Genomic DNA, 57,671 nt, shown 5'->3' on the forward strand with positions numbered 1-57,671 from the left:
AGTTGGGGGGTTCCCCCTGTGAGAGTAGGACGTTGCCACGCTTAGATATTACGGTAAAGACACATTCCGATGTGTCTTTTTTTATTTTGATATAAGAGATAAAGTGAAGTTAATACCTTTTACTTATAGTTATGTAACGTTAAAGCCCTAAAAATTAAATTCATGTTACTTGAATTTAATTTTTAGGGCTTTTTATATCACTATTTTAGTTTATAAATTGTGTATCTGTCATAATAGTTTCTGCTATTTTCCATTCGCCATCTTCTTTAACCAGAGTATGATTAGCTGTTGAAATGTGATTTCTGTATTTTTCTTTTTGTTTTTTATCAGAGGGAGCAGTTGTTTTTTGTTGTGCTTGCAAGAGTAGTCTATCAGTTGTTTCATCAAGAACTTTGATTTCTAAAAGCTCATTTTCAACTGTAAACTCTTTAAAAAATTGACTCATTTCTTCTTTAGTATCTTCTTGTGCTGATTTAACGAGAGTAGAAAGATATGTAGGCATGTCCTTTTTATTGACTGCTTTTAGGTTTGTTTCAATAACTTCAATACCGTCTTCGATGACTTCTTTATTTTTTATATTTCCAGTAATTTTAATACCACTCTCACTTTGTGTCTGTACCTCTGGCTTCAATAATTTGAAACCAGCTATGAGTGAGGCAATAATGACTATTATTAAAAATATATGCTTTTTTGTCATTGCCATATTGTGTTTTGCCTCCTATACATCTGATAATTTACTTGGTGAGACCAGGTGTTGATATAAGTTTCGACCAAGGTATCCGTCTTGTGTACTATCATGTATATATTTAGTGACTTCTAGTTCCTCAAGTTCTTCAATATTTCCGTTAATCCACTGTTTTAAGCGATAGCTAGCCGTATCTAATCGAGTTAGAACACCACCGTATCTGATATCTATAATTTCCCAACCAAAGGCTTTATTGAATGTATACCATACTTCTCGGTGATGTTGGTGCATGTTATTAACTAATTGCTTTAATTCATCAATGTCTTTCATTAAATCAGACATTTTATTTTTATTCTTCTCTGTGTATGCTGTTTGGATATCTATTCCGAGTTCAGATTTTAGGCTAATAGCCTTAGCAAATTGGTGATAGAAGTCCATTATTAGCTGTGTATCTTTATTATTGGAATGTACGTTACCTAATTGTTCAGCTAGTTCTGTATAGTGTTTTCTAATAGGATAAGGTTCAAATGATTTATCATATAATCCAATAAGGGGATCTTGCCAAATAGAAATTTTACTAGGATGGGAAGCCATGAGATTATCTTTGACTATACCGGGTGTCTCATCAAATTTTGATAGCAATAAGAAATCCTCTAAATTATCACCTGTTGTAGATAAGAAGGCTTTAGCTATATCTTCTTGGCTAGGTTTTTCTTTATATGTATGTTCGGCAAATAGCTGTAAGCCTGGAAGACAGGTTTGCAGAGGTGTTTCTGCTCCATCATCTAACCATATAGTGGCCATAACTTCTTCGGTATTAGTTAATTTACATGCTTGCAAGGACGCGTTAGTTGTCACCCATGTTTTTCCATAGTTAGGGGCCATTCCATTAAATGTCCAAATACCGCCAGCAAACATCAGAGGTTTTTCAAATTCTTGGTGTTTTTTCAAGAAGTATTCGTAGTCTTCTTGTTCACTATGATAGTAATCCCAATAAACCATTTGGATATCTGGCATTGTTTTGACAATATCTTTAGGAATCACCGTTTCTTTATCATAATAGTCATCTGTTTTAGACCCCAAACGGAAATACATGTCGCTCCAAATCATAGGTTTTAGTTGGTATTTATCAGTAAGGTTTAAAACATTTCTCAAGTGTGAGTTCATGATTTCGAACCTATTTTTATAACCATTTTGATTTAAGTATAAGCCTAAACCAAGATCATGTGCTTCATCCATTCCGATATGGACACGGTTAGTTGTATACATATCAGAAATACTTTTGAATAGATTATCTAAGAATTCGTAAGTCTTTGGTTCGTCTACTAATAAGATATCGTGTGTGTCTTTCATGCCAATCGCATATCTGTATTGTAGGGCATTATATAGATGACCCAATGCTTGAATACACGGGACTAGTTCAATTCCTAAGTCTAAAGCGTAACGATCTAAGTCTTGTATTTCTTCTTTAGTATATGGCCCTCGTAAATAACCAAATAATGGATATTCTGGAACTTCGTAAGTATCTTCTGTATAGAGCATTAACATATTAAGTCCCATTAGTGCCATATTATTTAGAAAGTCCTTCACAGTATCTACTTTTGGTACTGCGTTTCTTGAGGCATCTATCATAGCACCACTTGTTTTAAATTGTTGCGTTTCTTCTATATCAAATATGTCTGTCTCTTTTGCATTATCTAGCCAAAGTCTAAGGCCACGGAAAAATTGATGTGTGTGTTCAAATGATAGGAATCCTTCTTGTTTTGTTTTTGCTATGTGTAATGTACCTGGACGTTTGATGATAGTTAATGGAAAACCATCATCAGTTAATTGACAGTCTAGGTGCTTTAATAGATGTGTTAAACCTGCTTGTATTAAATGTGTATCTCCAGATAGTGTTAATTTCATAATTGAAATGTCCTTTCTTGTTGTCTGAATAGTAACCGCTTTCCTCTTCTATTATAAAGCTTTTACTTATTTTTATAAAGATGTGGACTGTAATTACATACTTGCAAAAAGCACACATTGATGTAATCGCTTTCTTTGTTTATAGTTTAACTCGTAAAGGATAGCTAAAAAGAAAGGAAGGTGTTGTGTAGTGGTCGCAGAAAAAATACGTGGCGATATTGAAGAGGCTAAGACTGACATAAAGGGTAGTAGTCTTGAGGTGTTTCCAGAAACTGAGATGTTAAAAGAGCGTTTGGAATGGTTCCAAGATATGAAACTAGGAGTTATCATGCACTGGGGCTTATATTCTGAAGCAGGAATTGTGGAATCTTGGCAATTGTCTGAGGAAGATGAGTGGGCGAGAGAGCCTATTGCCTGGCGTGATGATGTTAAAGAGTTACAACGTGATTATTGGGGATTAAATAAGCTTTTCAATCCAAATAAGTTAGATGCAAAAAAATGGGCTAAGACATGTAAAGAAGCTGGCTTTAATTATTTAATTTATACAACCAAACATCATGATGGTTTTAATATGTATGATACTGCAGAATCAGATTATAAAATTGGTGGAAAAGATAGTCCGTATACAGGAGAGGATCCTCTTAAATTAGTTTTCGATGCTTTTAGAGAAGAAGGACTTGCAACAGGAGCTTACTATTCTAAAGCGGATTGGTATTCACCTTATTATTGGTTAGATGACGATACAGTCAAAGGACGACGTGCCAGTTATAATCCAGAAGAAAAGCCAGAGATTTGGGAAAAATATGTTGGATTTGTTCATAACCAAATTCATGAAATCACACATAACTATGGAAAAATCGATTTATTATGGTTAGATGCTGGTTGGTGTGGGCGTGGTAAAGAAAATCTGAGGATGGATGAATTCGCTGAAATTGCGCGTGATGATAATAAGGAATTGATTATTGTTGACCGTATGATGGGTGGTCGTCATGAAAACTATGTGACACCTGAACGTAAAGTACCCAGTATAGCTGAAATTCCAGATAAGCCTTGGGAAAGTAATATTCCGATTGGAAATGATTGGGGATACAACCCAAATGATACCTATAAAACGAGTCAAGAGCTTATTGAAACGTTAGTGAATGTAGTATCGAAAGGTGGTAATTTAATTCTAGGATTGGGCCCTAAACCAGATGGAACATTTACTGAGGAAGAAGAAAAAATTATGAAAGAGTTAGGAAGTTGGTTAACTATTTATGGTGAAGGAATTTATAAAACTAGACCATTAGAGATACTTGATGAAGATAGAGCGTGGTTTATCACTCAAAATAAAGAGGCTTATTATGCTTTTTATCCACTTACAAAAAGTGTCCCAGATTATGTTGATTTTGAATCATTGGGTATCCTTCAAAATGATGTTGAGAGTGTTATTAGTGTAAGTACAAATGAGCAATTAAAGGTATGTAAAGATCAAATTATACTACCAGAAAACATATCAGAAACACTAGGATGTTATGGTATTAAGCTAAAAAAGAAAGTATAGTCAGCAACAAATTTCACATATAGGGTGTGTGAAAGTGTTGATATAACAGCGTTTTCATAGATAGTATACACTTTGGTAGGATTACACATTGTGAAAACGCTTTTATGTGTATATACTTAAGGCAGCAAGTTAAGAATGCGTTTACAAAACGAAGGGAGTTGAGCAATTGTGGCAAATCAAAATGGTGTTGTTTCATTAGAAGCGAAACCTAAAAAGAAATCTATATGGGAAAAAATATTTAAGAGTTGGCAATTATATGTATTTATCTTACCTGCCTTTCTATACTTTTTAATTTTCGCGTATGGACCAATGTATGGGGTGGTAATTGCCTTTAAAGATTACATGCCATCATTAGGAATTTGGGGAAGCCCTTGGGTAGGGATGAAACATTTTGAAAGGTTCTTTGATTCATATTATTTCTGGGATCTTATTAAAAATACTTTAGGAATTAGTGTTTATTCATTAATTGTTGGATTTCCACTTCCTATTATCTTAGCGTTAGCATTGAATGAAGCGAAAGATGGCTTCTTTAAGAAATTTACACAAACAGTAACATATGCACCAAACTTTATTTCAGTAGTAGTTATGGCAGGTATGATGATTTCATTCCTATCACCATCAACAGGTATTATTAATCACTTTTTAGAATTTTTAGGATTTGAAAGAATTTCATTTATGACCGATCCAAAATGGTTTAAAACAATATATGTACTGTCAGGTGTATGGCAAGGAACAGGTTGGGGATCAGTTATCTATCTAGCAGCCTTGTCCGGGGTAGACACGCAGTTACATGAAGCAGCGACAGTAGATGGTGCGACTCGTTTACAACGTATTTGGTACATCAACTTACCAACAATCGTGCCAACAATGGTTATTTTGTTAATCATGAACGTAGGTAGTTTAATGGCTATGGGTTATGAAAAAATCTTATTATTACAAAACCCATTAAATATGGAATCATCAAATGTTATTGCAACATTTGTGTATAAACAAGGGTTACTAGATGCTCAGTATAGTTACGCTGCGGCGGTAGGCTTATTTAATTCATTAATTAATGCAGTATTATTAATTATTGTTAACAAAATCTCAAGAAAAGTAAGCGATGTTAGCTTGTGGTAGGAAAGGAGAAAATTAAATGTTAAATACTAAAACTGTTAAAATGACAAAAGCTGATAAAGTATTTATGGGCTTGATATATGTTTTCTTAGTCCTATCACTTATTATCGTACTTTATCCTTTGATTTATATCGTCAGTGCGTCAATTAGTGATCCACAAATGGTAAATTCAGGAAAAATGTTCTTATTACCAAAAGGAATTACATTTGAAGGATATTCTACCATCTTAGAGAATGACAATATTTGGAGAGGGTATATGAATACAATTTTCTATACTGCTCTAGGAACAACAATTAACTTGGCAGTAACATTACCATGTGCGTATGCATTAGCGCGTGTTGATTTCAGTGGTCGTAAATGGATGATGAACTTTATGTTAGTTACAATGTTCATCAGCGGTGGTATGATCCCTAGTTACTTATTAGTTAAAGGGTTAGGTATGTTTGATACTGTATGGGCTATGGTTATTCCAAACGCTGCATCAGTTTATAATATTGTAGTAACACGAACATTCTTCCAAGCAACAATTCCACGTGAAATGGAAGAAGCAGCTATCATTGATGGGTGTTCTGATTTCAAATTATTCATGAAGATTGTTTTACCGTTATCAATGCCAATCATCGCAGTAATGGCATTATTCTACGGTGTTGGACATTGGAATAGTTACTTCAATGCGTTGATTTACTTATCAGACAAAGCAGCATACCCATTACAAATGGTGTTACGTGAAATCTTAGTGTTACAAGATTTGTCTTCTAATGCGACAGGTAGTATGACATCAAGTATGGCTGAAATGCTCTATAGTAAACAACAGTTAGTACAAGTTATTAAATACGGTGTTATGTTAGTATCAACACTGCCAGTTATTGTGGCATATCCATTCTTGCAAAAATACTTTGTTAAGGGTGTTATGGTAGGGTCATTGAAAGGTTAGAAAGTTGGATATAGCAAAAGAAAAGGGAGAGAAAGTCATGAAGAAAACGTTGCAAGTGTCAGCTGTTGTCCTATTATCTGGTTTAGTTTTAGCTGGATGTGGTAAGAGTGGCGGAGACGCGAAGAAAAAATCAGATGTTAAGGTTGAAGCAAAAGGATTTCCAATTGTTAAAGATAAAGTGAAAATGACAATGATGGCACCAGGAACAGGGTTGGCTGAATGGAAAGATATGCCAACTATGAAAGATTATGCTGAAAAAACTGGTATAGAATTTAAATATACAACACCACCACTAAGTGATTTCCCAACGAAACTAAACTTAGCATTTGCTAGTGGAGATATTCCAGACATTATTTTTGGTGCAGGTTCTAGTACACTTACAGCAGCAATGGAAATTGATTATGGTCAACAAGGTATGTTAGTTGCATTAGAGGATTTAATTCCTGAGTACGCACCTAATTTAAATAAATTGATGGAAGAAGATCCAAGTATCCGTCAATCTATTACGACACCAGATGGACATATTTATTCACTACCAGCAATTGCTCGTGGCGATACAGCAATTTGGCCTCGTGGTCCACTTTGGTATAAGGGCTCATGGCTTAAAAACTTAGATGTAAAAGAATTACCAAAAACAACGGATGAGTTTAAAGACTTATTAATTCGTTTCCGTGATGAAGATCCAAATGGAAATGGTAAAAAGGATGAAGTACCATTGACAGATTCAAAACTAGATAGTTCTCGAGCTTGGTTAATGGCTGCTTTTGGTATGAAAGAGCAAGGTATTGAAGAAATCGATGGAAAAGTTCGTTATTCTCCAATTACTGATAACTACAAAGGCTTTGTGACATATATGAATGAACTTTATAAAGAAGGTCTTTTAGACAAAGAGGTTTACTCACAAGCGGATGAACAACGTAAAGCCAAAGGTCAAAATGACCAAGTTGGTGTATTCCCTGACTGGTTCTCATACTTTACAACAGGTCAAACAGAAACAGAAGCGTTAGAAAATCCAATGTTCCAACCACTAACAAGTGAATTTTCTAAAAAAGCAGTAGTACCTGGAAGTCCACGTTTATCTCGTGGTGTTTTCGCAATTACTCAAAATAATCCTAGTCCAGAGGCTGCACTGCGTTGGGTAGATTATTTCTATACACCAGAGGGCTCACAATACTTGAATCAAGGGCCAGAAGGTGCTTTGTGGAAATATGAGGAAAATGATAAAGGTGAAAAAGTAAAAGTCTTTAATGAAGGTATTGATTTAGAAAAACGTGAAGATGAACGTGGGAAAGTAACGCCAGATTACGGTATCCCTGTCCCAGCTTTAGGTGTATCGTTCCCAGGAATTAAAGAAAAAGCTAATGATCCGGATGATAATAAATTCACTGAATTTATCAAAAATGAAACAGAAGAAAAAATTACAAAATATGCAGAAACACCTTATCCTTTAGTTTACTTAACTAAAGAAGATCAAGATAAAGTAAGTGCCGTAGCAACAGACCTTAAAACGTATGTTGAACAAATGGAAGCTAAATTTATCACAGGTGTTGAACCAATTTCAAATTGGGATAAATTTGTAGACACTATTAACTCAATGGGCGTTGAAGAGTATGTAAAAGTCTATCAAGACGCTTATGACACATGGAAGAAAAATGCTTAATTTCAATTGTTGTCGCTTATAATTTTATGAATATTGCTTAGTCAAACGAAGTGAGAGTCTTACCCAAATAAGGTATTTGTGGAAAGACTCTCATTTTTGTTAAGGAGGTAATGTAAGTGCTTACAAAAAGAAAAGTATTAACAGTAACGATTGTGCTGACGAGTTTATTAGTGGGATGTGGTAAAGGGTCAGGTAAAAGTGCTAACGGGAAAGAATCAAGTGTCAAAGTGGAAGAAAAAGGATTTCCAATTGTAAAAGAAAAGTTAGAAATGACAATGATGGCACCAGGGACAGGTTTGGCTGAATGGAAAAATATGCCAATGTTAAAAGATTATTCTGAAAAAACAGGTATTAACTTTAAATACACTACCCCTCCGTTGAGTGATTTCCAAACTAAATTAAACCTTGCATTTGCTAGTGGAGATTTAGCAGATATTATATACGCAGCGGGTGGAAGTCTTGGTAGTAGTATGGAAGTTGACTATGGGAGTCAGGGGATTCTTTTACCACTGGAAGATTTAATTCCGAAGTATGCACCTAACCTTAATAAATTGATGGAAGAAGATCCGAGTATCAGAAAATCAATTACAACACCAGATGGTCACATTTATTCATTACCAGTTGTTTCAAGAGGCGACACTGCAATCTGGCCTAGAGGACCACTATGGTATAACGGAGAATGGCTAAAAAAATTAGGTGTAAAAGAATTGCCTAAAACAACAGATGAATTTTATGACTTATTGGTTAGATTTAGAGATGAGGATCCAAATGGTAATGGCAAAAAGGATGATATTCCATTAACAGATACTAAGCTAGATAATTCAAGAGATTGGTTAATGGCAGCATTTGGGATGAAGTCTCAAGGTATTGAAGAAATAAACGGTAAAGTTCGCTACCCACCTGTTACTGAAAATTACAAAGCTTATTTAACTTACATGCATAAATTATACGCAGAAGGTTTGTTGGATAAAGAAGTCTATTCACAAGCAGATGAACAACGTAAAGCTAAGGGACAAAACAATCAAATCGGACTATTTCCAGATTGGTTCTCTTACTTTACAACTGGTCAAAATGAGACAGAAGCCTTGGATAATCCAATGTTCCAACCACTTACAAGTGAGGTTTCTAAAAAAGCAGTAGTACCTGGTAGTCCACGTTTGGTAAGAGGAGCATTTGCTTTAACTGAAAAAAATCCAAGTCCCGAGGCCTCACTTCGTTGGATAGATTATTTCTATTCGGATGAAGGATATACTTATTTGAATCAAGGACCAGAGGGAAGTTTTTGGGAGTATAAGGAAAATAAAGATGGTAAAAAAGTTAAGGTCTATACAAAAGATGTTGATTTAACTAATACGGAAGACTCAAGAGGTAAAGTGAGTCCCGATTATGGTATTACGGCACCGACGAAAAGTGTAACTATTCCTGCAATTAAGGAAAAAGTAGATGATCCAGATATTAAACCATTTGACGAATTTGTTAAGAATGAAACAAAAAATAAAATAACAAAGTATGCTGAAACGCCGTTTCCACTTGTTTATTTAACAAAAGAACAACAAGATCAAGTAAGTACAGTGAGAACTGATTTACAGACGTATGTTGAGCAGATGGAGGCAAAGTTCATTACGGGAGTTGAGCCACTTGAGAATTGGGATAAATTTGTAAGTACGATAAATTCAATGGGTGTTGATGATTATGTCAAAGTTTACCAAGAGGCGTATGATACTTGGAAAGCTGCTGAATAAAAAGTAATTGTTTTATAAAATTGTGTAATAGTTTTTAATACTATAGATATCATTTTAAGGGGGACTACAAATGTTGACGAAGAAAACACGATTGATGATGGTAGGGTTATTAGTAAGTGGTGTACTTGTTGGATGTGGCTCAAATGATAAAAAAGCAAAGGACAGTAAAGATTCAGGAATTGAAGTGAATGAAAAGGGGATGCCGATTGTTAAAGAAAATTTAAAAATGACGATGATGGCTCCTGGTGCTGGTGTGGCAGAGTGGAAAGATTTATCAATGTTAAAAGATTATAGTAAGATGACAAACATTGATTTTAAATATACGACACCACCACTAAGTGATTTTGCAACAAAACTTAATTTGGCTTTTGCTAGTGGAGATTTACCGGATATTATATTCGGAGCAGGTGGAAATTTATCAAGTGGAATGGAGCTTGATTATGGACAACAAGGTATTTTAGTTGAGCTAGAAGATTTAATTCCGAAGTATGCACCTAATCTGAATAAATTAATGGATGAAGATCCTAGTATTAGAAAATCAATTACAACACCAGATGGACATATTTATAGCCTACCTTCAGTTGTTCGTAGTTCAACAGGAATCTGGCCGAGATGGCCACTATGGTACAACGGTGAGTGGTTAGAAAATCTTGATGTAAAAGAATTACCGAAGACAACTGAAGAATTTTATAAACTTTTAGTTCGCTTTAGAGATGAAGATCCAAACGGAAATGGAAAGAAAGATGAAATTCCGATTTCAGATGAGAAGATGGATAGTATTCGTCCTTGGTTAATGGGAGCATTTGGTATGAAAGATCAAGGGATAGAAGAGGTTGATGGTAAGGTTCGTTATGCTGCGATGACTGATAATTATAAGGAATTTGTGACGTATATGAACAGACTGTATAAAGAAGGGCTATTGGATTCAGAAATTTACTCTCAGTCTGAGGAACAAAAAAAAGGGAAAGGACAAGATGATCGACTTGGAGTTTTTGCAGATTGGTTCTCTTATTTCTCAACGGGGCAAACAGAAGCTGAGGGACTGAAAAACCCGATGTTCCAACCTTTAACAAGTCCTGTATCTAAAAAAGCAGTCGTTCCTGGAAGTCCTAGATTAGTTAGAGGAACATTTGTAATTACTAAAGATAACCCAAGCCCTGAAGCATCATTAAGATGGGCAGATCATTTTTACACTGAAGAAGGTTATGAATTACTAAACAGAGGGACTGAAGGGGACCTTTGGGAATATGTTAAAAATGATAAAGGTGAAGAAGTAAAAGTCTATACCAAAAATTATGACGTCGCTAAGGCTGAAGAAAATCGTGGTAAAGTGTCACCGTCATATGGTATTAATGTTCCTGGGTTAGAACCAGATTTAGAACCAATTAATGTTGATCCGAATGACCCGGGTAGTGTTGAATTTAGTAACTTTATTGCAAAGGAAACGGAAGAAAAAATTGTACCAAATGCTGAGGTACCATTCCCACTTATTTATCTAACGAAAGAAGAACAAGATAAAGTTAGTGCGACTTCAACAGATATTCGAACTTATGTTGAACAAATGGAAGCTAAATTTATTACGGGTGTAGAGCCTATCAGTAATTGGGATAAATATGTTGAAACGTTAAAATCAATGGACATGGATGCTTTTGTTAAAATTTATCAAGATGGTTATGATCGTTGGGCTAAGAGCTAGAGTGGCTTATAAAACTACCTGAATTGTAATATCCAGGTAGTTTTATATATTTATGGAACGGTATGTGAACGAGGCAGAGGACTGGGATTTTATATCTATTAATTAAGAGATAGGACTTAGAACCTATTTCTTTTTTTATTTTGAGAAGTATTTAAGTTATTTTGGCTAAATCATTTAAAAAAGTCGGTAAAACCAGTATAATGAGGGAAGTGTAGTAAAAATATAGAGGGTGATGTCAATGACAGAAGAATTGATTAAATTAGTTAAGACGAATTATAATGTAGAATTTAAAAATACAATTTTACTGGAACAAGCTTTTACCCATTCATCTTATGTGAATGAGCATCGTTATTTAGATCTAACAGATAATGAACGTTTGGAGTTTTTAGGAGATGCGGTTTTAGAACTGATTATTTCTGAATACCTATACGGGACATATACTGATTTATCTGAAGGTAAATTAACGAAGATGCGTGCAGCTATTGTATGTGAAGATAGTTTATCAAAATTTGCTAAAGAGTGTGAATTTGATAAGCATGTAAGATTAGGAAAAGGTGAAGAAAATTCTAATGGCCGTAAACGTCCAGCTTTGCTATGCGATTTATTTGAATCATTTTTAGGCGCATTGTATTTAGATCAAGGACTAGAAGCGGTAGTTAAATTTGTTCATCAAGTTATTATTCCTAAAATAGAATCTGGTGCTTTTTCACATGAGATGGATCATAAGACAGCTTTACAAGAAATTTTACAACGCAATGGAGATGTGGCGATAACTTATGCACTGGTTAGCGAAGAAGGCCCTGCCCATGAGCGTGAATTTTTTGTTGAGGTAAGTGTTGGTGATAAAGTGATAGGTAAAGGTAAAGGTAAATCTAAAAAAATGGCTGAGCAACAAGCGGCAGCTATTGCAATTAAACAACTACACAAATAAGAGACAGCTACAGCTGGATGAATGAGTCTTTGGCATTTGTTCAGCTGACTTTCTCTTTTTAGAGAGAAAACCTGAGAGGAGGGCCAGTCGTGTATTTAAAAAAGATAGAGATTGCAGGTTTCAAATCATTTGCGGACAGAACAGTCATTGAATTTGATAAAGGTTTAACAGCTGTTGTTGGCCCTAATGGCAGTGGTAAGAGTAATATCACAGAAGCTATTCGTTGGGTTTTAGGGGAGCAATCTGCTAAAAGTTTACGTGGTGGAAAGATGCCAGATGTTATTTTTGCAGGAACAACGAAGCGTAAGCAATTAAATATTGCAGAAGTAACTGTGGTTTTAGATAACGAAGAAAAATTTTTACCACTTGATTTTAGTGAAGTCAGTGTCACACGTCGTTTAAAAAGAACCGGTGAAAGTGAGTTCTTTATTAATAAGCAACCGTGTCGTTTGAAAGATGTTGTTGAATTGTTTATGGACTCTGGTTTAGGGAAAGAATCATTTTCTATTATTTCTCAAGGTAAGGTAGAGGGGATTTTTAATAGTAAGCCAGAAGACCGTCGTGGTATTTTTGAAGAAGCTGCAGGTGTGTTGAAGTATAAGCAACGTAAGACGCAAGCGGAGCGTAAATTATTTGAAACGGAAGATAATTTGAATCGTGTTCAAGATATTGTCTATGAGTTAGAAGCACAACTAGAACCTTTGGCAGCTCAAAGTAAAGTGGCTCGTGAGTTCGTTGCCTTGAAAGAAGAATTAACGACTTTAGATGTAGGGGTAACGGTTAAAGATATTGAGCAGTTAAAGGAAACGTGGAACAAAAAGAGTACATTGTTAAAAGAGCTTGAGGCAAGATTGACTGTTATGACGCAATCTGTAGCAGGCTACGAAGCCTCTTTAATTGAGTTAAGAGAACGTCGTGTGCTGTTAGATGAGCAGTTAGAAACGTATCAACAAAAATTACTTCGAACATCTGAAGCGTATGAACAGGCAGAAGGGCAAAAGAATTTATTTGTAGAACGTCGTGAAAACACGGCTAAAACATCTGCTGATTATGCGGAATCACACGAAAAACTGACGCAAAAATTAGCGCAACTGAAAGAGGAGCGTGAAGCCTTAATTGCTGATTTGAAACAGCAAGAACAGGATAAAAAGAACGCGATGGAAGAAGTTGAAAAACTGACAGAGCGTGTGGAAATTTATAGTCGTTCTGCTAAGGAGCAGTTAGCTGATTTACGTAGTGATTATGTTGAAGTGATGCAAAAGCAAGCTAATCTAGGAAATGATTTAAAACATTTGGAACGTCAATATGACCAAGAAAGTTCTAAAAATCATTCAGCAGTGAAACGTCATGATGACTTGCATCAATCATTAGCAGCGATTCAAGAGAAGAAGGCTAAAGCTGAGCAAGAACTAGCTGACTTTTGTGAATCGACGAAAGATTTAACGAGTCAGTCTGACTCTCATCGCAAAAAAGCATTAGGTAGTAAAGACGAGTTAGTGATTAAAGAAAAGCAAATGTATGATGCGATGGGAACACTTCAACAAGCGAAGGCTCGTTTAAAGAGTTTGCAAGAACTTCAAGAAAGTTATGCAGGGTTCTTTGAAGGCGTTCGTTCAGTCTTGAAAGTGAAGTCTGAATTAAAAGGAATTGTTGGTGCTGTAGCGGAACTGGTGACAGTGCCTAAAGAGTTAAGTCTAGCAATCGAGACGGCGTTAGGAGCAAGCGCTCAAAATGTGATTGTGGATGATGAGAAAGCGGCTCGTGGTGCGATTTCATATCTTAAATCAAAACGTCTAGGTCGTGCGACATTTTTACCTTTAACGATAATTGAGCCGAGACATATACCGAAAGATAGAATTCAAATGATAGAGGGTAACCCTGGCTATATAGGGATAGCATCTGATTTGGTTACATTCGATGCTAAAATTAATCCTGTTGTTAAAAGCTTATTAGGTGCGACGATTTTAGCTAAAGATTTAGATAGTGCGAATGCGATTGCGAAACAAACACAGTATCAATATCGTGTTGTGTCATTAGAAGGCGATGTTATGAAACCTGGTGGTTCGATGACAGGTGGTGCTACGAAAAAAGGTGGCAAAGGTAATCTGTTTTCTAAAGGTGAAGAGTTACAGAAATTAACAGAACAAGTTTCTTTAATGGAGAGTGAATTAGCTAAGCGTGAAAAATTAGTTCAAGATTTAAAAGAACTCGTTAAGACAAGTGAAGCGCAATTTGAGATCACGCGTGAGGCGGTAGAATCAAGCCGATTTAAAGAACAAGATTTGAAAAATAAAGTAGATATGTTGGTTAAAGAACACCAACAACTAACCCGTGAGTTACAGTTGTTTGAGCATGAAACAGCAGGATTGAATAATTTTCTAGCTAGTTACGAAGAGCAAAAAACACAATTGACGACACAGATTGAAGCATTAAAAGTAGAGCGTGAACGTTTAGATAAAGAAATGGCAGCGACTGATGAACGTGAAGAAGTGACGGCTCAAAAACGTGAAGAAGCGTTAAAAGAGTTGCAACATTATCAAGCACGAGTAGCTGTTTTAAGCGAACAGTGTGTTCATGTGAAAAATACTTTAACGGATAAAGAGAAGACTGTAGAAGAGGTAGGGTCTGATTTAGCTAGATTAAACCAACAATTAAAACAGTTAACGGCTAATCACTCAACTCATAAAGAAACGCAAGTTGAGATTGAGCAAAAAATGCAGAAATTACAAGCTGAGAAAATAGAGATACAAGAGAAGTTAGTGACACTTAAATCAGAACGCGAGCAAGTCCAAGCTTCGATTACGGATACGGATGAGCAGTTGACTAAAGCCAATAAGGATCATTTACTTCTATCAAGTGAAAAATCTGAAGTTGAGGTCTTGAAAAATAGGTCTGAAGTTGGGCTAGATAATGCTATTCAAAAACTTCAAGAAGAGTATAGTATGAACTATGAAGCAGCTAAAGAGCGTTTTGTGTTAGTGGAAGATATAGCAGAAGCTAAGACGTCAATCAAGGAGTTAAAACAGCGTATCGACCGTTTAGGACCTGTCAACATGGCAGCTATTGAACAGTATGATGTGGTGAATGACCGCTATACGTTTTTAATAGAGCAACGTGATGATTTACTAGAGGCCAAAGGTAGTTTATTTGATACGATGAATGAGATGGACCGTGTGGTTCAAGAGAAATTTGAAGAAGTATTCATTGCGATTCGGGATAAATTCCAGGTAGTCTTCCCTAATATGTTTGGTGGTGGACATGCGGATTTACAACTAACAAATCCTGATGATTTACTTAACACAGGGATTGAAATTGTGGCCCAACCACCAGGTAAGAAACTTCAAAGTTTAACTCTATTATCAGGTGGCGAACGTGCCCTAACAGCGATTGCCTTGCTGTTCTCGATTATTCAAGTTAGACCAGTTCCTTTCTGTGTATTGGATGAGGTTGAAGCGGCACTTGATGAAGCGAATGTTGCTAGATTTGGGCAGTATTTAAGTCACTTTGAAGATGATACTCAGTTTATCGTCATCACTCACCGTAAAGGGACTATGGAAGCGGCAGATGTCTTATATGGTGTGACAATGCAAGAATCAGGAATCTCTAATATTGTCTCAGTTCGTTTAGAAGATGTGAATGACCGTGGCGATATTAAACCACAAGTTGGAGATTAAGAATTAAAGAGGGGGAACCAAGATGATAAAATTAATTGCAATTGATTTAGACGGTACCTTATTAAAAGATGATAAAACTATTTCAGATAAAAATCGTGAAACGTTAATGAAGGCGAAAGAACAGGGAGTTAAGGTCGTACTTTGTACAGGTAGACCTTTAAATTCAGTTGTGGGTCATTTAGAAACGTTGAATTTATTAGATGAAGGGGATTATGCGGTGACCTTTAATGGTGGGTTGATCCAGCGTAATGATACAGGAGAGATTATTGCGAAACAATTGATGACGCAGGATGACCTTGAAGATATCTACGGCTTAACTTACGATATGGGTCTACCTCTAGATTTGGTGGTGGGAAGTTCTGTCTTGACAGTTCAACCGCAACCCCAAAATTCTAAGTCGTTGTATTATACGTTAAATCCATTACTGACATATGATGAAATTAATTTAGAAGAATCTAGTAAATTAGATGGCATTAATAAAATGGTTTGTGCAGTGGGACCGAAGTTAATTGATGAGCATTTGCCTAAAATACCTAAGTCTTATCATGAAAAATATAATATTGTCAGATCTGGTGAGTATTTGTTTGAATTTTTACCTAAGTCAGTTTCCAAAGGTTTTGGTTTGAAAATGCTAGGTGAAATTTTAGATATTAAGCCGGAGGAAATGATGGCGTTAGGTGATGAAGAGAATGATCTATCAATGATTGAATTTGTTGGTTTAGGTGTGGCGATGGAGAACGGTAGTGATGTCGTTAAGAATGTTGCGCAACACATTACAGTAACGAATGAAGAGGATGGAGTAGCAGTTGCTGTTGAAAAATTTGTATTAAAATAGAGGGGAGCGAAATGAATGGGATTTTTTAAAAAGATAAAAAAAGCATTTGGTGGTAATGTTGAAGAGCCACAAACTCCTGAGATACAGGAAGAAGAAATAGAAACAGTCGATACGGCGGAACCAGAAGTCGAAGAAGAAGTAGAAATAGTCGAAGAGGCAGAACCAGAAGTCGAAGAAGAAGTAGAAACAGTCGAAGAGGCAGAACCAGAAGTCGAAGAAGAAGTAGAAACAGTCGAAGAGGCAGAGCCAGAAGTCGAAGAAGAAGTAGAAACAGTCGAAGAGGCAGAACCAGAAGTCGAAGAAGAAGTAGAAATAGTCGAAGAGGCAGAACCAGAAGTCGAAGAAGAAGTAGAAATAGTCGAAGAGGCAGAACCGGAAGTCGAAAAAGAAGTAGAAACAGTCGAAGCGGTGGAACCAGAAGTAGAAGAATCATCTGAAAAGATGGCTAAAGGACTTAAGAAAACACGCCGAACTTTCTCTCAAGTCTTTAATGAATTGTTATCTAATTTCCGTAAAGTAGATGAGGATTTCTTTGAAGAATTAGAAGAAACATTAATAACGGCGGATGTTGGATTTGAAACAGCAATGAGAATTACAGAAGATTTACGTAAAGAAGTGAAGCTTCAAAATGCTAAAAAACAAGAAGATGTTCAACGTGTTATTATTGATAAATTGGTTGAAGTTTATGAGGAACAGGGCCAAGATGAAAATAATGAAATTAACCTACAAAAAGACGGGCTTACAGTCATGTTATTTGTTGGTGTTAACGGTGTAGGTAAAACAACAAGTATTGGTAAATTAGCTAATCAATACCGACTAGAAGGTAAAAAAGTTCTAATGGCTGCGGCGGATACGTTCCGTGCGGGTGCGATTGACCAGTTAGTAGTGTGGGGAGAACGTGCGCAAGTTGAGGTTATTCGTGGCAATGCTGGTGGCGATCCAGCAGCTGTGGTCTATGATGCAATTGAACAAGCTAAAGCGCAAGAGGCAGATGTTTTATTAGTTGATACTGCAGGACGTTTACAAAATAAAGTAAACTTGATGAAAGAATTAGAAAAAATCAAACGAATTATTCAGCGTGAAATTCCAGATGCGCCTCATGAAGTGTTATTAGTACTTGATGCGACAACAGGACAAAATGCGATGGTTCAAGCGAAGCAGTTTAAAGAAGTGACGGATGTAACAGGTTTAGTCTTAACAAAATTAGATGGAACAGCTAAAGGTGGTATTGTATTAGCCATTCGTAATGAATTGCACCTACCTGTTAAATTAGTGGGCTTAGGTGAAGGATTAGCTGACTTATATCCATTTAAACCAGAAGAATATGTTCAAGGCTTATTTAAAGGCTTAATGGATTAATCCAAAAGATGGACTCTATTATGAGTTCATCTTTTTTTATTGGCGTTAAATAAGCTCAAATTAAAGCTTTTTTAACGCGAGAATGCTATAATTTAGTTCTGAAAATGAACAAAGAATGAGGTGAAAAGCCCTATGAAAAATATACAGCAATTATTAAGTGAGTTACCAATACGTTCGTTATTTAAAGAATCACGTATTGGAATAGAAAAAGAAAGTCAGCGTGTGACTTTGTCAGGTGAGTTAGCGACGACAGATCACCCTAAAGAGTTTGGGAATAGAGCCTTTCATCCGACGATTCAAACGGATTTTAGTGAAACACAGGTTGAAATGATTACACCTGTTGCTAATTCAGAGCGTGAAGTTTTTGAGCATTTAGCAAGTTTACACGATGTCGTGAGACGAACGTTACCAGAAAATGAAATGCTATGGCCGTTAAGTATGCCACCTGTCTTGCCTGAAAATGATGACGCGATTAAGATTGCCAAATTGGCATCTGAGAAAGATGTAGCTTACCGTGAACATTTGGCTAAAACCTATGGGAAACGTAAGCAGATGGTAAGTGGGATTCATTATAATTTTGAATTTGATTCAGTCTTTTTAAAACAGTTGCATGAAAAGTCAGACAGTACACAAACGTTCAAAGATTTTAAAACAGATGTGTATTTAAAAGTGTCTCGTAATTATTTACGTTACCGTTGGTTTGTGACGTATATGATGGGTGCCGCACCGTTATCTGAGGAAGGCTATTTTACGGGATGTCCGAAAGGTAGACCGAGCATGCCTGTTAGAAGTATTCGTAATAGTAATTTTGGCTATACGAATGATGAATCAGTCTTTGTATCTTATAAATCAATGGATGATTATGCGACGAGCATTCAAAAATTGGTTGAAACAGGCAAAATTTCAGAAGAGAAAGAATTTTATTCTGCCGTTCGTTTACGTGGTGGCAATACAGTTGCTGCTATACAAGAAAAAGGTGTGGGGTATATCGAGATTCGTAATATAGATAACAACCCATTTGCCAATTATGGTATTACAGAAGAGCAGATTAAGTTACTGCATTATTTCTTAATGCTGATGCTATGGTTAGATGAAGCACCGATTGACAGTGATGAGTGGTTACGTGAAGGTGAGCGTCTAAATAATCAAGTTGCATTAGAAAATCCGTTAGATCAGACGAGTCAACTTGAAGAAGGTGAGCGTCTATTAATTGCATGGTTAGAGATGATGGAAAGTATAGAATCATCAGATGATGATATCCGCTTGGTTAAAGGATTGGGAAGACTTTTAGTTAATCCAGAAGAAACATTATCGGGTAAGATGTTAACTGAAATTATAGCTCAAGAGACGCAAGAAAAATTTGCGATAGAATTAGGCAATACTTATCAAGCAAGTGCTTGGGAGAAACCTTATCAATTAGCAGGGTTCCGTGATATGGAATTATCAACACAGTTATTGTTATTTGATTGTTTACAAAAAGGGATTTCAGCAGAAATTTTAGATCGTCAAGACCAATTTTTGAAATTGAGTTTTGGTGGTAAAGTAGAATATGTTAAAAAAGCGAACATGACAAGTCTTGATACGTATGTTGTGTCACTTATGATGGAAAATAAAACAGTAACTAAAAAGGTTTTGGATCAAGCAGGCTTCGAAGTACCCGCGGGTAAAGAATTTATAACGAAAGAAGAAGCAATTGCTAGCTATGCTTATTTTATTGACCGTGGAATTGTTGTCAAACCTAAGTCAACGAATTACGGTTTAGGGATTTCTATTTTTAAAGAAGGTGCAAGTTTAGAGGATTATTCTGAGGCAATTGAGATTGCTTTTAAAGAGGATACAGAGGTATTGGTTGAGGAATTCTTACCAGGAACAGAGTACCGTTTCTTTGTTATTGGCGATAAGACGGAGGCTATTATGCTTCGTGTTCCAGCAAATGTTAAGGGAGACGGAGTTTCGACTATTGCCCAACTTGTTGAGGTGAAAAATCAAGATAGCTTACGTGGAACGAAACACCGTACACCGCTACAATTAATTGAGTTAGGACCGATTGAAAAGTTAATGCTTAAAGAACAAGGACTAACTGTAGAGAGCGTATTAGAGAAGGATCAAGTCGTTTACTTGAGAGAAAATTCCAATGTAAGTACAGGTGGCGATTCTATTGATATGACGGATGAGATGCCAGAGTATTATAAAGAGGTTGCTGCTAAGGCGGTTCAAGCGTTAGGTGCGACAATCAGTGGAATTGATTTGATTATCCCAGATATTGATGCTGAGGTAACGCCAGATAACCCAGGCTATGGTATTATCGAAGCGAATTTTAATCCAGCGATGCATATGCATGCTTTCCCATTTGCTGGAAAAGGACGTCGTTTGACCCTTAAAGTTTTAGAGCTATTGTTTGAAGGGGTTTCTTAATAGGAAATTAAGTTTTCTTATTAGTAGATATTAGTTTTGAACAATAAATTGAGTATAGATAATTAATAAAAACACTGTAAGTGCAATTAATATTGTAATTACAGTGTTTTTGTATATTTTTTAAGAACAACTACTTGATTTTGTTAGCGTTTTTCTATATCATTCAAGGTAATCATTAAAAAATAATAAACGTAAAATTTCTTAAATGGATAAGGGTGAGTATTATGAAGAAAAATGATTATCTGGATTATTTAATAAATGAGGGGAAAAATGCAAAAGCTTTTACCTCAGAACATTATAAATTTGCAACAACTCAAACAATTGCTGCAATTTCTGATCAAAAAGTTACCTTGGTCAATCATCACCTAAATGGTTTATTTAAAGAAAATAAATTAATTAAGATTAATAGCAAGCCAGTATTTTATTTACCTGTGGACTTACTCAAAGAGCTATTTGGTAAATATCCAGAAAAAGAAATTTTTTCTAGTTTTGAAGAGGTGGAGAAGGCTTGTAAAAGTAATAGTTTAGATCAATTAATTGGTGCTAAGAGAAGTTTGTCAGAAGTATTGAGACAATGTAAGGTAGCTTTGAAATATCCTAACAATGGTTTACCGTTATTATTAACAGGAGATACAGGGACTGGAAAAACTTTCTTAGTGAAGCAACTATATGATTATGCTAAAAAGGAAAATATTTTACCAGAAGAGGCACCGCTAGAAATCTTTAACTGTGCTGAATACGCAGACAATCCAGAGTTGTTGTCTTCTAAATTATTTGGTTATAAGCAAGGCAGCTTTACTGGTGCTTATGAAGATAGAAAAGGAATTATAGATGCCAGTGATGGAGGTATCTTATTTATAGATGAAGTCCATAGATTGTCATCTGAGAGTCAAGAAAAGTTGTTTTACTTCATAGATGAAGGTAAATATAAACCAATCGGGGAAAATAAAGAATGGTCTGAAGCTAAAGTTCGTTTGGTTTTTGCAACGACTGAAGAGATAGATGATTTTTTACTCGAAACATTTATTAGACGAATTCCTATTGTAACTAAAGTTCCATCTTTAGATGCTAGGGGATACCAAGAGAAGAAGGAATTCTTGTTGTACTTTTTCAAGAATGAATGCAAGAGTACGAATCGACCTATTTTTATAAGTAATGAATTATTTCATTTCTTGGTAAGATATTCTTACACAGGCAATGTTGGTGAGATGAAGAATTTGGTGAAGTCTTTAGTAGGGAATGCCTTTATTAATTTAGAAAATGATAATGATCCGATAGATATTAGTGTAAGTTATTTACCTAAAACAATGAAAAATGATGCTATAAAGTATATGGATATGTTTAGTGAAGAACGTATAGAGGTGTATCCTGATGGAACGATTAATGATCCAGATCACCATAAAACGCGAAATCTATTTCTTAAGATGAATGAAAAAATTGTCAATTATAATGAACAGCTCTTAAATAAAAAGTACACAGCTTCAGAGTATGTTAATAACTGTTTTGATAAGCTTGAGCAGCTGATTACACGCCATAAGAGTCAAAATTTGATTGACCCAAAAGTACATAGCTCTGTCAAAGACACCATGTCTTATATTAGTACAACGATGTTTGAAAAAAATCAAATTGAATTTAGTCACGAAGCACAACAGCTTATTGGGGATTATTTAGAGTTAGTTATTTCAGTTAATAAGTATGATGATGTAACTACTGCGGAAGTTGTTCAAATCTTGACTACTCTAGAAGAAGAGCTATCCGTACCGTCTAGTCATGCCAAATTATTAAAAGAATTATTGTGTCAGCTGCTACCTTATTTATCAGACCGGTTAAGTGGTTTTGACAGTTTGATGTTCACGATTATTGTGACCTATTATTACAATGCCTTCTCTATAGATAAAATTCAAGGAGTTATCATTTGTCATGGTCCAACGACAGCAAGTAGCTTATCTCAAACTGCTAATAAAATGATTGGTGAGCGTGTATTTCATGGTATAGATATGGATTTGGATGTATCATTTAATGAAATTACAGCTAAGTTAAAGCGTTATTTATCACTTCATGAAACGCGTAATGGAACGGTTATATTAATTGATATTGGTCATACAGAAGATTTGAGGTTAGCCATACAAGATCGAGTTGAAGGACCATTTGCTGTCATTGACAACGTGTCGACAAAGCTAGCTTTAGATGTAGGGTTCAAAATAATAAACAAAGAAAATATATCACAATTGGCATTAAAAGCATCTGAAAGTCACTACTCAGAATGCTCAGTATTTGAGCCAGAGGTACCTAAAGAGAAGGCATTAATTATTTCATGCCAAACAGGGATTGGGACTGCGAATAAGTTAAAAGATATTTTTGAAGAAAATTTACCCAAATCTGCCAATATTCAATTAGTTGTAACTGACTTTAAACATCTAACAACAATGAAAACGAATACAACTTTCTTTGCTAGGTATGAAGTTTTGGGGAGTATCGGCACGACCGATCCTAAAATTGAAGATGTCCAGTTTTTAGGGTTGGATGATATCATGAGCGAAGAGGGAATTAATCATTTATCCCGAATGTTTGATGAGTATTTAACAGCAGGTGAAATTCATAATCTTAACAATGGTTTAATGAAGACGTTATCACTAGAGAACTTGGTGACAATGTTAAGTATCTTGAATCCAGAGAAAACAATTCAACTAATTACAGAAATGATGGAGCTATGGGAAGATGAATTTAAGATAGGTATCCCAAATAATTTAAGAACGGCTCTATACATTCATATTAGTTGTATGATTGAGCGTGTTATTACTCGAACATATGTTGAAAATCACACGACAGATTTAACAGAATTTTCAAAAGAGCATGACTATTTTGTTAAAGTTATAAAAGATGGCTTAGCAAAATTTGAATCTATTTATCATGCGGAAGTTGATTTAGGTGAGATTGCTTATTTACATCAATTGTTTAGTTTAAATCTAAATAACTTCCAATATTAGGTCATCACATCCAATAAATCCAAATTTACATCTAAAAAATAAAAAATAAAGCCTATTGTATAGGCTTTATTTTTTTTGGCACGCTATTTGCTTATATATAAAGTGTAAAAAGGAAATGAAGGAGAGACTCACAAATGAAAATTGAGAAATTAGAGAATAGTCATCGTTTTTATCAACAGGGATTAATTACTCGCGATGAAATTGAGAAGGCGATGAAACAAGCTTTAGAATTAGTTGATCATAATATGATTAAGTTTGGCGAACGTTTTCCGTGGCCAGCGACTAAACAAGGCGAATATGTCTTAATGGATAATACAGAATGGACAAACGGTTTTTGGACAGGAATGGTTTGGTTAGCCTATGACGTCACTAGAGATGAAAAATACCGTATTCTTGGTGAAAAACATGTTGATAGCTTCCTACACCGTATTGAAAATAAAATAGAAGTAGACCATCATGACTTAGGTTTCTTATATATTCCATCTTGTGTTAGCGCATACAAATTAACAGGGAATCAAAATGCTAGAAAAGCTGCTTTATTAGCAGCAGATCAATTAGCAAGTCGTTACCAAGAAAAAGGTGGATTTATCCAAGCGTGGGGCGAATTAGGGGCAGAAGATAACTATCGTTTAATCGTAGATTGCTTATTGAACATCCCACTATTATATTGGGCTGCTGAAGAAACTGGCGATTCAAGTTATGTGGATATGGCAAATACGCATTATAAATCAACAGTGGAAACAGCGTTTAGAGAAGATGCGTCAACTTTCCATACTTATTACTTTGACCCTAAAACAGGCGAACCTGTTAAAGGAATGACACGTCAAGGCTATGCAGATGACTCAAGTTGGGCGCGAGGTCAAGCGTGGGCAATTTACGGGACAGCGTTACAATATTATGCGAATAAAGATGAATCAATCTTCCCTGATTTTAAAGCGGTAACAAATTACTTCTTAAATCGTCTACCAGAAGATAATGTTCCTTTCTGGGATTTAATCTTTACAGATGGTGATTTACAATCTCGTGATTCATCATCATCAGCGATTGCTGTTTGTGGAATGCACGAAATGTTGAAATATTTACCTGAAACAGATCCAGAAAGACAAGTTTATCAACAAAGTATGCACACAATGATGCGTGCAATGATGACAAACTATACTTATAAAGATTTGAATACAGAAAATGCATTATTAAGACATGGTGTTTACTCATGGCATTCTGGTAAAGGTGTTGATGAAGGCAATATCTGGGGCGATTACTTCTATTTAGAAGCATTAGTTAGATTTTATAAAGACTGGGAATTATACTGGTAAAAAGAAAAGGGGAAATTAAAATGACAGAACCAAATATTAAAATGGTAAGAATTGATGAGCGTTTAATTCACGGACAAGGACAATTATGGATTAACTCTTTAGGAGCCAACTTAGTTATCGTTGCCAATGATGAAGTGTCAACAAACTCAATTCAACAAACGTTGATGAAGTCACTTATTAATAAAAAGATTGGGATGCGTTTCTTTAACATCGAAGAAACATGCGAAAAAATTCATAAAGCATCACCGAAACAATCTATATTCTTAGTATGTAAAGATCCAAAAGATGTTTTACGTTTAGTTGAAGGTGGCGTTCCAATTAAAGAATTAAACGTTGGAAATATTCATTTTGCAGAAGGCAAAACAAAGTTATCTAACTACATTTCAGTAGGTGAAGAAGATATTGCGGCACTTAAAGCATTAAAAAATGATCATGGGGTTGTATTTAATACTAAGACAACACCACTTGGCGGAGACGCTGGTGTTGAATTAGATTTAAATGAATATATCGCAAAAAATTAATTGAATAGGAGGAGTTATCAATGGATGCAACATTGACACAGGGTATTTTAGTTGGTTTGTTCGCAGCTTTCTGTTTAACAGGACAAATCATGGGGACTTACACTAACAGAGCTATTTTCTTATCATTTGGTGTGGGACTAATTTTAGGAGATGTTCAAACAGGTTTAATTATGGGGGCAACAGCAGAACTTGCTTTCATGGGATTTGGTGTTGGAGCGGGTGGTACAGTACCGCCGAACCCAATCGGACCTGGTATTGTAGGGACTATTATGGCGATTGCACTTAAAGATCAAGGCATGACACCTGAAAAAGCATTAGCATTATCTCTACCATTCGCGGTTATGATTCAATTTATGATTACATTTATTTACTCATTAAATGCAGGGTCATTAACACAAGCGAAAAAAGCGTTACTTGAAGGAAATTATAAAAAATTCAAATTGTCATCAAATTTAACAGCTATTTTATTTGCAATTTTTGGTTTCGTAGTGGGGTTAGTAGCGACATTAAGTATTGATCTATTACGTAGCTTTGTTGAGATTATTCCACAATGGTTAATGAATGGTTTATCAGTTGCCGGTGGATTATTACCAGCAATCGGTTTTGCAATGATTTTAAATGTTATGGTTAAAAAAGAATACATTCCAGCATTAATTTTAGGTTATGTATGTATTTCATATTTAGCTATGCCAGTTATAGGTTTAGCGTTTGTAGGAGCAATTTTAGCATTTAACAACTTCTACAATGGCGGTAACGGTTCAAGCGAAGAAGAAGAAGGCGAGGAGGTTTTTGAAGATGGAATCTAGACAACCAGTATTACAGCCGAAGGATTATGCTGTTGCAAGCTTACGTTCATATCTTTTACAAAACGGATTTAACTATGGTAACTACCAAGGAACAGGTTACGCAAACTCAATTTTTCCAGCTTTGAAAAAAATCTACAAAGATGATGAGCAAAAATTACGTGAAGTAACTGCAGGGAACTTAGAGTTTTATAACACTAACCCTCAATTGGTTCCTTTCATTACAAGTATGCAATTAGCTATGTATGATAATGGTCAAAGTGAAGAGGACACTCGTGCGATTAAATTTGCTTTAATGGGACCATTATCTGGTATTGGTGATTCATTATCACAATTTGGATTAGCTCCTCTATTTTCAACAATTGGTGCAGGAATGGCAATGGACGGTTTAGTAGCAGGTCCAATCTTCTTTATCGTAGCAATGTTCGGTATTACATTTGGTATTAGAATGTTAATGGGTTATTTAGGTTACAAATTAGGTACAAGCGTTATCGATACATTAAGTGAAAAAATGGCATCAATCGTTACAATTGCAACAACAATCGGTGTTACCGTAATCTCTGGGTTGGCTGTATCCTTTGTTAAAGTTAATTTAGCCTTGGAATACTCAACTACAGTAGAGGGCGAACAACAAGTTGTCGCTTTACAAACAGTATTTGATAAAATAGCACCAAATATGTTACCAGTCTTGGTTACTGGCGGAATTTATGTTCTAATTAGAAAGTACAAATGGTCAACATATAAATTGATCCTTTTACTAATCGTTGCCGGAGTTGCGTTATCAGCTCTAGGAATCTTAAAATAATAGGTAGGTATGAATTATGTTTAATATATGTGTAGTTGGACATGGCAATTATCCTGATGGCATGGTTTCAGCGTTAAAATTATTATCAGGAACAGATGAGAATATTACAAAATTTAATTTAAATCAGGACTTAACACACGCTGATTATGAGACACAATTAAATGAGTATCTAGATAACAATGATGAAGTTATTGTATTTGCAGATATGACAGGTGGGGCTCCTCATCAAATTGCTAGTCGCCTGATTATGGAAAAAGGCAAACGTACGCAATATATTATTTCAAGTGCCCCACTCAATTTATTACTAGAAATTGTGATGAAAATTAATCTTCAAGTACTGAATAAAGACAATGTGGAAGCTGAATTACAAAGAAGTTTAGTGGAAGCCAAAGAAGTAATGTTACTATTACCAGAAACGGAAACCTTTGAAGAGGTTGAAGAAGAGGAAGAAGAAGGTATCTAATTATGAAAGATTATTTGCTAATTGCGTTTGTTATCTTAATGGTATTGCTGTACTTAGTTGCGATTCCATTAGCCAAAAAAAAGGCTGCTAAGAAACAACAAGAAACGATACAGGCTTTTCAAAATGAGCTAAAAAAAGGTGATACTGTTATGATGGCAGCCGGTATTATTGGTGTCATTCAAGCAATAAATCCTGAGACCATTTCATTAGAAATTGCTAATCAAACAGTGATTGAGATTGATAAAATGTCAGTGGTTGGCAAAATTAAATAATTAGGTAGCTGAGAAAGGGTATGGGATATTTTTATCCTATACCCTTTTTTTATAAGAAAATAGTTGAGGAGGATGTTCAAATGAAGCAAGCTGAGTTTATAAAAATGATACACAAAAATAACTTTGCTAAGACAGCTGAGGCGATTAAAAATGCGGACTATCTTTTAGAAAATAATTTTGTATTTACACACCCTTATGATATGGAACCTTACCATAAAATTATTAATATGAATGAAATTAATTGGCTGTATACGCCAAATGAAGATGAAGAGTGGATTTTTATGCTAAATCGTCAAGAGTATTTGATTGATTTATTAACAGCGTATTATGTGACAGATAAAGATGAGTACTTACTTAAGGCAAAGGACTTAATGTTGAGTTGGTTAGTTAATTGTGTAGAACCAGGTGGTTTGGCATGGCGTACAATTGACACAGGCATTCGGGTTCTATATTGGTCTGTTTTATATACAGAATTAGAACGTTCAGAATTTTTGAAACCTGAAGAAAAGAAACGATTGGATGATGGGCTTAAAACACAAGTTAATTATTTAAATGAGCACTATATAACGAAATACGACCTGAGTAACTGGGGTGTTTTAATTAGTAGTGGGATTGTGGTACTTGCGAATCAGCATCCAGAGATAGTATCTGTCGAGAGTTATGAACGAAATGAGGCACGCTTAGTTAAACAATGCCAGCTCCAAGTTCAAAATTCAGGACTACACTGGGAACAGTCTCCACTTTATTTTATGGAAGTATGGCGTCAGCTTTCCCTTGTCATGTTAAGTTATAAGGAAGTTTTAAATGAGTGTCCAGTCATCATTTCTGAAACGGTGGAGCGAATGCTTAGTGTTGCTCCTTATTTTGTAAAACCGAATGGCTATATCTTACAACAAGGAGACACTGATTTAATAAAAATAGACGATATGATTCAAACATTTAGCCTGATCTTGGATAGAGATATTCCGACGCGCCATAGTGAGGAGATCTGTTTAGATCTATTAGCATTAAGTTTTGATGGGGTTAAAACTAAATTTCAAACATTAGATATTCAAAAGCGTTTGGGTGAGTTGCAAACCAATAAAAAAATAAGACAATGTGTAGATTATGAAACAGGTAATTTTTTCTATCACAAAGATTGGAAACTAAATTCAAGTTTTCTACATATTTTTAATGGTGTAATCAGTAGTGGTCATGGACATGCTTCTTTAGGTCATTTTGATTATATGGTAAATGGAGAAGATATTTTAATCGATCCTGGCCGATACACTTATCGTGAAATAGACGAGAGAACTATACTAAAAGAAGCGAAGTCTCATAATGTTCTAGTTATTAATGATGAGCCTTTTACTCAAATCAAAGATTCATGGGCTTTTAAAAAATCAACGACACCGCTTGCTAGTGTTAGTTCGACCCGTAATGGTGTGACGACAACACAAATTAGTTATTTAGAGGAGCAGTCAACAGGGGATAAGTTAGTAACTCGGACATTTATTTGGTTTGAAGCTGAAGAATTGTTGATTGTCACAGATTATATAAAAGCAACTGGTAAAAATAAAGTGGAACAATTTTTAAATTTAGGAGAAACGATTAAAGTTGAGACGGGACAGAGAAAAAGTGTCCTTCGTGGGGATAGAACAACCCTATACAGTTATCATAATTATCAACAGATGAGTACAGAAGAAGCCTTATGGTCACCAACATATAATAAAATGGCGACAACCACTCGTCTGAAATTGTCTAGTGAATTTGAGGGATCATTCTTTGGCTATACGGTATATAGTTCTAATCATCAAGTATCAGTTAAGTTAGCAAAAGTAGAGCAATCAGCTAATGCAAGTGCTATTCCTATTGATAAATGTGTAGGCCTAAAGGTGTCATTAGGTGAGAGTGAAAAAATAATTAGTTTACAACATCAAGACACATTTTCTGGTCATAAGCTTTATTACGTTGAAAATGAAGCCGTATATGGTAAGGTCACCTTAATTAACCTTGAAAATGGAGGGAAGGATTATCAGAGACTGTTATAAAATATAAAGGAAGTTCCTATTTAAACGCTTAACTCAAATTGACAAACAAAACCAAAGCTTATACTATAAAGAATAGACATTACTGAGATGTATGAGAGAGCAAGGAGAGTTCCTGATGATTAATAAAAACAGTGCGATTCCGTTATATGATCAACTTGTAAATGTGTTGGTTAAAGAAATTGATGAGAAATTGCAACCTAATGATAAAATGTTATCTGAACGTGAGATATGCCAAGTTTATGATGTAAGTAGAACAACTGTGCGATTGGCATTAACAGAATTAGAGAATATGGGGTATATCTATAAACAACCTGGTAAAGGAAGTTTTGTTGCATCACTTAACAGAAATAAACAAAATTTAATGGACTATTATAGTTTTACAGATCAAATGAAACAACAGGGGAAGGAACCACAAACCAAAATACTAGATTTTCAAAAAGTCTATGTTAACGAATATATTGGCGGTAAATTAAATGTTGGCCCAACTGACTTAGTTTATAGGTTGAAACGGTTACGTTTAGCTGATGGTTTTCCTATGATGGTTGAGTATACTTATATTCCGGTAACTGATTTCCCGGATCTGACATTAGATAAACTCAATAAAAAACCATTATACAATGTGTTTAATGAAGATTATCATAAGATTATTAAACTTGCAGAAGAAGAGTTTTCTGCAAGCTTAGTGACAGAAAAAGAAGCTGCGATGTTAGATGTTCCGATTCAATCGGCCTGTTTAAAATTAAAACGAGTGGCGTATGATCGGACTAATAAAGTAGTCGAGTTTACGATTAGTACGGCAAGAAGTGACCAATTTAATTACAAGGTGAAACATTTTAGATAGTGCTTAGTATATCTTTTTGAACAAAGGAATTGACAACTCCTTTAAAAGAAGATATATTAAACATGTAGTAACTGGTCATTACCAGTAAGTACCAGTAAAGGGATTTGAAAATAGAAAGGGGTTTTATTATGTATCATTTATCAGATGAAGAGTTAACGAAAAAAGGTGCAGTTATTACGACTCGCGAAATCCAACAACAACCTAGATTGTGGCAAGAAGCTTTTGAACTTTACACAGAACGTAAAGAAGCTATCGAAAGTTTTTTAACAACTATTAAAAATAAACATTCAAAAGTATGCGTTGTATTTACAGGAGCGGGAACATCTGCTTATGTAGGTGATACTGTTATCGCTTACTTAAAGAGTAAAGTAGATGAAAAACAATTTGATTTACAAAGCGTACCAACAACAGATATCGTATCAAATCCATATGAGTTCTATAATCCAGAAATACCAACTTTATTAGTTTCATTTGCAAGAAGTGGAAACAGTCCTGAAAGTGTTGCAGCTGTTCAATTAGGACAACAATTAATTCCAGATTTTTATCAGCTAACAATAACATGTGCAGCTGAAGGAAAGTTAGCAATCAACTCTAAAGGTGATGATAAAAACTTGTTATTATTAATGCCGGAAGATTCTAATGATAAAGGATTTGCAATGACTGGAAGTTACAGCTGTATGGCATTAACTACTTTATTAGTATTTGATTCAGCTGATTTTGAACAAAAAAAAGCATACGTAGAGATGATGAGTCAATTAGGTAATGAAGTTGTAGCCAATGACTCTCAAATTCAATCATTGCTAGATTTAGATTTTAATCGTGTTGTTTACTTAGGTTCAGGTAGCTTAGCTGGATTGACTAGAGAAGCACAATTGAAAATTTTGGAGTTAACAGCAGGTAAAATTGCAACAATTTTTGACTCATCTATGGGATTCCGTCATGGTCCGAAATCATTTGTTGATGATAAAACAATTATTTTTGGTTTTGTTTCAAATAATGCATACACACGTCAGTACGATCTAGATATCTTAGAAGAAGTTGCTGCAGATGAAATTGCTGAAAAAGTATGTGCTATTACTGTTAAACGTGACACAACATTTAGCCAAGATAAATATGAATTCACAACTGGTGAGACATTACCTGATGCATACTTAGCCTTACCGTATGTGATGTTTGCTCAAACTGTTTCAGTTATGGCGTCATTAAAAGTAGGCAATACACCTGATACACCATCACCAACAGGTACGGTAAATCGTGTCGTTCAAGGTGTTAAAATTCATTCTTACTCAAATTAATACGTAATTCTAAAAACTAATTCATATAAAAGAGGAGATTTACTATGAAAATCACAGAAAATAAATACAAAGCTATGGAAAAATTATCTACTAAAGACGGTATTATCGGTGCTTTAGCAATCGACCAACGTGGCGCGCTTAAAAAAATGTTAGCAGCAGGTAACTTCCAGGGAGATGTGGATACAACAATCGTTGAATTTAAAAAATTAGTTTCTGAAGAATTAACACCATATGCCTCATCAATTTTATTAGATCCTGAATACGGTTTACCAGCAGCAGGTGTTCGTGATGATGAAGCAGGTTTATTATTGGCATATGAACAAACTGGATACGATGCAACAGAACCAGGACGTTTTCCTGACTTAATTGCAAATATGTCAGCACGTCGCATTAAAGAAGCTGGAGCAGATGCTGTTAAATTTTTACTTTACTATGATATTGATGAGTCAGCTGAAATCAATGACCGTAAGCATGCCTTCATTGAACGTTTAGGTTCAGAGTGTGTGGCTGAAGATATTCCATTCTACTTAGAATTAGTATCTTATGATGCCACTATCTCAGATGCAACTAGTCCAGAATATGCTAAAGTTAAACCGCATAAAGTAAACGACATGATGAAAGAATTCTCAAAAGAAAAATACCATGTTGAAGTATTAAAAATGGAAGTACCAGTGAACATGAATTATGTTGAAGGATTTGCTGAAAATCCAGCAGATGTTATTTATACAAGAGAAGAAGCACTTGCATACTTCAAGGAACAAAGTGAAGCAACGCACCTACCATTTATTTTCTTAAGTGCAGGTGTTAGTGCTAAATTATTCCAAGAAACATTAGTATTTGCCCATGAAGCAGGTTCAACATTCAATGGTGTGTTATGTGGACGTGCAACTTGGAAAGGTGGCGTTGAAGTATTCGCAACAGAAGGCGAAGCTGCCACTCGTGAATGGTTAAAAACTGAAGGACGTCAAAATATCGAAGAATTAAATACAGTTATTAATAAAACAGCACAACCTTGGACAACTAAATTAACAAAATAATAGGTGAGTCAGGAGCGAATAAAATGATTTTGACTGTTACAATGAATCCGTCAGTTGACATGATGTACGCGATGGATAAGTTAGAGTTAGATACAGTAAATCGTGTTTCAGATGTGCTGAAAAGTGCAGGTGGAAAAGGTTTAAACGTAACACGTGTGGCTCATCAGTTAGGTTCAAAAGTCGTAGCAACAGGATTAGTTGGTGGCACAGTTGGAGCGTATATTGAAAAAGATTTAAATCAATCAGGTATCAACCATCGCTTTTCACAGATAGCGAGTGAATCTCGTAACTGTCTGGCTCTGATACATGAGGGGCATCAGACGGAAGTATTGGAAAAAGGCCCTACAATCTCTAAGGAAGAAGCAACTTCTTTCTTAGAGTTATATAGGGACTTATTAAAGCAAGCTAATGTGGTCACTATCTCCGGGAGTTTACCTCAAGGATTACCTGTTGATTTTTATGTTTTATTAGTCTCAGAGGCTGAAGAAGCAGGAAAACGTGTCTTACTGGATAGTTCAGGCCAATCATTAGAAGCTGTTTTAAAAAGTCAGTCCAAACCTTATATGATTAAACCAAATACTGAAGAATTAGAGGCTTTAATGGGAGTTTCTATTCAGACAGATGATGAACTTAAAGTTATTTTAAGGGATTCATTATTTGAGGGAATTCCACTTATCGTGGTTTCTATGGGGGCGGATGGTGCATTTGTTAAATATAATGAAATCTTTTACCGTGTCAAAATTCCAAAGATAACTGTTGTTAACCCTGTTGGTTCGGGGGATTCTACAGTAGCAGGAATGGCAGTAGCTATTTCAGAAGGTAAAGATATTTTAGAGTGTTTAAAACTGGCAATGACTGCTGGTATGTTAAATACGATGGAAGCAAAAACAGGCTTTGTCAATCCAGATAAAGTTGATGAGTATCTTGATAAAATTGAAGTAATCGAAATTTAAATACACTGTCTTATTATCTTTAGGAATAGGTCTAACCTATTCTTAAAAATAATAAGAATGTAGAATAAATAGTCTTTCCTAAATGTAAGCGGTTTATATTCTGTTTAGAAAAGATAAAAATATAAAAGGAGCTGGTAAGTATGGCAATAACAGCAGTACGCATCGATGGTCGTTTGATTCATGGTCAAGTTGCAAATTTATGGACACCGTCACTAGGAGCAACAAGAATTATGGTTGTGGATGATAAAGTTTCACAAAGCGATATTGAAAAGTCTGGTTTAAGAATGGCATGTCCTGCAGGGACAAAATTAAGCGTTATCCCTGTTGAAAAGGCAGCTGAAAATATTTTAGATGGTCGATATGATTCACAAAAAGTGTTTCTCGTGGTAAAAAAACCGGATGTACTTTTAGAGCTAGTTAATAAAGGTGTTCCTATCACAGCTATTAATGTTGGAAACATGTCACAAACACCAGAAACCAAACATGTTAATAAATCAATCAACGTCACTGAAAAGGATATTGCAGATTTTAAAGTTTTAGCAGATAAAGGGGTTAAATTAACCAATCAAATGGTTCCGGGTGATAAACAAAATGATTTTATGGAATTATTAAAAGACTTATAAAATTTAAAAGGAATAGAGGGGAATTAGTATGGGAATAGAATGGTGGCAAATATTATTATTAACGCTTTATGCAGGATATCAAATATGTGATGAGTTAACGATTAACTCAAGTGCAGGTTCAGCAGTTTTTGCAGGATTTATTTCTGGTTTAATCATGGGAGATATGAAAACTGGTCTTATGATCGGTGGAGCGATGCAATTAACAGTTCTTGGTGTAGGAACATTTGGTGGTTCATCACGTATTGATGCGAACTCAGGAACAGTTTTAGCAACAGCTTTCTCGATTGGTTTAGGAATGAATAAAGAATTAGCAATTTCATCAATCGCAGTACCAGTAGCGGCATTATTAATTCAAACAGATATTTTAGCCCGTTTTACGAATACATTTTTCGCGCATAGAATTGATAAACACATTGAAGATCATAACTATCGTGCAATTGAACGCAATTATTTATTAGGTGCTTTACCCTGGGCCTTATCACGTGCTTTACCAGTATTCTTGGCGTTAACATTTGGTGGAGGCTTAGTTAATACAGTTGTTGAATACATGAATAACGAGTTAAGTTGGTTGGCAACAGGTTTAGAAACAGCCGGTGCGGTATTACCAGCAGTTGGTTTTGCTATCTTACTTAGATATTTACCAGTCAAAAAACATTTCCCTTATTTAATTTTAGGATTTGTTGTAACCGCTATATTAGCAACTGTTTACGGTGATGTTAGTGCTGTTGGAGGGGCTGTATCAGGGTTATCAGAAGAATTCGCTCATAACTTTGCAGGTCTTCCGATGTTAGGGATTGCTTTAATCGGTTTTGGTATTGCAGCAGCAGAATATAACCGTAGCATGAATAAACCAGCTACAGCTGGAGGGACATCAAATACAGCTGTTGAAGAAGACACAACTCAATCAATAGATGATATGAAGGGAGAAATTCTAGATGACGAACTCTAAATATAAATTAACAAAAAAAGATTTTAATCAAGTAAACCGTCGCAATTTATTCACTTTCCAACTAGGTTGGAACTATGAAAGAATGCAAAATACAAGTTATTTGTATACTGTATTGCCCCAGTTAAGAAAAATTTATGGTGACGATACAGATGATTTAAAAGAAGCGATGAAAAATCATACGCAATTCTTTAATACAAGTAATTTCTTTAATACTATTATTACAGGAACAAACTTGGCTATCGAAGAACGTGAAGGAATTGAATCAAAAGAAACCGTTGCGGGTATTAAAGTTGGGTTAATGGGATCATTTGCAGCAATCGGGGATTCAATTTTTGCAGCATTATTACCAGCAATCTTTGGTGCTATTGCAGCGAATATGGCTGTAGGCGGAAATCCAACAGGGATCTTCATCTGGATTGCAGTGAATATAGGTGTGATGTATTTCCGTTGGAGACAGTTAGAATTTGCTTATAAAGAAGGGGTTACCCTTGTTACAAAAATGCAAAGTAAATTATCAGCTTTGACAGATGCAGCTACATTGCTAGGGGTATTCATGGTCGGAGCATTAATTGCAACGATGATTAATATTAAAATTGGATACGTTGCTCAGATCGGTGATTTAGCAGTTAATATCCAAGATAAAATTGACATGGTATTACCAAAATTAGTTCCTGCTGGTCTAGTTGGATTAGTATACTGGTTATTAGGACGTAAAAATATGACAGCAACTCGTGCGATCTTTATTGTATTATTCGTGTCTGTGGCATTGTCAGCTTTAGGTGTAATTGCAAAAATTTAATTTTAAAAACTAGAATTTATTATAGAACGGAGAAGTTTGATATGAGTAAATTAGTATTAACAAGTCATGGTATTTTTTGTGAAGAATTGAAAAAAAGTGTAGAGATGATTTTTGGACCTCAAGAAGAAATTTATACATTAGCTTTACTTCCTGAAGAAGGTGAAGAAGATTATGTTGCTAAATTTGAAGCAATTAAAGCGGAAACAGCAGGGGAACAACTTGTAGTTTTTGCTGACTTGTTAGGTGGAACTCCATGTAACCAAATCTCTAAATATGTCATGCAAGGTGAAGATATTGAGTTGTATTCAGGTATGAATATGCCTATGGTAATCAGTTATTTAAACGCTGGTATGACAGGACAACCGTTAAATATTATCGAAGAAGGTCCTGCTAGCATCAAACGTGTGAATGATTTAGTTCCAAAATTAGGCTAATAAATGAGAGCATTTAATGAAGATGGTGGGGGAAAAAATGACAACTTTTAATGTGACATCAGAATTTTTACTAGATAATGAACCGTTTAAAATTATTTCAGGAGCTTTACATTATTTTAGAGTTCACCCAGATTATTGGGAACACTCTTTATATAACTTAAAAGCAATGGGGTGTAATACTGTTGAAACCTATATCCCTTGGAATTTACATGAGCCTAAAGAAGGTGAATTTGATTTTTCAGAAGGTCGTGATATTAACAAATTCATTACTCTAGCTGAAGAATTAGGACTATACGTTATCGTTAGACCCTCACCTTTCATTTGTGCAGAATGGGAATTTGGAGGACTACCTGGATGGTTGTTAAACTATCCAGATATGATTTATCGTACAGCTGATTCGTTATTTTTAGAAAAAGTAGCTCCTTTCTATCACGAGATTTTAACACGTTTAAAACCGCAACAGGTGACAGAAGGTGGTCCTATCTTAATGCTGCAAGTAGAGAATGAATATGGCTCATATGGTAATGAAAAAGAGTATCTTAGATCACTTGTCAAAATGATTAAAGCAGAGGGCATTACCGTTCCATTATTTACATCTGATGGGAGTTGGGATGAAACGTTACGTGCCGGTTCGTTAGTAGAAGATGGAATTCTTGCAACAGGTAATTTTGGTTCTAAAGCAGCAGAGAACTTTAGAAACATGAAAGCCTATTTTGATGAAAAAAATGTTAAAATGCCTATGATGTGTATGGAGTTTTGGGACGGTTGGTTTAATAGGTATAACGAGCCAATCATTCGTAGAAGCCCACAAGAGTTTGCTGAAGTACTAGAAGAAATGGTTAGTTTAGGCTCTCTTAACTTCTATATGTTCCAAGGGGGTACTAACTTTGGGTTTATGAATGGGTGTTCAAGTCGAGGTTTAAAACGCCTGCCACAGGTAACATCATACGATTACGATGCGTTGTTAACAGAATGGGGTGACCCTACTGAAAAATATAAATTAGCGCAAGCTATTTTATCAAAATACTCATCTGTTTCAGAACCACAACTTTTAGCCAAAACGTCAGGGACTGGTCAGTTAACTAAAACAACAAACTTATTTGATGTTTTAGATAAAATTAGTACCCCTCAACATGTGATGTATCCTAAAACAATGGAAGCTTTTGACCAATACTATGGTTACATTTTGTATAGAACAACGGTTTACTCAGCTAAAAAAGAACAACGTGGTCTATTAATGGGTGCTCAAGATCGTGTTCATATTTTCGTTAATCAACAATTAGTCAAAACATTATATCAAGAAGAATTGTTAACCGATTTTATGTTGGATATGGAAATTGGTGATAATCAAATCGATATTCTAGTTGAAAATATGGGGCGTGTTAATTACGGTCCATTGTTACAAAGTGAAGGGCAACATAAAGGAATTAACCGTGGGTTTATGATGGATATTCATTTTGAATCAGATTGGACTATTTATACGCTGCCGTTAGATAATATTGAAGAATTAAAAAACGAAACAGATAGTACTGATAATAAAGTTGGGCATTTCTATCACTATGATGTTAACTTAAATCAAAAGGCTGATACGTTCTTAGATATTACAGAATTTGGAAAAGGTGTTGCATTTTTAAATGGGGTTAATTTAGGGAGATATTGGAATGTTGGACCAATCGGTTATCTTTATATCCCAGCACCACTGTTGAGAGAAGTTGATAACGAGTTGGTTATTTTCGAAACAGAAAAAGAACTTCCTAGAACAATTAAATTTCGCGACCATCCGGTTTATATTGAAACAGAAAATCAAGATAATTTTAAAAAGGCAACAGCTCCAATTTAAAAAATCAGACTATATTTTGTGACGAAAAGGAGAACGAATGATACCAAAACTAATAGTTGTTGATTTAGATGGGACGACGTTAAATTCGAAAGGTGTTATATCTAAAGAAAATAAAGCAAGTTTAAGAAAAGCTACTGAACAAAATGTCGAAGTAGCAATTGCGACGGGACGAACATTTGAATCAGCTCGAGATTTCATGAAAGATATAGGAATAACAGGTCATGTTGTGACGTTAAATGGTAGTGGTGTTCGTCATATTGAAGCGGAGGACTCGCTGTATCATCGTTATATTGAAGCTGACTTAATATCAGAGATTATGAAAATTAATGGTGTTGATAGAGTTAATAGTTACTTCAGTACAAGTGAGAAATCGTATGTTATTGTTAAAGAACGCGAAATTTATAACTCATTCCCTTTTAACCCTGCTCTACATGAAATTGACTCATTAGCCGATTTAGGTGAAGATGGCTCGAACATCTCTAAATTTCTTTTTTCAACTAGTGATAATGTGTTATTGGAAAACCTTAATCAGAAATTAAAAGAATTAGCGCTGGAAGCTGTTTATCCAGACGAGTGGTGCTTGGAAGTAACTGCTGAAGGAGTTAGTAAGGCGTCAGCTTTAGCTGTACTGGCTGATGAATTAGGGATAACAAAACACGATATTGCAGCTATAGGTGACAGCGAAAATGACTTAGAGATGATTCGTTATGCAGGAATTGGCATTGCGATGGAAAATGCGATGCCATCTGTCAAAGAATCTGCTAAATATGTTACAACACATCATAATGAAGATGGTGTAGCTTATGCTGTCACTAAATTATTAGCAGGAGAATGGTCCGTTTAAACGGCCATTCTTTTTTTATTATGGATATAAGAAAGCGAGGGTTTTCATGTCATTTCTCATATGGTATACTTAATTTCTGATAAAGAAAGGAGTGGTAACTTGGACGTTTCAAAAAAACCATACGGTACAGTCTTGATTAGAGCAGCTAAAATTATGGATTATTTATCAAATTCATCTGAAAGTAAATGTTTAAAAGAGATTGCAGAGCAAACAGATATGACAACTTCAACAACATTAAAAATATTAGATACCCTTGTTTTAATTGGGTATGTAACACGAGATAATACAACAAAAGAGTATACGTTAGGGCCTTCTCTAGTCAAGTATGCTAATAAATATATAAATGATTCGGTGTTGGTTAAGGCAGCAAGCCCTTATCTAGAAGAGCTACACGATTCAGTCGATGAAACGATTCATTTAGGAATTTACAGTGGTGATGAGGTTATGTACTTAACTAAGTTAGAGCCTAAAAAGCAATCGATTTATATGACATCTAAGGTAGGTAGCACAAGACCTTTATATAGCTCGGCTATGGGGAAAGCAATCCTATCTGAATTACCTGAAGAAGAGGTTAAGTCTTATTTAAATAGAACTGACTTAGTACCATACACGCCTAACACTATAACGAATTCATTAGCACTCTTAGAAGAGCTGAAGATAGTCAGCGAAAGAAGTGTTGCATTTGATGATGAAGAGATGGAAAAAGATTGTTTCTGTATTGGAACAAGCATTGACTTAGGGGATAATATGTACGGTGCTTTTAGTGTTAGTATGCCCAAGTTTAGAATTAATGATGAAGTGATTGCCTCGTTAACTCACCAAATAAATGATACAAAGAAAAAAATAGAACAGAAAATTCAGGAGGGATAATATGTCAATTAAGATTTCAATTTTGAATAAAGATGGCGAACTTAAACGTGAGCATAGTGCTGAAGAATCAGTTTTTTTAGGGTTTAAAGAAGAGTATCAAGAAGGTGACAGTATTAAGGTGGAGTTGTCTACTGAGAATAATTATTTAATAGTAGATTTAGATGGAACACTTAATGAGAGTTTTATTTATGTGCCAGGAAAAACTTGGGAATATAAAGTAATTACTGAAACATATCGTACGGCTTATCACCCAAATATGTTCAAAGGAGAACGTCATTATTTGGCAGTACGTTATGCTAAAGATTACGAAGTGTCGCAATATCGTAATCTTGCATTAAATCCACACGATCAAAAAGATGACAGTGGTGCTTATCCGCACGCCTCAGCAAATGTTGAAACCCGTAATGAAACAACATTTTTTGCTAGAAATGCAATTGATGGCATCTTAGCGAATGAGTATCATGGTCGTTATCCGTATCAATCATGGGGCATCAATCAAGATCCAAATGCTTGTCTTAGAATTGACTTCGGTCGTAAGGTGACGATTGATCGGTTAGGGTTTATCTTACGAGGTGATTACCCGCATGATAGTTATTGGACAGAAGGAACTGTCACATTTTCTGATGGTGATAAGCGTGTGTACTCTTTTGAGAAGGTAATGGACGAGCAAACTTTTGATTTAGAAAAACCTAAAGAAATCGAATGGTTAGAATTTGATAAGTTGATTAAGCATGAGGATGACTCACCATTCCCAGCGTTAACTCAATTATTTGTTTATGGTCGTAATAGTTAATAAATCAAAAAAGCGAGAGGAAACTCTCGCTTTTTTGATTGCTTAAAATTAAGCGTTATCATATTTAGAAATTTAATGAGTTTTAGGCTTGAAAAAAAATAGAAGAGACGTTATACTATGGTTGTATTTCTTTTTAAGAAAACGTAATTTCTTATAAGGAAAACCTAGAGAAGCATAGTTAATGCTCAGACTACCTTTTAATAAAATGTGAAGGAGACGATTTATTATGAAAATGGAAACAAAATATGCACACAGCCCAGAGGATATTAGACATTACTCAACAGAACAATTAAGAGATGAGTTTTTAATTGAATCTTTATTTGTACCAGGTGAAATTATGTTAACGTATACACACAATGATCGCATGATCTTTGGAGGTGTAACGCCAACAACAGAGGCACTAGAAATTATTTTAACAAAAGAATTAGGTGTTGATTATTTCTTAGAGCGTCGTGAATTAGGTGTTATCAATATTGGTGGACCTGGGAGTATTGTTATCGATGGTGAAGAATCAGAAATGAAAAAACAAGATGGTTACTACATTGGAAAAGAAACAAAACAAGTATTATTCAAATCTGATGACCAATCTAACCCAGCTAAGTTCTACTGCGTATCAGTACCGGCCCACAAAATTTACCCAACGGTAAAAATTAGTATCGATGATATTAAACCAATAGAAACAGGCGAGCAAAAAACATTGAACGAAAGAAAAATTTATCAATACATTCATCCGAATATTTGCGAAAGCTGCCAATTACAAATGGGATATACAGTTTTAGCAGAAGGATCAGCATGGAACACTATGCCATGTCATACTCATGAACGTCGCATGGAAACATACTTATACTTCGATATGAACCCAGATACTCGCGTCTTCCACTTCATGGGTAAACCAGAAGAGACTAAACATTTAGTCATCGCAAATGAACAAGCCACTATTTCACCTAGCTGGTCAATCCATACAGGTGTGGCAACAGCTGATTACACATTCATTTGGGCTATGTGTGGCGAAAATATCACATATACTGATATGGATATGGTTGCAATGGATCAATTAAAATAAAACTATTTTTAACTAAAAGGGGAAATTAAAATGACAGAATTTAACATGGATTCATTTAATTTAAATGGAAAAATTGCATTAGTAACAGGAGCTGTATACGGAATTGGTTTTGGTATCGCAGAAGCTTTAGCTAAAGGTGGCGCTAAAATCGTCTTCAACAGTATTAATCAAGAATCAGTAGACCAAGGTTTAGCAGCTTACAAAGAAGCAGGAATCGAAGCTTATGGTTATGTATGTGACGTAACAGACGAAGCTGGCGTTCAAGAGATGGTTAAAAAAATCGAAGCAGAAGTTGGCGTGATTGATATTTTAGTTAATAACGCTGGAATCATTAAACGTATTCCAATGCTTGAAATGTCAGCTGAAGACTACCGTCAAGTTATCGATGTTAACTTAACAGGTCAATTCATTATGGCTAAGGCTGTATTACCATCAATGATTGAAAAAGGTCATGGTAAAATCATTAACATTTGTTCAATGATGAGTGAACTAGGACGCGAAACAGTAAGTGCTTACGCATCTGCTAAAGGCGGTTTAAAAATGTTAACTAAAAATATTTGTGCAGAATTCGGTGAACACAATATCCAATGTAACGGAATTGGACCTGGTTATATCGAAACACCACAAACGGCACCATTACGTGTAGAAGGTCATCCATTTAACAACTTTATCATCGATAAAACACCAGCAGCTCGTTGGGGTAAAGTAGAAGACTTACAAGGACCAGCAGTGTTCTTAGCATCTGATGCTTCAAACTTTGTAAATGGTCATATCTTATATGTTGATGGTGGTATCTTAGCTTCTATTGGGAAACAACCATAAAAGCATGACATAAAGCTAAATAGAAACATAACTTACTAGGGAATTAGTAGATATATTAGGAAGCAGCGCTGATTTCACAGTCGCTGCTTTTCTTATTTTGAATCAAATAGAAAGAGGGATGATAGTGATGCTCAAGAACTCTTTTTATGACGAGTTGAGTGAAACGAATAAGTATATTATTAAATGTTGCTTCTTTATCTTTTTTGTAAACGGTTTATATGCTATGGTATTTGGTTCAATATTGCCTTTATTAAGTGAAGCGTATCAATTGAACGATACAGTGAGTGGCATGTTGATTTCTAGTCACCAAGCAGGCAATTTGATTGCGGGCTTTCTTGCAGGAATTTTACCAGTCTATCTCGGTCGTAAAAATTCTATTTTATTTTTAAGTAGTTTTGTAGTGATAGGGTTCTTATTAATCATGGTAACGGGGCAACCGTGGTTGTTACTCGTAGCATTCTTCTTCACGGGTATAAGTCGTGGAAGTATTTCAAACTTTAACAATAAGACAGTAAATGACGTGTCGAATAGTAGTCCAGCTGCTTTAAACTTTTTACACAGTTTATTCGCAGTAGGAGCACTTTTATCGCCATTTTTAGTCATTATTACAACCAAATTATTCGGTTTTAATGGTTGGCGTATTACGAGTGCGATTATCATTGTGTTGATTTTGATTTCGCAATATATGTTTTCTAAAATGCCGATTTCTTCAGAAGATAGGGTGCAAGACAAGAAAAAAGAAAAAGGCAGCTACGCTTTCTTTTCAGATAAACATTTCTGGACAACTGTTGTTATTTTATTCTTTTACCTATGTGCAGAGGCTGCGATAACAGGTTGGTTAGTGAAGTATTTTGTGGATACCAATATTATGACGGTAGCTCAAGCACAATTGCTGTCTTCGGTTCTATGGTTAGCTATTTTAGTAGGGCGGTTAGCTTGTACATTTTATGGTAGTCGCTTTGCTAAGAGTCAATTACTGTTAGCTATTAGTATTGGAACAAGTATTTTTTATATCTTGTTGCTACAAGCCACTAATTTTTATGTCATCATGTTAATTATTTTTGGCTTAGGCGCTTCAATGGGTGGGATTTATCCAACAGCAATGACTATTGCAGGAAGCTCTATTAAAAAATACCCAATGGCGATGGGATGGCTTCTAATTTTAGGTGGTATTGGTGGGATTACAATGCCGATTATTACAGGGGTTTTATCAACTAATTTCGGTATATTAGCAGGTATGTCAGCTATCATTGTCGCGATAATCGTGATGTTAATCGGTGTCATTAGTTATGTAGTATTAGATAAAAAGGTTAAAAAAAATTAAATTAAATGGAGTGATTAAAATGACAAAAAAAAGTAGAATCTTAGATCAATTAACACGTAATTATTTATTTGCAGTAGTCCGTGGTAAAAATGTAACGGATGGTGTTAGAATCTCAGAAGCATGTTGCCAAGGTGGTTTAAAAAATATTGAAGTAACCTATACGACACCACAAGCAGGTGAGGTTATTAGACAATTATCTGATTCTATAACAGATGAAGAGGTTGTGATCGGAGCAGGGACTGTTTTAGACGATATTACGGCTCGCGACGCCATCTTATCAGGTGCTAAGTTTGTTGTAAGCCCTCATTTTGATGCCAAAATTTCAGAAGTATGCAATCGCTATGCGATACCCTATTTGCCAGGTTGTGGCTCAGTAACAGAGATTATTCAAGCAATGGAAAATGGCAGTGATGTTGTTAAATTATTCCCTGGTGGTTTACTAGGTGCTAGTTATATTAAAGATGTGCATGGGCCGATTCCAGATGTTGAAATGATGCCTTCAGGTGGTGTGAGTATCGATAACTTAGACCAATGGATTGGCAATGGTGCTTGGGGTGTTGGTGTAGGAAGTGCCTTAACACGTCATGTTGCCACAGATGGTTATGAAAGTGTGACAGTAGAAGCTAAAAAATTTGTAGATAAAGTAGCAGAAATCAAAAAATCTTAGGCTAGAAAACTTTAAGTAAGGGGGCAATGAATAATGGCGGATGTAATCTTAGTAGGCGAGCCAATGGTACTATTTTATGCGAATGAACCAGGATCGCTAGCCGAAGTGAGTAATTTTTCAAAAGGTTTGGCAGGAGCAGAAGTGAATGTTGGGATAGGCTTATCACGCTTAGGGTATGATGTTAATTATATGACTAAATTAAGTAACGATGATTTAGGAACCTACATCCATGACTGTTTGAAAAAAGAAAAATTAGATTCAAACTACATTGCCTATGAAGAGGGTGCAAAAGTAGGCTTGATGTTTAAAACAAAAGTGACCGAAGGGGATCCTAAAACGTTATATTACCGTAAAGGAAGTGCAGCTTCTACACTATCACCAGCAGATGTTGACAAAATTGATTTTAAAGAAGTTAAATTATTACACATGACAGGTATTCCTGCTGCTTTAAGTCAAAGTAGTCGTGAGGCATGTTTTTCTTTAATGAAAGCGGCACGTGAAGCGGGGTGTTATGTCACGTTTGATCCCAATTTGCGTCCAGCTCTTTGGGAATGCGAAGAAATCATGGTACAAACATTAAATGAGTTAGCATGTTACGCTAATTTAGTACTACCTGGTGTTTCTGAAGGTGAGTTGCTAACGGGGAAATCAACTGTGGAAGAGATATCAGATTTTTATATTGATAATGGTGCCGAAACAGTTGTGATTAAAGATGGTGGAAAAGGCGCTTATGTAAAGGAAGCAGGACAAGAAATTCGCTTAGTTCCTGGTTTTAAAGTAGATGAAATTGTTGATACAGTGGGAGCAGGAGATGGTTTTGCTGTTGGTATTATTGATGGTTATTTATCTGATTTATCTATTACGGAAGCTGTAAAAAATGCAAATGGAATTGGTGCCATCCAAATCCAACACGTTAGTGATAATGAAGGATTGCCAACAAGAGCAGAGTTAGAAAAATTTGTGAACCAATAAAAAAAGCGCCGATTAGGCGCTTTTTTTTTATTGGTTACTCATATCAAGTAATTTTGTTTTTAATTCATTTTCCATTAAGCCAAGTTCTTTCTCAGCGGCACGGCGTTTTTCTTTACCTTCTTTTTGAATACGTAATGTCTCTTGGATCGTTTCAATCAAATCGGATTGAGTCTGTTGTAAGGTTTCGATATCAACAAAGCCACGTTCGTTTTCTTCAGCTGTTTCGATCGCTGAGATTTTAAGCATCTCTGAATTTTTCTTAAGTAAGTCGTTGGTTGTCTCAGAGACTTGGCGTTGTGCAGTGACCGCATCTTTTTGTCTTAATAATGTTAAAGCAATGGCCACTTGGTTTTTCCAAAGCGGAATAGCTGTATTAATAGACGCTTGAATTTTTTCAGCAAGTGCTTGGTTCGTGTTTTGGATTAAACGAATTTGAGGCGCTTGTTGAATGGTAATTTGGCGGGCTAGGTTTAAATCATAAGTCCGTTTATCTAGACGATCTAAAAATTGATTTAAGTCGTTAACAGTTTGAACATCCATTTGGTCGCCAGTTTCTTCAGCGTGTTTAATTGCAGCTGGAATTAGCTCGTTTTTAAGCTCGGCCATTTTAACTTCACCAGCTGCGATGTAGATATTTAAGGCGTCGAAATAATCTTTATTTTTATGGTAAAGCTGTTCTAACATTACGTTATCGCTTAGTAAGCCATTTTTTTCTTTGTCTAATTTAACAGCGATATGGTCGATTTGAGCCCCAATTTTTTGGTATTTTGCTGTAATTTCATAGATGGATTCTTTTACTTTTCCAAACATACGCTTGAAGACATTTTTTTCTTGGGCCTGTAATTCGCTAGGGCTTGCTTCATTTAAACGGTACATCAATTCAGTAAGGGAATCCCCAACTGGACCAATATCTTGGTTTTGTACTTGGTTAAGCATCGAATGTGAAAATTCGCTTAATTTTTGTTGTGCTGCTGCACCGTAGCTTAAGACCGCTTGCGAATCGTTAACGTTAATTTGGCTCGCTAATTCACGGGCTTGTTTTTGACGGTCTTCTGGAAGACGATCAATCAACTTAGGTGCAACTTCTGCTTCCGCTAAGTCATGGATATTTTCGTTGGTATCCATTTTGACGGCGGCGTCAAGTGTGTCACCGAAAGGATTGCTTAGTAAATCGTCTAATGTATTAGTAACGGGTTGTTCAGTAGGTTGTACGGGTTTCATGTCTGTCATAGTCTAGTTCTCCTGTTCTTTTTCAGTGTCTGAGTCAAAAGAGGCTAGCTCTTTTTCGCGGGCCATATTTTGTTTGGCTATGGCAATTTCGATATCAAGTTCTTCTAAATCATCAGCCACAATCGCTTGATAATCAGCTACTAATAGTAGTGAAACATCATCGATAACGGCGGCGCTTTTTTCTAAAGCTTGATAAGTCGCTTTGTTTTTCAAATCATGACCATCAATCTCTAGGTACTTACCAGTCAAGTCTACTAAGTTAGGTAAGTGAGTATAAAGAAATTGATCTGCTTTATGTAGTTTGCGAGGTTCTTTTACCAACTCTTTAAAGGTTCCTTTCGCAGCTTTTACCGTATCATTACGTAAATCAATGGCACGTAGTTTAGAAGTTGCAGCCATGTTTTCTTCCAATTGAACAATCAATTTCTTTGTGTGGGCCATAGTTTCTCTGAAGAAGTCGATTTGTTGGTCAGTCATGCCATTGTCATAATAATGTTGTGACTTTTCTTCTGTTAAACTTGGAATAGACTTAGTTGTCTTTTTACGACGACCTTTTAAAAATCGGATTAAATAAATGAGCCAAGCAATCATTAATAAAGTCATAAAGTCGCCATTAACAAAAAGTAAACTAATAATAGTCAAAGTCATCAAAATATAAAAGAAGCGTTTGTTTTTTTGTTTCCTTGTTTTTAGGGACATCCCTTTCACTCCATTCGTTGTATCACGTTATGTCTTTATTTTAGCACAAGTTATCTTTAAGAATATCGGTCCAAAGATGGATTTCTAAAACTTTAAAAGATTTTAATAACTTTCAGCACATATTCGGGATATAATTGTAAAATAGAAACTGACACGGTATGATTAAGGTAGTGTCAAAGGAGGGTATGGTATGACTGTAGATAATTTTGAAGAAGTGACAGTATCACGACGACCTATCTTTAAAGGAAAGATAATTGAGGTAGTCGTTGATGACGTTAAATTACCATCGGGAGAGATAAGCCAAAGAGAATTGGTTCTTCATAATGGCGCGGTAGGGATACTAGCGGTCACATCAGATGATAAGATTGTATTAGTCGAACAATTCCGAAAACCTCTTGAGAAGACGGTCCTAGAAATACCTGCCGGGAAAATTGAAATAGGTGAAACCTGTTATCAGGAAAGAGCACGACGTGAATTAGAAGAAGAAACAAATTATGCTGCAGCTAATTGGACTTTAATAAGTAAATTTGCAACAGCGCCGGGTTTTTCGAATGAACGTCTTTACTTATATGAAGCAACACAACTAAAAAAAGTAGCAGACCCGCTACCACAAGATGATGATGAATTAATCGTATGTCATGAGTTAACATTAGCAGAAGCGAAAGATGCGATTAAATCGGGTTGGATAGATGATGCTAAAACCATCATTGCCATTCAACAATGGGAAATTCAGAGTTTAAAGGATAAGTAGGGTATGAAAATAGGAGGATAACAAGTGGGAGAACAAGAGCCATTGTTAACACGTAAAGAAATCCGTGCAATGAAAGCGAAAGATAAAAAAACGGCACGAGAAAAATTACAAGAAACAGAAAAAGAGCTTGAAGTGAAACAGAAAAAAATTTCCAAATTCTTTAAAAGAGAACGCAAAGAGCTAAAACCTGTGACAAAAAGTCGAACAGAAGAAAATGAAAAAGTAAAAGAACGTGGCAGTATTTTGAATAAACTTATTATTATAGTAGCGTTATTACTCGTTATCATGGTTTTGGCTATTTTTTACTTATAAACTAAATTGAGATAGGGGCATATAGAGATGAAGATTGGAATTATTGGAGCGATGGCAGAAGAAATTCGCTTATTACGTCAAGAAATGACAGATAGTAAAGAATGGACAGAGGCAGGTGCAACATTTATCTCTGGAACGTTAAAAGGTAGTGAGGTTGTCGTTGTTCAATCAGGAATTGGGAAAGTTCTAGCTGCTTTAACAACAACATTATTAATTAGCCATTATAAAGTAGATGCTGTGATTAATACGGGATCAGCTGGTGGGATTGGAGAAGGACTTGCGATTGGTGATGTGGTTCTTTCTAATAAATTAGCGTACTATGATGCAGATGTAACGGCTTTTGGTTATGCAATGGGCCAAATGGCAGGAATGCCTTTATACTACGAAGCAGATACTGTATTAATTGAAAAAGCAGAAGTAGCTGCTACCAAAAATAACTTACAAACACGTACGGGCTTAATCGTGTCAGGCGACACCTTTGTAGATAGCCAAGAAAAGATTAATGAAATCAAATCATACTTCCCAGATGTCCTTGCCAACGAGATGGAAGGGGCGGCAATTGCTCATGTGGCTCATCAATACAATGTCCCATTTGTGGTAATTCGTGCGATGAGTGATGTTGGCGATGAAAATGCTAGTGTGAATTTTGATGACTTCATATTAGAAGCAGGTCGTCATTCTGCCGAGATGGTTATGGCGCTTGTAGAAGAATTAAATAATTAAACTACTATAGAAAATGAGATAATTGACCTCAGGAGGAGACAGAAATGAAAGCCTTACTATCGATTGATTATACCTATGATTTTGTAGCAACAGAGGGTGCCTTAACAACAGGGGAACCTGGACAGGCGATTGAGCATGACTTAGTTGCGTTGACGAAAGAATTTATTGAAGCAGGCGAGTACGTGGTATTTGCCATAGATGGTCACGATCCAAGTGATCACTATCACCCAGAAAATAAACTATTTCCACCTCATAATGTGGTGGGAACAATGGGTAGAAATTTATATGGTTCTTTAGCAGACGTCTATAGTAACGAGCAGTTAAATCCGCGTGTATATTGGATAGATAAACGTCACTACTCAGCATTTAGTGGGACAGATTTAGATATCAGATTACGTGAGCGTGGGATTACAGAACTTCACTTAACAGGTGTCTGTACAGATATCTGTGTACTACACACAGCGATTGATGCTTATAATTTAGGCTACAAGATTGTCGTTCATGAAAAAGCTGTTCAAAGTTTTGATCCAATGGGTCATAAATGGGCACTTAATCATATGATGACAGCTCTTGGCGCAACGGTTATCTCATAAAATTCTTAATCTTTTTAAGAAATTAAAAAGATTATAGGATTTTTTTTATTAAAAGCCTATTAATAATGACTTTTATCATGCTATCATTATTAAGTTAATGAAACTTTAAGATATGGAGGCGCACGCAAATGACATTTGAAGAAATTTTACCTCGTTTAAAAGAAGGTGAAAAGATTATTCGTAAAGGTTGGAGTGGGTGTGAAATTGGCGTTATCATTGTAAACGAAGCGGTTTATGAAGGTAAGACAGTGACACCGCACTTTTTAATTCAAACGAGTGATGAAGGGTACTCAATGTTTTCACCAACAGTCTGTGATATTTTAGCAGAAGATTGGCAAGTCGTAGTGTAAAGGAGATAGCAGATGTTAAAGACAGACTTACGAGGAAAAGTAGTCATTATTACAGGTGTGGCTTCAGGGATTGGTGAAGCACAAGCTTTAACTTTTTTAAATGAAGGGGCTTTAGTATGTGGCGTTGATATTGCTTCTTTTGAAAACTTATCTCCTTTATTACAACAGTCGGAGACGTTTTTATTTGTAGAAGGTGATATCTCATTAAGTGAAACTGCAGAAAAAGCAGTGGGGTTAACAGTCGATAAATGGGATGGTATTGATATTTTATTAAATACAGCAGGTATTTTAGACGACTTTACTCCAACACTTGAAACAAGTGAAGAAAAATGGGACCGCATGATGGCCATTAATGTCAAAGGCATGTATCTGATGACAAATATGGCCTTGCCTTTCCTACTTGCCAGTGAAAATAAAGGAGTTGTCGTTAATATGACCTCTATCGCTGGAACGGTTGGCGGTGGTGGCGGTGCAGCTTATACAGCATCGAAACATGCTGTAGTTGGGTACACGAAGCAACTGACCTATGATTATGCTAAGCAAGGTTTGCGAGCAAATGCGATTGCACCAGGCGCGATTAAAACGCCAATGAATGCAGCCGATTTTGAAGGTGACGCGGTAATGGCGAAATGGGTGGCAGAAGAAACGCCAGCGGGACGCTGGGCAGAGGCTCATGAGGTGGCTAACCTTAGTCTATTTTTAGCCAGTTCTCTAGCTGATTACATTCACGGAGCGGTTATCCCAATCGATGGCGGTTGGACAGCAAAATAAAAAAGAAACACAATACGACACTTAGTCCTATAACATAGGCAATCCTTTGGTCGTATTTAATCACTAAAATAGTTTTGAAAGGACTATTTTATAAAGGAGAAAACTAAATATGATAAACAAACAAGAGACAGTGGCGAGTAAAACATTAGAGCAGGAGTCTATTTTGACACCGAAGAGTATGAGTAAAATGGCAATGGTTATGGCCCTATACGTAGTAGTAACAGTGATGATAAGCCCTTTAAGTTATGGCTTTTTGCAAATTCGATTTGCGGAGATGTTCAATTATCTAGCCGTCTATAACAGACGTTACATTGGAGCGGTATCACTAGGTGTGGCCATTGCAAATCTAAATTCACCACTAGGTTTAATAGATGTGGTAGTAGGGAGTCTATCGACCTATGTGGTACTTACGATTATTTACTATGTTACTCGGAAAATGACTTCCGAGCGCAAAAAATTGCTTTGCGTGCCAATTATTTGTAGCTTATCTATGTTTACGATTGCTGCTCAATTGTTTATTTTAGGAGATGCGCCTTTCTGGGTATCTTATTTAACAATTGGAATTGGTGAATTTGTCTCGTTAGCTATCGGTTTAGGTGTTATTTGGTTAATGTCTAATATGACGGATATGAAGAAGATAAAAAAATTGATCCAAGAGTAAAACCATTAAAGTTTGCTTAATTCAAAGAGAATTAGGCAGGCTTTTTTTGTTAGGTCGATTATACTTAGGGGGAATGAGTAGAAAAGGGGGGATAAGGATGGTCGCAGATGACTGTATTGGGTTAAAAAGTCAGTATCCTACAGTGGCTGGTTTATTTGGTGGCAGTCAAATGTTATATTTTGATAATCAATACGGTGTTTTAGATGGGATTTATCACGGTGGCTGTGGCTTGGTTGCAATGGCAGATTATCTCTTATATCGTTCGCAAGTAGAAAAAGACTTAGTGGAGACGTTACCGCTTAGTTTAAAGGGGGGGACACACTCTTTACAGGCCTATCAGAGTTTTCTTGAACAGTTAAGTCTAACGTGTGTGGCACCGCTTAGACGTCCCTTTTATTCCCTTAAACACCGCCCACAAAACGGGGAGTATTTACTAGGAATTCAAGGGTGGCAATTGGCTCGTGGGTTTAAACGCTACTATAGAAGAAACGGGTTATCAGATAGGCACGTTCAATTTTTGAAAATCAAACACTATAAAGAAGATATAGTAGTGATTATTAGAGAGCAACTCAATAAGAATCAGCCTGTGCCTCTTTTAATAGGACCAACAGCAACACAATTTCCAAGAGGATTGAGACGGTTAGGTGGTAAACAAGAGTTAGAGATGTACGAGCTCACGTCAGAAGGGAGAGTTGGTTCTTCTGTGAGTGTCGCCTCCCATTGGGTGACACTTGTTGGAATAGAAGAAATCGAAGGAGATAGTTATTATAGTGTGGCCTCATGGGGAAAAAACTACCTCATAAAAGTAAAGTCAACTTTAAATCTAGCTGATTTTTTCAGTGGTATTTTAAAAATAACGCTCTGAAACCGCACAGTGATGCGGTTTTTAATTTATCACAAATGAAAGCGGACACATTTTAAAATCTGTCCGTTCCAAAGAAAGCCTTTTCACGGTAAGATGTAATCAAGATAAAGATAACAAGAGAGGCGTGGTACTAAATGAAAAAAATTATTAATCAACCAGAAAACGTATTAGATGAAATGTTAAACGGACTTGTTTACACAAACGATAAATTAATCGAACGTGTTGGCGAAAGCGGAATCATTTTAAATAAGAACCTTAAAAAAGGTAAAGTTGGTTTAGTAAGTGGTGGCGGTAGTGGTCACGAACCAGCTCACGCAGGGTTCGTAGGACAAGGAATGTTAGATGCGGCAGTTTGTGGGCCAGTTTTCACATCACCAACACCTGACCAAGTCTTTGAAGCCATTCAAGCAGCGGATCAAGGCGCTGGCGTTTTACTTATTATTAAAAATTATTCAGGCGATGTGATGAACTTTGAAATGGCAAAAGATTTAGCTGAGATGGAAGATATCGAAGTTGAAACGATTATCGTTGATGACGATATTGCAGTTGAAGATAGTACATATACAGCAGGTAAACGTGGGGTTGCGGGAACAGTTCTTGTTCACAAAATCTTAGGTGCAGCAGCTGATAAAGGCGCAAGCTTAGCAGAAGTTAAAGAAATCGCTGATAAGATTGTACCAAATATTAAAACGTTAGGTGTTGCCTTAACAGGAGCGACTGTTCCAGAAGTTGGACATGCAGGCTTCACTTTAGCAGAAGACGAAATCGAATTTGGTGTTGGGATTCACGGCGAACCTGGATACAGAAAAGCTAAAATTGCACCAAGTAAAGAATTAGCAAAAGAAATCGTTGAAAAATTAAAAGGCCAATTCAATTGGGCAAAAGGCGACAAATACGGAGTCTTAGTCAATGGTTTAGGTGGCACACCATTAATGGAACAATTTGTTTTCATGAATGATGTTAAAGCGTTATTGGAAGAAGAAGGATTAGTAATTGAATTCAAAAAAGCTGGCGATTACATGACAGCGATTGATATGCAAGGTCTATCTCTAACAATGGTTCACTTAGAAGAAGACGCTTGGTTAGAAAACTTAGATTACAACGTCACAACAATTGCTTGGTAGAAAGCAAGTTTGAAAGATAGAGGAGAATGATTATGGACGCAACAGCAATTAAAAAATGGTTAGAACTATTCACAGTAAAAGTAAATGAAGAAAAAGCTTATCTAAGCGATTTAGACGGGGCTATCGGTGACGGCGACCACGGTATGAACATGGCTCGTGGTACAACTGAAATGCAAGCGGCTATGGAAGCTAAAAATCCAGAAACACCAGCAGATATCTTCAAATTAGCTGGTATGACACTTGTCAGCAAAGTCGGCGGAGCGTCTGGTCCATTATACGGATCAGCATTCATCGGAATGGCTAAAGCTGCTAAAGATTCAGACGATTTAGTTGAAATCTTAAAAGCAGGTCTTGATGGCATCCAAAAACGTGGGAAAGCTGAAATCGGCGAAAAAACAATGGTCGATACATGGGCACCTGTGATTGCGTCTTTAGAAAATGGCGATTTAACAACTGAAAAAGTTGAAGAGATTGTCGAAGCAACAAAACCTATCTTAGCAACAAAAGGTCGCGCGTCTTACTTAGGCGAACGTTCTGTTGGTCACTTAGATCCAGGAGCTGTTTCAAGCGGCTACTTATTTACAACAATGATTGAAGCGGGGGTAAACGCATAATGGCAGAATTAGGAATGGTCATGGTATCTCACGTACCAGAATTGGTAGCAGGGATTAACCGTTTATTAAACGAAGTAGCAAAAGATGTGTCAATTACCATTGCAGGTGGAACAGATGATAACGAAGTAGGTACAAGCTTCGAGAAAATCAATGAAGCCTTTGAAGCTAACGAAGGGGAAAAAATTCTAGCTTTCTACGATTTAGGAAGTGCGAAAATGAACCTAGAGATGGCAATGGAAGTAGCAGACAAAGAAGTTGTATTATACGATACAGCCTTTGTTGAAAGTGCCTATACAGCAGCGGCTTTGATCCAAGCTGGCGCACCATTTGAAGCGATTGATGAGCAATTACAAGCGCTAAAAGTGAAATAAAAAGTAAGACTAGCAGTATTTAAAATCGGTAATAATAAAATTAACCATATAACTATTAATTAGGAGGAATTTAAAATGAGAAAAGCGTTTATTTGTCCAACAAAATATGTTCAAGGTGAAAATGAATTATTAAACTTAGGTTACTTCGTTAAAACTTTCGGTGAGTCAGCTTTATTAATTGCCCACAAAGATGACATCGCTCGTGTACAAAAACAATTAGATGAAACATCAGCAAAATTCGGTGTTAAATTTATTACAAGTGACTTCAACGGAGAGTGTTCTCGTCAAGAAATCGCTCGCTTACAAGAAGTTGCAAAAGAAAATAAAACAGACTGTATCGTAGGTCTTGGTGGCGGTAAAGCTATCGATACTTCAAAATGTGTGGCTGAAGGTGAACACTTAATCATCGTGCCAACAATTGCTGCAACAGATGCACCAACAAGTCATTCAGCAGTTATGTACACACCAGAAGGCGAATTCGATGACTATGCTTACTTCAAACAAAGCCCAAGCGTTGTTATGGTTGATACAACAATTATCGCTAATGCTCCAACTCGTTTCTTAGTAGCAGGTATGGGTGATGCTTTATCAACAATGTTTGAAGCTCGTGCAACAGCGAACTCATACTCAAACGTTAATGCTGGCTTACCATGTGGTGTATTAACTGGTGAAGCTAAAGGCGCTAAAAATACAATTGCTGCTTACACTATGGCAAAAGTATGTTACGAAACATTATTAGAAAATGGATACAATGCTAAAGTAGCGTGTGACAACAACTTAGTAACACCAGCTTTAGAAAATATTGTTGAAACAAATATCTTACTTTCAGGTTTAGGTTTCGAAAGTAGTGGTCTTGCTGCAATCCATGCTATCCACGATGGTTTAACAGCTTTAGAAGGCACACATCACTTCTTCCACGGTGAAAAAGTAGCTTTCAGTACAATTTGCCAATTAGTCTTAGAAAATGCTGATACTGAAGAATTATACGAAGTGTTAGACTTCTGCTTATCAATCGGTTTACCAGTATGTCTTGCTGATATCGGTGTTGAGTCAATCACATTTGAAGAAGCTATGGAAGTTGCTGAAAAAGCATGTATCCCTGAAGAATCAATTCATTCAATGCCATTCCCTATTGAAGTTGAAGCAGTAGCATCAGCTATCATGGCAGCAGATAAAATTGGTAGTGACTACAAAAAAGCGCAATTAGCTTAGTCCTTTCTAATAATCATCCTTTAAAACCAACGTTTTAGAGGATGATTTTTTTTTATCTCAAAAGGTACGAATTAAACTGCTGATTTATGTTAAACTAGCAGTAATAAATCGTAAATAGATAAAAGTTGGAGTGCGTGAGATGAAAAAGATAATGAACCGAGCGGACGATACGGTAAGTCAATTACTAAATAGTATCGCTTTTGCTTATGATGATAAATTAAAAAGAATTCCACAAACAGGAATTATTGTAAGTCAAAAAATGGCTGCAAATAAAGTAGCGGTGATAAGCGGTGGTGGGACAGGTCATGAACCTGCTCACTCAGGCTACGTTGGTGAAGGCATGTTGAGTGCGAGTATCAATGGGCCAATCTTCATCCCGCCAGCTGTTAATGAAATTGTTCAAGCTATCGAATTAGCGGATCAAGGTCAAGGCGTTTTATTGGTAGTGAAGAACTTCGAAGCCGATGTAGCAAACTTTTTAGCGGCAGAAGAATTGGCAACAAAACAAGGTCACGATGTGGACCATGTGATTGTTAATGACGATTGCTCCATTGAAAAAAGCAATTTCAAAAAGCGCCGTCGTGGTGTGGCTGGAACAGTATACGTTCATAAGATTTTAACCGCAGCCGCAGGTGAGGGGAAATCATTAGACGAGTTAGTGACATTAGGTGATGACGTGATTGCAAGTATGAATACACTAGGGGTTGCGTTAGCGCCAGGAACGATTCCTGGAACAAGTCAAACACAGTTTTCTATCGGAGAGAATGAAATTTCATTTGGAATTGGAATTCACGGTGAAGCAGGTTACCGAGTGGAGCCGTTAGAATCGTCAGAGCAATTAGCGAATGAATTAATCAATAAATTAAAAACGCACTACAACTGGAAACGTGGGATGAAGTTAGCGATTTTAGTGAATGGATTAGGGGCAACCCCTCAGATGGAATTACACGTTTTTGCCAATGATGTGAGACGTTTGTTGATGCTTGAAGAAGTAGATGTTTGCTTCAAAAAAGTCGGAAATTACATGACATCAATTGATATGGCAGGCGTATCTCTGACTTTCTTGGAATTGAAAGAAGAACAGTGGTTAACCTATTTAAATACACCAGTATCAACATACGGTTGGTAATATAAAAAAGCACATGTTGTTTTCTAATTAGGAAACGAACGTGTGCTTTTAATGATTTAACAAGCCGTGGATGGCTTGTTCTAATAGTAAGGCTGTTTGGCCGGCTAACTCTTCAGGTGGTGTTTTACATCCTGTTAAAATCCATTCTTTTGTGATGCCCACGAAGGCATGACTGAAAAATTCGGAACTAAATACTAAACTGTCTTCGGTTTTAACGATCCCCTGTTGGGTAGCTATATCCGTTATAATTGTTTTTAAAAGTTCCTGAGTGTGTTGGAAAAAATAATGGTCAAAAGAATTTTGTTCCGAAACAGCTAAAGCGTTTCGATAGAAAATTTGATTGTTATAAAAATAATCGAGTATTCGTAAAATAACTTTATCCCATTCCTCATAATCTAGGAAATCACTAATATTTTCAGTGATGTCTTGCTGATAGGTCCAACCAAGT

The 57,671-nt window shown here is 35.9% G+C and carries 54 protein-coding genes (1 of these 54 running past the window's edge); 49 read left to right on the forward strand and 5 right to left on the reverse strand.

The genetic code is table 11. From position 1 onward, the window contains the following. Positions 1-205: 205 nt before the first annotated feature. Positions 206-703 carry a hypothetical protein gene (locus OL233_RS07150; protein ID WP_275471656.1) on the reverse strand — a complete coding sequence of 166 codons (498 nt, stop codon included), beginning with the start codon at positions 701-703 and terminating at the stop codon, positions 206-208. A gap of 15 nt (positions 704-718) precedes the next feature. After that, positions 719-2,593 (reverse strand): beta-N-acetylhexosaminidase, encoded by a 1,875-nt coding sequence (locus OL233_RS07155; protein ID WP_275471657.1) that lies wholly within the window; start codon positions 2,591-2,593, stop codon positions 719-721. A gap of 190 nt (positions 2,594-2,783) precedes the next feature. Here OL233_RS07155 and OL233_RS07160 point away from each other — a divergent pair, with 190 nt between their 5' ends. The 36 genes from OL233_RS07160 (at position 2,784) to OL233_RS07335 (ending at position 45,818) form a co-directional block, all read left to right on the forward strand. Continuing rightward, positions 2,784-4,136 (forward strand): alpha-L-fucosidase, encoded by a 1,353-nt coding sequence (locus tag OL233_RS07160; protein WP_275471658.1) that lies wholly within the window; start codon positions 2,784-2,786, stop codon positions 4,134-4,136. Between the two features lie 222 nt (positions 4,137-4,358). Continuing rightward, a complete protein-coding gene (locus OL233_RS07165; RefSeq protein WP_437184413.1) occupies positions 4,359-5,255 on the forward strand; it encodes an ABC transporter permease in 897 nt (298 codons plus the stop codon). A gap of 16 nt (positions 5,256-5,271) precedes the next feature. Then, a complete protein-coding gene (locus tag OL233_RS07170) occupies positions 5,272-6,186 on the forward strand; it encodes a carbohydrate ABC transporter permease (RefSeq protein ID WP_275471660.1) in 915 nt (304 codons plus the stop codon). 37 nt (positions 6,187-6,223) lie between these two features. Beyond that, positions 6,224-7,846 carry an extracellular solute-binding protein gene (locus tag OL233_RS07175; RefSeq protein WP_275471661.1) on the forward strand — a complete coding sequence of 541 codons (1,623 nt, stop codon included), beginning with the start codon at positions 6,224-6,226 and terminating at the stop codon, positions 7,844-7,846. A 116-nt stretch (positions 7,847-7,962) separates the two neighbouring features. Further along, entirely contained in the window at positions 7,963-9,588 is a 1,626-nt protein-coding gene (locus OL233_RS07180) for an extracellular solute-binding protein (protein ID WP_275471662.1), read from the forward strand. Between the two features lie 70 nt (positions 9,589-9,658). After that, positions 9,659-11,284 (forward strand): extracellular solute-binding protein, encoded by a 1,626-nt coding sequence (locus OL233_RS07185; protein WP_275471663.1) that lies wholly within the window; start codon positions 9,659-9,661, stop codon positions 11,282-11,284. A 238-nt stretch (positions 11,285-11,522) separates the two neighbouring features. Beyond that, positions 11,523-12,215: a ribonuclease III gene (gene rnc, locus OL233_RS07190; protein ID WP_275471812.1), complete on the forward strand. Its 693-nt coding sequence runs from the start codon at positions 11,523-11,525 to the stop codon at positions 12,213-12,215. Positions 12,216-12,304: 89 nt separating this feature from the next. Then, positions 12,305-15,889 (forward strand): chromosome segregation protein SMC, encoded by a 3,585-nt coding sequence (gene smc / locus OL233_RS07195; protein ID WP_275471664.1) that lies wholly within the window; start codon positions 12,305-12,307, stop codon positions 15,887-15,889. Between the two features lie 22 nt (positions 15,890-15,911). Then, positions 15,912-16,724 (forward strand): Cof-type HAD-IIB family hydrolase, encoded by an 813-nt coding sequence (locus OL233_RS07200; protein ID WP_275471665.1) that lies wholly within the window; start codon positions 15,912-15,914, stop codon positions 16,722-16,724. A 15-nt stretch (positions 16,725-16,739) separates the two neighbouring features. Beyond that, on the forward strand, positions 16,740-18,083 hold the full coding sequence (gene ftsY, locus OL233_RS07205) for a signal recognition particle-docking protein FtsY (protein ID WP_275471666.1): 1,344 nt from the start codon (positions 16,740-16,742) through the stop codon (positions 18,081-18,083). Between the two features lie 132 nt (positions 18,084-18,215). Beyond that, positions 18,216-20,498 (forward strand): bifunctional glutamate--cysteine ligase GshA/glutathione synthetase GshB, encoded by a 2,283-nt coding sequence (gshAB, locus tag OL233_RS07210; protein WP_275471667.1) that lies wholly within the window; start codon positions 18,216-18,218, stop codon positions 20,496-20,498. 224 nt (positions 20,499-20,722) lie between these two features. Next, positions 20,723-23,485 carry a sigma 54-interacting transcriptional regulator gene (locus tag OL233_RS07215; RefSeq protein ID WP_275471668.1) on the forward strand — a complete coding sequence of 921 codons (2,763 nt, stop codon included), beginning with the start codon at positions 20,723-20,725 and terminating at the stop codon, positions 23,483-23,485. Positions 23,486-23,619: 134 nt separating this feature from the next. Further along, the gene (locus OL233_RS07220; protein WP_126831948.1) at positions 23,620-24,798 is read left to right on the forward strand and encodes a glycoside hydrolase family 88 protein; all 1,179 of its coding nucleotides are present in this window, start codon (positions 23,620-23,622) and stop codon (positions 24,796-24,798) included. Between the two features lie 20 nt (positions 24,799-24,818). After that, the gene (locus OL233_RS07225) at positions 24,819-25,319 is read left to right on the forward strand and encodes a PTS sugar transporter subunit IIB (RefSeq protein ID WP_275471669.1); all 501 of its coding nucleotides are present in this window, start codon (positions 24,819-24,821) and stop codon (positions 25,317-25,319) included. A 20-nt stretch (positions 25,320-25,339) separates the two neighbouring features. Further along, on the forward strand, positions 25,340-26,125 hold the full coding sequence (locus tag OL233_RS07230) for a PTS mannose/fructose/sorbose/N-acetylgalactosamine transporter subunit IIC (protein WP_126831950.1): 786 nt from the start codon (positions 25,340-25,342) through the stop codon (positions 26,123-26,125). Further along, on the forward strand, positions 26,115-26,927 hold the full coding sequence (locus tag OL233_RS07235) for a PTS system mannose/fructose/sorbose family transporter subunit IID (protein ID WP_275471670.1): 813 nt from the start codon (positions 26,115-26,117) through the stop codon (positions 26,925-26,927). Before OL233_RS07230 ends, OL233_RS07235 begins: the two co-directional genes overlap by 11 nt. A gap of 16 nt (positions 26,928-26,943) precedes the next feature. Further along, a complete protein-coding gene (locus tag OL233_RS07240; RefSeq protein ID WP_275471671.1) occupies positions 26,944-27,390 on the forward strand; it encodes a PTS sugar transporter subunit IIA in 447 nt (148 codons plus the stop codon). A 2-nt stretch (positions 27,391-27,392) separates the two neighbouring features. Further along, entirely contained in the window at positions 27,393-27,662 is a 270-nt protein-coding gene (gene yajC / locus OL233_RS07245; protein WP_275471672.1) for a preprotein translocase subunit YajC, read from the forward strand. Positions 27,663-27,742: 80 nt separating this feature from the next. After that, positions 27,743-29,692, forward strand: coding sequence for a heparinase II/III family protein (locus OL233_RS07250; protein ID WP_275471673.1), 1,950 nt, complete (start codon positions 27,743-27,745; stop codon positions 29,690-29,692). Between the two features lie 115 nt (positions 29,693-29,807). Beyond that, positions 29,808-30,533, forward strand: a complete 726-nt coding sequence (locus tag OL233_RS07255; RefSeq protein ID WP_275471674.1) for a GntR family transcriptional regulator — start codon at positions 29,808-29,810, stop codon at positions 30,531-30,533. A 128-nt stretch (positions 30,534-30,661) separates the two neighbouring features. Next, entirely contained in the window at positions 30,662-31,828 is a 1,167-nt protein-coding gene (locus OL233_RS07260) for an SIS domain-containing protein (protein WP_275471675.1), read from the forward strand. Positions 31,829-31,872: 44 nt separating this feature from the next. Continuing rightward, entirely contained in the window at positions 31,873-32,865 is a 993-nt protein-coding gene (lacD, locus tag OL233_RS07265; RefSeq protein WP_275471676.1) for a tagatose-bisphosphate aldolase, read from the forward strand. 23 nt (positions 32,866-32,888) lie between these two features. After that, positions 32,889-33,818, forward strand: a complete 930-nt coding sequence (locus OL233_RS07270) for a hexose kinase (RefSeq protein WP_275471677.1) — start codon at positions 32,889-32,891, stop codon at positions 33,816-33,818. Positions 33,819-33,958: 140 nt separating this feature from the next. Continuing rightward, positions 33,959-34,441 carry a PTS sugar transporter subunit IIB gene (locus tag OL233_RS07275; RefSeq protein ID WP_275471678.1) on the forward strand — a complete coding sequence of 161 codons (483 nt, stop codon included), beginning with the start codon at positions 33,959-33,961 and terminating at the stop codon, positions 34,439-34,441. A 28-nt stretch (positions 34,442-34,469) separates the two neighbouring features. Continuing rightward, positions 34,470-35,390 (forward strand): PTS mannose/fructose/sorbose/N-acetylgalactosamine transporter subunit IIC, encoded by a 921-nt coding sequence (locus OL233_RS07280; RefSeq protein ID WP_275471679.1) that lies wholly within the window; start codon positions 34,470-34,472, stop codon positions 35,388-35,390. After that, on the forward strand, positions 35,377-36,189 hold the full coding sequence (locus OL233_RS07285) for a PTS system mannose/fructose/sorbose family transporter subunit IID (RefSeq protein ID WP_275471680.1): 813 nt from the start codon (positions 35,377-35,379) through the stop codon (positions 36,187-36,189). The genes OL233_RS07280 and OL233_RS07285 overlap by 14 nt, the downstream gene beginning before the upstream one ends. Before the next feature lie 41 nt (positions 36,190-36,230). After that, entirely contained in the window at positions 36,231-36,623 is a 393-nt protein-coding gene (locus tag OL233_RS07290) for a PTS sugar transporter subunit IIA (protein ID WP_126831973.1), read from the forward strand. 16 nt (positions 36,624-36,639) lie between these two features. After that, complete coding sequence (locus OL233_RS07295) at positions 36,640-38,463, forward strand: glycoside hydrolase family 35 protein (RefSeq protein ID WP_275471681.1); 1,824 nt, start codon at positions 36,640-36,642, stop codon at positions 38,461-38,463. Positions 38,464-38,500: 37 nt separating this feature from the next. Then, a complete protein-coding gene (locus OL233_RS07300) occupies positions 38,501-39,307 on the forward strand; it encodes a Cof-type HAD-IIB family hydrolase (RefSeq protein WP_275471682.1) in 807 nt (268 codons plus the stop codon). A gap of 60 nt (positions 39,308-39,367) precedes the next feature. Then, on the forward strand, positions 39,368-40,177 hold the full coding sequence (locus OL233_RS07305; protein ID WP_275471683.1) for an IclR family transcriptional regulator: 810 nt from the start codon (positions 39,368-39,370) through the stop codon (positions 40,175-40,177). 1 nt (position 40,178) lies between these two features. Next, positions 40,179-40,970 (forward strand): hypothetical protein, encoded by a 792-nt coding sequence (locus OL233_RS07310; protein WP_275471684.1) that lies wholly within the window; start codon positions 40,179-40,181, stop codon positions 40,968-40,970. Positions 40,971-41,193: 223 nt separating this feature from the next. Next, positions 41,194-42,033 (forward strand): 5-dehydro-4-deoxy-D-glucuronate isomerase, encoded by an 840-nt coding sequence (gene kduI / locus OL233_RS07315; RefSeq protein WP_275471813.1) that lies wholly within the window; start codon positions 41,194-41,196, stop codon positions 42,031-42,033. Positions 42,034-42,063: 30 nt separating this feature from the next. Beyond that, a complete protein-coding gene (locus OL233_RS07320; RefSeq protein WP_126831981.1) occupies positions 42,064-42,855 on the forward strand; it encodes a gluconate 5-dehydrogenase in 792 nt (263 codons plus the stop codon). Positions 42,856-42,982: 127 nt separating this feature from the next. Then, positions 42,983-44,179 carry an MFS transporter gene (locus OL233_RS07325; protein ID WP_275471815.1) on the forward strand — a complete coding sequence of 399 codons (1,197 nt, stop codon included), beginning with the start codon at positions 42,983-42,985 and terminating at the stop codon, positions 44,177-44,179. Positions 44,180-44,198: 19 nt separating this feature from the next. Next, positions 44,199-44,846 carry a bifunctional 2-keto-4-hydroxyglutarate aldolase/2-keto-3-deoxy-6-phosphogluconate aldolase gene (locus OL233_RS07330; protein ID WP_275471685.1) on the forward strand — a complete coding sequence of 216 codons (648 nt, stop codon included), beginning with the start codon at positions 44,199-44,201 and terminating at the stop codon, positions 44,844-44,846. A 33-nt stretch (positions 44,847-44,879) separates the two neighbouring features. Beyond that, on the forward strand, positions 44,880-45,818 hold the full coding sequence (locus tag OL233_RS07335) for a sugar kinase (RefSeq protein ID WP_275471686.1): 939 nt from the start codon (positions 44,880-44,882) through the stop codon (positions 45,816-45,818). A 27-nt stretch (positions 45,819-45,845) separates the two neighbouring features. On the opposite strand, the gene OL233_RS07340 is transcribed toward OL233_RS07335, so the two are convergent. Together OL233_RS07340 and OL233_RS07345 are read right to left on the reverse strand one after the other, a co-directional pair. Then, entirely contained in the window at positions 45,846-47,048 is a 1,203-nt protein-coding gene (locus OL233_RS07340) for a toxic anion resistance protein (protein ID WP_275471687.1), read from the reverse strand. A gap of 3 nt (positions 47,049-47,051) precedes the next feature. Continuing rightward, positions 47,052-47,696, reverse strand: coding sequence for a 5-bromo-4-chloroindolyl phosphate hydrolysis family protein (locus OL233_RS07345; protein ID WP_275471688.1), 645 nt, complete (start codon positions 47,694-47,696; stop codon positions 47,052-47,054). A 241-nt stretch (positions 47,697-47,937) separates the two neighbouring features. Here OL233_RS07345 and OL233_RS07350 point away from each other — a divergent pair, with 241 nt between their 5' ends. The 13 genes from OL233_RS07350 (at position 47,938) to dhaQ (ending at position 57,223) form a co-directional block, all read left to right on the forward strand. Continuing rightward, a complete protein-coding gene (locus OL233_RS07350; RefSeq protein WP_275471689.1) occupies positions 47,938-48,498 on the forward strand; it encodes an NUDIX domain-containing protein in 561 nt (186 codons plus the stop codon). A 24-nt stretch (positions 48,499-48,522) separates the two neighbouring features. Continuing rightward, the gene (gene macP / locus OL233_RS07355) at positions 48,523-48,810 is read left to right on the forward strand and encodes a cell wall synthase accessory phosphoprotein MacP (RefSeq protein WP_275471690.1); all 288 of its coding nucleotides are present in this window, start codon (positions 48,523-48,525) and stop codon (positions 48,808-48,810) included. Between the two features lie 27 nt (positions 48,811-48,837). Beyond that, the gene (locus OL233_RS07360) at positions 48,838-49,533 is read left to right on the forward strand and encodes a 5'-methylthioadenosine/adenosylhomocysteine nucleosidase (protein WP_275471691.1); all 696 of its coding nucleotides are present in this window, start codon (positions 48,838-48,840) and stop codon (positions 49,531-49,533) included. A 44-nt stretch (positions 49,534-49,577) separates the two neighbouring features. After that, complete coding sequence (locus OL233_RS07365; RefSeq protein ID WP_275471692.1) at positions 49,578-50,126, forward strand: cysteine hydrolase family protein; 549 nt, start codon at positions 49,578-49,580, stop codon at positions 50,124-50,126. A 128-nt stretch (positions 50,127-50,254) separates the two neighbouring features. After that, positions 50,255-50,476 carry a DUF2829 domain-containing protein gene (locus tag OL233_RS07370; RefSeq protein WP_275471693.1) on the forward strand — a complete coding sequence of 74 codons (222 nt, stop codon included), beginning with the start codon at positions 50,255-50,257 and terminating at the stop codon, positions 50,474-50,476. Between the two features lie 12 nt (positions 50,477-50,488). Next, positions 50,489-51,247: a 3-oxoacyl-ACP reductase gene (locus OL233_RS07375; protein WP_275471694.1), complete on the forward strand. Its 759-nt coding sequence runs from the start codon at positions 50,489-50,491 to the stop codon at positions 51,245-51,247. Positions 51,248-51,356: 109 nt separating this feature from the next. Further along, complete coding sequence (locus OL233_RS07380) at positions 51,357-51,908, forward strand: QueT transporter family protein (protein ID WP_302470570.1); 552 nt, start codon at positions 51,357-51,359, stop codon at positions 51,906-51,908. Positions 51,909-52,005: 97 nt separating this feature from the next. After that, a complete protein-coding gene (locus OL233_RS07385) occupies positions 52,006-52,773 on the forward strand; it encodes a hypothetical protein (protein ID WP_275471695.1) in 768 nt (255 codons plus the stop codon). Between the two features lie 134 nt (positions 52,774-52,907). Further along, entirely contained in the window at positions 52,908-53,897 is a 990-nt protein-coding gene (gene dhaK, locus OL233_RS07390) for a dihydroxyacetone kinase subunit DhaK (RefSeq protein WP_275471696.1), read from the forward strand. Between the two features lie 32 nt (positions 53,898-53,929). Next, positions 53,930-54,511 (forward strand): dihydroxyacetone kinase subunit DhaL, encoded by a 582-nt coding sequence (dhaL, locus tag OL233_RS07395; RefSeq protein WP_275471697.1) that lies wholly within the window; start codon positions 53,930-53,932, stop codon positions 54,509-54,511. Then, positions 54,511-54,882, forward strand: coding sequence for a dihydroxyacetone kinase phosphoryl donor subunit DhaM (gene dhaM, locus OL233_RS07400; RefSeq protein WP_126832012.1), 372 nt, complete (start codon positions 54,511-54,513; stop codon positions 54,880-54,882). The genes dhaL and dhaM overlap by 1 nt, the downstream gene beginning before the upstream one ends. A 75-nt stretch (positions 54,883-54,957) precedes the next feature. Further along, positions 54,958-56,094, forward strand: coding sequence for a glycerol dehydrogenase (locus OL233_RS07405; RefSeq protein WP_275471698.1), 1,137 nt, complete (start codon positions 54,958-54,960; stop codon positions 56,092-56,094). A 139-nt stretch (positions 56,095-56,233) separates the two neighbouring features. Then, entirely contained in the window at positions 56,234-57,223 is a 990-nt protein-coding gene (gene dhaQ / locus OL233_RS07410) for a DhaKLM operon coactivator DhaQ (protein WP_275471699.1), read from the forward strand. A 48-nt stretch (positions 57,224-57,271) separates the two neighbouring features. On the opposite strand, the gene dhaS is transcribed toward dhaQ, so the two are convergent. Further along, on the reverse strand, positions 57,272-57,671 hold the 3' portion of the coding sequence (dhaS, locus tag OL233_RS07415) for a dihydroxyacetone kinase transcriptional activator DhaS (protein ID WP_275471700.1). It continues 158 nt past the right edge of the window; only the last 400 of its 558 coding nucleotides appear in the window; its start codon lies off the right edge, out of view — the gene reads right to left on this strand; its stop codon occupies positions 57,272-57,274.

Origin of the sequence: Vagococcus proximus (assembly GCF_029143285.1) — a bacterium.
Lineage (GTDB): Bacteria > Bacillota > Bacilli > Lactobacillales > Vagococcaceae > Vagococcus_D > Vagococcus_D proximus.

Coding starts and splice junctions, on each gene's coding strand:
- OL233_RS07150 (WP_275471656.1), bottom strand. CDS start 703: ATGGCAATGACAAAAAAGCATATATTTTTAATAATAGTCATTATTGCC.
- OL233_RS07155 (WP_275471657.1), bottom strand. CDS start 2,593: ATGAAATTAACACTATCTGGAGATACACATTTAATACAAGCAGGTTTA.
- OL233_RS07170 (WP_275471660.1), top strand. CDS start 5,272: ATGTTAAATACTAAAACTGTTAAAATGACAAAAGCTGATAAAGTATTT.
- OL233_RS07175 (WP_275471661.1), top strand. CDS start 6,224: ATGAAGAAAACGTTGCAAGTGTCAGCTGTTGTCCTATTATCTGGTTTA.
- OL233_RS07185 (WP_275471663.1), top strand. CDS start 9,659: ATGTTGACGAAGAAAACACGATTGATGATGGTAGGGTTATTAGTAAGT.
- rnc (WP_275471812.1), top strand. CDS start 11,523: ATGACAGAAGAATTGATTAAATTAGTTAAGACGAATTATAATGTAGAA.
- OL233_RS07200 (WP_275471665.1), top strand. CDS start 15,912: ATGATAAAATTAATTGCAATTGATTTAGACGGTACCTTATTAAAAGAT.
- ftsY (WP_275471666.1), top strand. CDS start 16,740: ATGGGATTTTTTAAAAAGATAAAAAAAGCATTTGGTGGTAATGTTGAA.
- gshAB (WP_275471667.1), top strand. CDS start 18,216: ATGAAAAATATACAGCAATTATTAAGTGAGTTACCAATACGTTCGTTA.
- OL233_RS07215 (WP_275471668.1), top strand. CDS start 20,723: ATGAAGAAAAATGATTATCTGGATTATTTAATAAATGAGGGGAAAAAT.
- OL233_RS07220 (WP_126831948.1), top strand. CDS start 23,620: ATGAAAATTGAGAAATTAGAGAATAGTCATCGTTTTTATCAACAGGGA.
- OL233_RS07225 (WP_275471669.1), top strand. CDS start 24,819: ATGACAGAACCAAATATTAAAATGGTAAGAATTGATGAGCGTTTAATT.
- OL233_RS07230 (WP_126831950.1), top strand. CDS start 25,340: ATGGATGCAACATTGACACAGGGTATTTTAGTTGGTTTGTTCGCAGCT.
- OL233_RS07235 (WP_275471670.1), top strand. CDS start 26,115: ATGGAATCTAGACAACCAGTATTACAGCCGAAGGATTATGCTGTTGCA.
- OL233_RS07240 (WP_275471671.1), top strand. CDS start 26,944: ATGTTTAATATATGTGTAGTTGGACATGGCAATTATCCTGATGGCATG.
- yajC (WP_275471672.1), top strand. CDS start 27,393: ATGAAAGATTATTTGCTAATTGCGTTTGTTATCTTAATGGTATTGCTG.
- OL233_RS07250 (WP_275471673.1), top strand. CDS start 27,743: ATGAAGCAAGCTGAGTTTATAAAAATGATACACAAAAATAACTTTGCT.
- OL233_RS07255 (WP_275471674.1), top strand. CDS start 29,808: ATGATTAATAAAAACAGTGCGATTCCGTTATATGATCAACTTGTAAAT.
- OL233_RS07260 (WP_275471675.1), top strand. CDS start 30,662: ATGTATCATTTATCAGATGAAGAGTTAACGAAAAAAGGTGCAGTTATT.
- lacD (WP_275471676.1), top strand. CDS start 31,873: ATGAAAATCACAGAAAATAAATACAAAGCTATGGAAAAATTATCTACT.
- OL233_RS07270 (WP_275471677.1), top strand. CDS start 32,889: ATGATTTTGACTGTTACAATGAATCCGTCAGTTGACATGATGTACGCG.
- OL233_RS07275 (WP_275471678.1), top strand. CDS start 33,959: ATGGCAATAACAGCAGTACGCATCGATGGTCGTTTGATTCATGGTCAA.
- OL233_RS07280 (WP_275471679.1), top strand. CDS start 34,470: ATGGGAATAGAATGGTGGCAAATATTATTATTAACGCTTTATGCAGGA.
- OL233_RS07285 (WP_275471680.1), top strand. CDS start 35,377: ATGACGAACTCTAAATATAAATTAACAAAAAAAGATTTTAATCAAGTA.
- OL233_RS07290 (WP_126831973.1), top strand. CDS start 36,231: ATGAGTAAATTAGTATTAACAAGTCATGGTATTTTTTGTGAAGAATTG.
- OL233_RS07295 (WP_275471681.1), top strand. CDS start 36,640: ATGAAGATGGTGGGGGAAAAAATGACAACTTTTAATGTGACATCAGAA.
- OL233_RS07300 (WP_275471682.1), top strand. CDS start 38,501: ATGATACCAAAACTAATAGTTGTTGATTTAGATGGGACGACGTTAAAT.
- OL233_RS07305 (WP_275471683.1), top strand. CDS start 39,368: ATGGTATACTTAATTTCTGATAAAGAAAGGAGTGGTAACTTGGACGTT.
- OL233_RS07310 (WP_275471684.1), top strand. CDS start 40,179: ATGTCAATTAAGATTTCAATTTTGAATAAAGATGGCGAACTTAAACGT.
- OL233_RS07320 (WP_126831981.1), top strand. CDS start 42,064: ATGACAGAATTTAACATGGATTCATTTAATTTAAATGGAAAAATTGCA.
- OL233_RS07325 (WP_275471815.1), top strand. CDS start 42,983: ATGCTCAAGAACTCTTTTTATGACGAGTTGAGTGAAACGAATAAGTAT.
- OL233_RS07330 (WP_275471685.1), top strand. CDS start 44,199: ATGACAAAAAAAAGTAGAATCTTAGATCAATTAACACGTAATTATTTA.
- OL233_RS07335 (WP_275471686.1), top strand. CDS start 44,880: ATGGCGGATGTAATCTTAGTAGGCGAGCCAATGGTACTATTTTATGCG.
- OL233_RS07340 (WP_275471687.1), bottom strand. CDS start 47,048: ATGACAGACATGAAACCCGTACAACCTACTGAACAACCCGTTACTAAT.
- OL233_RS07345 (WP_275471688.1), bottom strand. CDS start 47,696: ATGACTTTGACTATTATTAGTTTACTTTTTGTTAATGGCGACTTTATG.
- OL233_RS07350 (WP_275471689.1), top strand. CDS start 47,938: ATGACTGTAGATAATTTTGAAGAAGTGACAGTATCACGACGACCTATC.
- OL233_RS07360 (WP_275471691.1), top strand. CDS start 48,838: ATGAAGATTGGAATTATTGGAGCGATGGCAGAAGAAATTCGCTTATTA.
- OL233_RS07365 (WP_275471692.1), top strand. CDS start 49,578: ATGAAAGCCTTACTATCGATTGATTATACCTATGATTTTGTAGCAACA.
- OL233_RS07370 (WP_275471693.1), top strand. CDS start 50,255: ATGACATTTGAAGAAATTTTACCTCGTTTAAAAGAAGGTGAAAAGATT.
- OL233_RS07375 (WP_275471694.1), top strand. CDS start 50,489: ATGTTAAAGACAGACTTACGAGGAAAAGTAGTCATTATTACAGGTGTG.
- OL233_RS07380 (WP_302470570.1), top strand. CDS start 51,357: ATGATAAACAAACAAGAGACAGTGGCGAGTAAAACATTAGAGCAGGAG.
- OL233_RS07385 (WP_275471695.1), top strand. CDS start 52,006: ATGGTCGCAGATGACTGTATTGGGTTAAAAAGTCAGTATCCTACAGTG.
- dhaK (WP_275471696.1), top strand. CDS start 52,908: ATGAAAAAAATTATTAATCAACCAGAAAACGTATTAGATGAAATGTTA.
- dhaL (WP_275471697.1), top strand. CDS start 53,930: ATGGACGCAACAGCAATTAAAAAATGGTTAGAACTATTCACAGTAAAA.
- dhaM (WP_126832012.1), top strand. CDS start 54,511: ATGGCAGAATTAGGAATGGTCATGGTATCTCACGTACCAGAATTGGTA.
- OL233_RS07405 (WP_275471698.1), top strand. CDS start 54,958: ATGAGAAAAGCGTTTATTTGTCCAACAAAATATGTTCAAGGTGAAAAT.
- dhaQ (WP_275471699.1), top strand. CDS start 56,234: ATGAAAAAGATAATGAACCGAGCGGACGATACGGTAAGTCAATTACTA.